The following is a 55,081-nucleotide window of genomic DNA, read 5'->3' as shown; positions in this document are numbered from 1 at the left end:
CAGCCGAGGTACCCGGGTACTGGGAGATCACCTGGCGGAGGATACCTTTGGCCTTGTCGGCGTTGCCCAGGCGCTGCTCGACATCGGCAAGCTTGTAGAGCGAGTCGGGCACCTTGGCGTGTTGCGGGTAAGTCTGGCTGACGCGGGCGAAAGCCTGGCCAGCGCCTTGCAGGTCGCCCTGGGCCAGGTTCACCTCACCGAGCCAATACTGGGCGTTACCGGCGTACTGGCTGTTGGGGTATTTGCGCAGGAACGCTGTAAAGGCCTGGCTGGCCTTGTCGAAGTCCTTGGCCTTGATGAGGTCGAAGGCGGCTTCGTAGTAGAGCTTTTCCTTGGCGGGGTCGGCCGGCTCGTTGCTCGCAGCGGGTTGCTGGGCAGGAGCAGCCGGGGCGCCGGCGGCGTTGATGGCGCCATCGGCGGGAGCATTCTGTTGGGTCGGAGCCGGGGCACCTGCGGCGCCAGTGCTCAACCGACTATCCAGATCCTGGTAGCGTTCCAGGCTCTGCTGCTTCAGTTGCTGGATCTCATGTTGCTGTTCTTCGACCATGCCACGCAGGCGACCGATCTCTTCTTGCATCTGCTGCAGTTGCATGAACAGCTCGCCTTGCGCGGAAACCGGGGCTTGCGCCCCGGTTCCGGCATAGGCGCCGTTCGTACCATAACCAGCGGGCGGATAGGCACCGTAACCGGCGTTGTTTCCGTCCACCACGGGAACCTCGGCAAGCGCTGCGAAGGGCAGGCTACCCAGGGCCAATACAGTCAAAGCACGACGGCACTTGCGCATAGCTATTACTTACGCAGCTCTACGCGACGGTTCTGAGCCCAGGACTGCTCGTCGTTGCCGGTGGCAACCGGACGCTCTTCACCGTAGGAAACCAGCTCCAGCTGAGCCGGGGAAACGCCCTGCAGAACCAGGTAGCGCTGAACGGCCTTGGCACGACGCTCACCCAGAGCCATGTTGTACTCGCGGGTGCCGCGCTCGTCGGTGTGGCCTTCCAGGACAACGCGGTTGCCGTTGGCTTTCAGGTCCTTAGCGTGTACGTCCAGAGCGCGCATGGCTTCCGGCTTCAGGTCGGAGCTGTCGTACTCGAAGTAGAAGGTGGTGATGGCGCGCAGAGCGGCTTCTTCGCTCAGGCTGGAATCCAGAGCACCATTGTTGGCGTTGTAGCCAGCGTTCGGATCTACGGCGCCTTCGCCGGAGTTTTCGCCGCCCTTGGAGGAGCAACCTACTGCTACGGCCATGGCCAGAGCCAGCGCTGCGAACTTACCGAACTTGATCATTTCCATCTTTGTAACTCCTAATGAGCCCCAGTGTGTTTAGCAAAAAGCAAAAAATCAGCACCGCGTCAGTTCAGGTACGGCGACCAGGACGGTTCGCGGATATCGCCTTGAACGGTTGGAATTGGAAGCCGCACGCGTCCGTTGGTGGACACGAGCATCAGGACTCCCTGGCCCTGCTGGCGGGTGGCGTAGATTAGCATGGTGCCGTTGGGGGCAACAGTGGGCGAATCGTCCAGCGAGGTGTTGGAAAGGATGCGCGGAGCGGCCCCGGCACGGGTCAGATCGAGGGCGGCCACCTTGAAGTTGGTGAAGCCATCCTGGCGGTGGATCATCACCAGGGTCTTCTCGTCAGCGGAGAGTTTCGGGTTGGCGTTGTAGTTGCCCGCGAAGGTGACGCGCTGCGGTTCACCACCATTGATGTTGGCCTTGTAGATCTGCGGTTTGCCGGCACGATCGGAGGTGAAGTACAGGGTCTGGCCATCGGCGCCCCAGAAGGGCTCGGTGTCGATGGCCATGTGGTTGGTGACACGACGCAACTGGCGACTGCCCAGGTCCATCACGTAGATCTCCGGGTTGCCGTCCTTGGACAGGACGAACGCCAGGCGATTGCCATCAGGCGACCAGGCCGGCGCCCCGTTGAGACCTTCGAAGTTGGTGATCTGCTCGCGGCGACCGGTATCGATGTGCTGGATGAAGATGCGCGGACGCTTCTGCTCGAACGAGACGTAGGCGATGCGACGGCCATCCGGCGCATAGCGCGGCGAGAGGATTGGCTCGCGGGATTGCAGCAGGGTCACGGCACGGGCGCCGTCATAGTCGGAGCGCTGCAGGGTGTAGCGGGTGTTGTTCACCGAGAAGCGCTCTGCGGTGACATACAACATGCGGGTGGAGAAGGCGCCCTTGACCCCGGTGAGCTTCTCGAAAGCCTGGTCGGAGACGTAGTGGGCCATGTCACGCAGCTGGTCGGTGGAGCCGCTGACGGTGCCGGCGAACACCTGTTGTTCGGTGGCGACGTTGAACAGGGCGAACTGCACCTGCAGGCGACCCGCAGCCGGCACGATGCTACCGACCAGCACGTACTGGGCACCCAGCGCCTTCCAGTCGCGGTAGATCACTTCGGCCGCCTGGGTCGGCAGGCTGATCATGTTCTGGCGCGGAATGGGCTCGAAGTAGCCGGAGTTGCGCAGGTCATTGCCGATGATCTCGGACATGTCTTCCGGCAGCACGGTGCCCCCCTGCCAGCCGAACGGAACGACGGCGATGGGCGTGGCGCTGTTGGCGCCACCGGTAATCAGTAGCGGGTCGGCGGCCTGAACGGTACCGACCAGCATGGTCAGACCGAGCAGGACGATACGAATCAGTGTGTTCACAGACCTAAATCCTCCGGTTTGAAGATGACGCGACGCTGCCTGTAGAGCTTATCGAAGGTAGCGCGATCCAATTGTTGCATTTCGGGGATACGACCCACGTTGCGCACCGCCGCCACGGCGGAGCTGTCGAACGGTGCATCACCACTGGAGCGGGTCACGCTGGCGTTGGTGACGGTGCCATCCGGAAGCATCTGGATCAGCAACTCGACACTCATGCCGGCGCGGGTGGTGGGCGGCTTCTGCCAGTTCTCGCTGATCAGCTTGATGATCAGGTCATCCAGACTGCCGGCCACCTGGTCACCCACCTCATCGGCTAGCGCCTGCTGGTTCTCGGCCTTATCGCCAAGAAGCTCTGCCAACGCAGCCGCCTTCTGGTCACGGGCCGCCTTGCGTTTGGCCTCTTCCGCCGCTTTTTTCTTGGCATCTTCGGCTGCCTTTTTCTTGGCATCCTCGGCTGCTTTCTTCTTGGCTGCCTCGGCTGCCTTTTTCTTGGCGTCCTCAGCCGCTTTCTTCTTCGCCTCTTCGGCGGCCTTCTTCTTGGCCTCCTCTTCGGCTTTTTTCTTGGCTTCTTCCTCGGCCTTCTTCTTGGCGATGTCGGCCTGCTGCTTCTTGGCTGCTTCCTCGGCTGCCTTCTTGGCATCCTCGGCTTTCTTCGCCTCTTCTGCTTTCTTGGCTTCTGCCGCCTTTCGAGCTTCCTCGGCTTTCTTTTGTTCCGCGGCCTTGGCGGCAGCCACTTTCTGCTCTTCCGCCTTCTTCATTTCCAGTTGCTCGGCTTCATACATCGGAGCCGCAGTCTTCTTGGCCTCGCCGGCGATCTTCTGGTTGGTCTGGGTGGTCGCCTGGCTCTGGGACTTCAGTTGGTACAGGGTGGCCTGGACGATGGGACGCGCCGGCGGCAGCTCCGGGGTGAAGGCGAAGCTTACGAAGAGCATGCCGAAAATGAGCGCATGCAGCCCGACAGCCCAAACGGTGGGCCAGAAGTAGCTTTCAGAGGGGGAGCGTTCGCTCTGCTGATGCATCAGGGCGCCTCGGTGATCAGCCCGACATTGCCGACGCCGGCCTGTTGCAGGCCACCCATGACCGCCATGACGGAGCCATAGTCGACCGCCTTGTCACCCCGGACGAAGACCTGGACCTTCTTACCCAGACTGGCGTTCTGGCTCATGATCGCGGTCACGGTGCGCACCAGGTCCGGCAGTGCTGTGGCGGTCTCGCTGCCCTTGCCCTGATCCGGGTCGACTTCCTCGCCCATGTTCCAGTAGTAGGTCTTGTCAGCCTTGATGGAGATGGTGAGCACACGGGAGTTGTTGTCCTGCGGCAGCACCTCGCTGGAGACCTTGGGCAGGTCGACCTTGACGCCCTGGTTGAGCATGGGCGCCGTCACCATGAAGATGACCAGCAGTACCAGCATCACATCGATGTAGGGCACCACGTTCATCTCGGCGACCGGCTTGCGTTTATGGCGGTTTCTGGCCATGGCTTGGAACCTGTCCTTTCGTTGAACCTGCGTCTATCACTCGTCGCTGGTGTGCACCTTGCGGTGCAGGATGGCCTGGAACTCGTCGGCGAAGGTGTAGTAGCGACCGATCAGGGTTTCGCCACGGGCCGAGAAGCGGTTGTAGGCGATGACCGCCGGGATCGCCGCGAACAGGCCGATGGCGGTGGCGATCAGGGCTTCAGCGATACCGGGGGCAACAGTGGCCAGGGTGGCCTGCTGAACCTGGGCCAGGCCGCGGAAAGAGTTCATGATCCCCCAGACGGTGCCGAACAGGCCGATGTAGGGGCTGGTGGAGCCGACGGTGGCGAGGAACGGCAGGCTCTGCTCGAGCTTTTCCTCTTCACGGGAAATGGCGACGCGCATGGCACGTGCCACGCCCTCCATCACCGCGTCCGGGTCAACGCCGGGCTGCTGGCGCAGGCGGGAGAACTCCTTGAAACCGGCACGGAAGATCTGCTCCACGCCGCAGTCCGGGTCCGGGTTGCTGCCGGCCTGGCGGTACAGTTTGGACAGGTCGATGCCCGACCAGAAACGCTCCTCGAAGGCCTCCAGGGACTTCTTGGCCGCACGCAGCAGGTTGCTGCGCTGGAAAATCATGATCCACGAGGTGACCGAGGCGGCCACCAGGGTGAGCATGACCAGTTGCACCACGAGGCTGGCGTTGCTGATCAGGCTCCACATGGAGGTATGGTCGACGACGTTGGCTTCCACGCTTAGTCTCCTGCAGGGGATTGGCCCGGTACGGCGGCGAAGGCTTCACACAGCGCTTCGGGGATCGCCCGGGGTTTCAAACTGTCGGCGCGCACACAGGCCACCAGGAACTGCCCTTCGCAGAGCAGCGCATCATCCGTAACCCGCCTCACCTGTTGACGAAACCTCAGGCTCGCACGGTTCAATTCGATCACTTCGGCACTGATGGCCAGTTCATCGTCCAGGCGGGCCGGCTTGTGGTAGCGCGCTTCGGCCGAGTGCACGACGAACAGCAGGTTCTCCCCGACCAGCTCGGACTGGGCAAAGCCCAGGCTCCGCAGGTACTCGGTTCGAGCCCGCTCCATGAACTTGAGGTAGTTGACGTAATAGACGATGCCTCCGGCATCGGTGTCCTCGTAATAGACACGGCTCCGATGCACGAAGAGTGGGGCCTCATTTTGCGCGCGCATACTCTAGTGCTTACTCCAAGGGTTGCCAATCCGGCCCGACAACTGTTTTTGCGCCATTCCGACGCACGCTTCGACCGCTGGGATGTTCATTCGTCACCCGGGGTGAACAAATCCCCCGTGGGCTCCTCCAGCAGCCGGCCCGGCAACTTCAGGCCGAAGTGCAGGTAGGCATGACGGGTGACCACCCGCCCACGCGGTGTGCGCATGATGTAGCCCTGCTGAATCAGGTAGGGCTCCAGGACGTCCTCGATGGTGTGACGCTCCTCGCTGATGGCAGCGGCGAGGCTGTCCACGCCGACCGGGCCGCCGTCGAACTTGTCGATCATCGCCAGCAGTAGACGCCGGTCCTGGTGGTCGAAGCCACGCTCGTCCACATCCAGCAGGTTGAGCGCCTGGTCGGCGATGACGCGGGTGATCTGCCCCTGGGCCCGGACTTCGGCAAAATCCCGCACGCGGCGCAGCAAGCGGTTGGCGATACGCGGCGTGCCACGGGCGCGGCGGGCGATCTCGAAGGCGCCCTCCGGTTCGATGTGCAGGCCAAGAATGCCGGCGGAGCGCGCCACGATGGTGGAGAGGTCCTGGGTGTTGTAGAACTCCAGACGCTGGACGATACCGAAGCGGTCCCGCAGCGGGTTGGTCAGCATCCCGGCGCGGGTGGTGGCCCCGACCAGAGTGAAGGGCGGCAAGTCGAGCTTGATGGAGCGGGCCGCCGGGCCTTCGCCGATCATGATGTCGAGCTGGAAGTCTTCCATCGCCGGGTAGAGCACTTCCTCGACCACGGGCGAGAGACGGTGGATCTCGTCGACGAACAGCACGTCGCCCGCTTCGAGGTTGGTCAGTAGCGCCGCCAGGTCGCCGGGTCGCTCCAGCACCGGGCCGGAGGTGCTCTTGAGGGAGACGCCCATCTCGTGGGCGATGATGTTGGCCAGGGTGGTCTTGCCCAGGCCGGGCGGGCCAAAGATCAGGGTATGGTCCAGGGCCTCCCCCCGCCCCTTGGCGGCCTTGATGAACAGCTCCATCTGCTCGCGCACAACCGGCTGGCCAATGTAGTCGGCCAGGCTCAGCGGGCGGATGGCACGGTCCAGCTGTTCATCGCGGTCGCGACTGCTGGCAGTGATCAGGCGGTCGGCTTCGATCATCGGGGCTTACACCATTCCTTTCAGGGCGCGGCGGATCATTTCTTCGCTGGACAACCCCTCTTCCTTGATGGCAGCAACGGCGCGGCTGGCTTCCTGCGGCTTGAAGCCGAGGGCGACAAGGGCGCTGAGGGCATCGCTCTCGGCGCTGGAAACACCGGCCCCGGCCACAGGCTCGACGATGAGCGGGGCGATGGTGGGCATGTTCTCCCAGGCCTTGAAACGGTCCTTGAGCTCCACCAGCAGGCGCTCGGCGGTCTTCTTGCCGACTCCAGGGATCTTCACCAGGGTGGACGTGTCCTGGGCCTGCACGCAGCGCACCAGTTCATCCACCTCCAACCCGGACATGAGGGCCAAGGCCAGCTTGGGGCCAACACCGTTGAGGCGGATCAACTCACGGAACAGCTCCCGGTCACGGCGCTCGTAGAAGCCGTAGAGCAGGTGCGCGTCCTCCCGCACCACCAGGTGGGTGTGCAGGGTGACGGGCTCACCGACGCCGGGCAAGCGGTAGAGGGTGGTCATGGGTACTTCCAGTTCGTAGCCGACGCCATTGACGTCGAGGATCAGGTGCGGCGGCTGTTTCTCCGCCAAGGTGCCACGCAAACGTCCGATCACGAAGAGCGTCCTTAAATGAGGTTACAAACGCAGGCGGCCGCTGCGCCGCTTGGCGGTGGCCAGTCCATGGGGAATCAGGCTCTGCCGGTGGTGGGCATGGCAGAGGGCGATGGCCAGGGCGTCGGAGGCGTCGATCTGTGGCTTCTGCACCAGTTTGAGCAGGTGCATGACCATCATCAGCACCTGCTGCTTGTCGGCGCCGCCGGTGCCGGCAATGGCCTGCTTCACCTGGCTGGCGGTGTACTCGGCCACCTCAAGCCCCTCCTCCACCGCCGCCACGATGGCAGCCCCCCGGGCCTGCCCGAGCTTGAGGGCGGAGTCGGCATTACGTGCCATGAACACCTGTTCGATGCCCATGGTGACGGGGCCGTGGGTCTGGATCACTTCACGCACGCCACGGAAGACGATCTGCAGGCGCTCCTGCAGCGGGCCCGCCCCTGTGCGTATGCAGCCGGAAGCGACGTACTCGCACCCTCGCCCGGTGTCACGCACCACACCGTAGCCGGTGATGCGCGAACCCGGGTCGATACCAAGAATCAGGGTCATGCCGCCCGTCTCTCCACGTGCCGGCGAACCAGCACACTGTCTATTTATCCAGCCGCGAGTATACGGACCGGCCCTCCAACAAAAAAGCCGGAAGCGCACAAGGCGACTTCCGGCTTCAGGCGCAGGCTGGAACTCAGTCCAACTGCTCCATGATCTCGTCGGGGATCTCGGCGTTGTGATAGACGTTCTGCACGTCGTCGAGGTCTTCGAGCATGTCGATCAGCTTCAGCACCTTCTGGGCGGTCTCCAGATCGGCAATGGGAGCGCTGATAGACGGGATCATGGCGATCTCGGCTTCCTCACCCTTGAACCCGGCGGTCTGCAAGGCCTCGTTCACAGCATGGAAGTCGGGGAAACTGGTGGACACCAGAGCGGAACCGTCCTCGCCCATTTCCACGTCCTCGGCACCGGCCTCCAGGGCTGCTTCCATCAGCGCATCTTCGTCGACGCCGGGGGCGAAGCTGATCTGGCCCTTGCGGTCGAACATGTAGGCGACGGAGCCGTCGGTCCCCAGGTTGCCCCCGCACTTGGTGAAGGCGTGGCGCACCTCCGCAGCAGTGCGGTTACGGTTGTCGGTCATGGCTTCGATGATGATGGCCACGCCGCTGGGCGCGTAACCCTCGTAGGTCAGCTCGGCCATGTTGTCGGCATCGTTGTTGCCGGCACCACGGGCGATGGCGCGATCGATGGTGTCGCGCGGCATGTTGGCGGTCAGCGCCTTGTCCACGGCCAGGCGCAGACGCGGGTTGTCCGCCGGATTCGGGCCGCCGTGCTTGGCCGACACGGTCAGCTCACGGATCAGTTTGGTGAAGATCTTGCCCCGCTTGGCGTCCTGCCGACCCTTGCGGTGCTTGATGTTGGCCCACTTGGAATGACCAGCCATAACGCACTCCGTACTCTGCTTTGACGGACGGCGCCCTGGGGCGCCGTCGCGGTTGGTTCTAGTTACTCAGCCTTGGGCTGCTCACGCAGCCGGATGTTCAGCTCGCGCAGGGCCTTGGCATCCACGACACCCGGCGCCTGGGTCATGACGCAGGCGGCACTCTGGGTTTTCGGGAAGGCGATCACTTCGCGGATCGACGAGGCGCCGGTCATCAGCATCACCAGGCGGTCCAGGCCGAAGGCCAGGCCACCGTGCGGCGGAGCACCGTACTTGAGAGCGTCCAGCAGGAAGCCGAACTTCTCCTGCTGCTCGTCTTCGCTGATGCCCAGCACGCGGAACACCGCCTGCTGCATCGCCTTGTCGTGGATACGGATCGAACCACCGCCCAGCTCGGTGCCGTTGAGCACCATGTCGTAGGCACGGGACAGCGCGGCGGCCGGGTTGGCCTCCAGCTCTTCCGGGCTGCACTTGGGCGAGGTGAAGGGGTGGTGCATGGCGGTGAGGCTGCCGTCGTCGTTCTCTTCGAACATCGGGAAGTCGACCACCCACAGCGGAGCCCACTCGCAGGTCAGCAGGTTCAGGTCGTGGCCCAGGCGGATGCGCAGGGCACCCAAGGCATCGCAGACGACCTTGGCCTTGTCGGCACCGAAGAACACGATGTCACCATCGACCGCGCCTACGCGATCGAGGATCACGTTCAGGTTCGGCTCGGCGATGTTCTTGACGATGGGCGACTGCAGGCCCTCGACGCCCTTGGCGCGCTCGTTGACCTTGATGTAGGCCAGGCCCTTGGCACCGTAGTTGCCGACGAACTTGGTGTACTCGTCGATCTTGCTACGCGGCATGCTCGCGCCGCCCGGTACGCGCAGGGCGGCGACACGGCCTTTCGGGTCGTTGGCCGGGCCGGAGAAGACCTTGAAGTCCACGTCCTTCAGTTGATCGGCCACGTCCACCAGCTCCAGCGGGATGCGCAGGTCCGGCTTGTCGGAGCCGTAGCGACGCATGGCTTCGGCCAGGGTCATGTGGGGGAATTCGCCGAACTCCAGATCCAGCACTTCCTTGAACAGGTTGCGGATCATGGTCTCGGTGATGCCCATGATGTCGTTCTCATCGAGGAAGCTGGTCTCGATGTCGATCTGGGTGAATTCCGGCTGACGGTCGGCACGCAGGTCCTCGTCGCGGAAGCACTTGGCGATCTGGTAGTAGCGGTCGAAGCCCGCCACCATCAGCAGCTGCTTGAACAGCTGGGGCGACTGCGGCAGGGCGAAGAAGCTGCCGGCATGGGTGCGGCTGGGTACCAGGTAATCGCGAGCACCTTCCGGTGTGGCACGGGTGAGGATCGGTGTCTCGACGTCGAGGAAGCCGTTCTCGTCCAGGTAGCGGCGGATGCTGCTGGTGATGCGCGAACGCAGCTTCAGCTTGGCGGCCATTTCCGGACGACGCAGATCGATGAAGCGGTAGCGCAGACGGGTTTCCTCGCCCACATCGGAGTACTCGTCCAGCGGGAAGGGTGGGGTTTCGGCCTGGTTCAGGACTTCCAGCTCATAGCCCAGCACCTCGATGGCACCGGACGCCATGTTGGCGTTGCGCGCACCCTCGGGGCGCAGGCGAACCTTGCCGGTGATCTTGACCACGTACTCGCTGCGCACGCGGTCGGCCTTGGCGAAGGTGTCGGCACGATCCGGGTCGAAGACCACCTGGGCCAGACCTTCACGGTCGCGGATATCAAGGAAGATGACCCCGCCATGGTCGCGACGGCGGTGAACCCAGCCGCAAAGGGTGATTTCCTGGCCGTCCAGGCTCTCGTTCAGTTGGCCGCAATAATGGCTGCGCATCATGGTCGTGTTTCGCTTCTCTGAGTCGTGAATTCGTCGGGCCGCTGGGCACGAGGGGAAATATCGTCCATCGGCGCCTGACCGGCCGACAAGGCGACCGGAGGCGCATCACCCCGGTGCTTCGGCAGGCCGAGCACAGGCCCGCACCCGTGGCAAAGGGCCGGATTATATATGGTTAATCGATACCGCGCAGCCGCCCGCCCACAGGCTTTCTATACTCAAATCCCCGAGCACGCGGAGCCTCGCCATGGCCACCCAACGCCCAGCCGACTTCAACCAGGACCTCCTCGATGATTTCCGCCAGGAAGCCTACGAGGGCTTCAACCGCTGCGAACAACTGCTGATCGACCTGGAGCGCACGCCAGCCGATCCAGAGCGACTGCGCCAGCTCTTCCGCCAGGTCCACAGCTTCAAGGGCAACCTGGGCTACGTCGGCCTCGAACGCCTCAACGCCCTGCCCCAGGCCCTGGAAGATGTCCTCGACCAACTGCGCGAGGGGCAACTGCTCTTCGACAGTCTGCTTGGCGACATCATGCTGCTGATACTGGATCGTCTGCGTGACCTAGTCAGAGGCGCACTCGCCGGCGAGCCTGGACTGCCGCCCGATACCCTGCCGCTGGCCAAGGCGCTGTCTGCGCTGGCCCAGGCTCCCGAACAACGACAGACGGAGATGCGCCAGGCCTTGCTGTTCCGCCTGGACCCAAACACCCGACTGGCGACTCCGCAAGCCGGGCCCGTAACCGATACCGGCGCCCTGGCCCGCCACGGGCTGTCGGATGACCCCGACCTGGCGTTCTTCCTCGACCTCATGCAAGCCGCCGAGCGGCGTTCGCACTATTGGCTCGGTCGGGGTGAGCGCCAGTTGGAGGTGGCATTGGCGATGAACCGCCGCGCCGGCCACCCCGTCGACCCGCGTCAACTCGCCACGGCCGTATGCCTTCATGACCTGGGCATGGCGCTGATGCCCCTCCCCCTCCTGCACAAGGCCGAACGCCTGACTCGGGAGGAGCGACGCCTGATGCAAGCGCATCCACGGATGGGCGCCGACCTGCTGCGACGCCTGCCCCAGTGGGACGAAGCGGCCGAGATCATTCTTCAGCATCAGGAGCACGCGGACGGAAGCGGCTACCCCAAGGGGCTGCGCGAAGCGGAGATCGTACCCGGCGCGCTGATCCTCGACATCGTCGACACCTTCGACGCCCGCACCCACGAACGCGCCCACCAGACCCTCAGCAAGCGCCCCGTCCTGCGTGCGATCCTGGAGATCAACGGCCTGGCCGGCAGCCAGTTCAGCGCCCACTGGGTCGAAACATTCAATGCCTGCCTCAGCGAAGAGCCCCATCTGACCCGACTGTAGCGCCCACCGCGCAGCCGGTTTCCGGTGCAGACCGATAGGTATAAGGCATCACAACCATTGATTTTTGCCGGCATCGGAGCGCCATTTCCCTGTGCTAGTCTCTGCCGATCACGGGCCCCAAGCGGGCCTGGACCACTGAGGAGAGAAGTATGGAAATCAACATCGGAATCGCCGAACAGGACCGCGCCGCTATTGCCGAAGGCCTCTCCCGCCTGCTGGCGGACACTTATACCCTCTACCTGAAGACCCATAACTTCCACTGGAACGTTACCGGTCCGATGTTCAACACCCTTCACCTGATGTTCGAGGGCCAGTACAACGAACTGGCCCTGGCCGTCGACGCCATTGCCGAGCGCATCCGCGCCCTGGGCTTCCCGGCTCCCGGCACCTACGCCGCCTATGCGCGCCTGTCCTCCATCAAGGAAGAAGAAGGCGTACCGACTGCGGAAGACATGATCAAGCAACTGGTCCAGGGCCAGGAAGCCGTGGTTCGCACTGCACGCGGCATTTTCCCGCTACTGGACAAGGTGAGCGACGAGCCGACCGCCGACCTGCTGACCCAGCGCATGCAGGTTCATGAGAAGACCGCATGGATGCTGCGCAGCCTGCTGGCTGTCTGACCCTCCCCGCCCTCCGAGAGGCCCGGCTTGCCGGGCCTTTTTGCTGGGCGACAGCCCCCTGCCTGAACTATGCTTCGAACAATTCCCCTCCTTGTCAGTGCCTGTTGATGAGCCAGCCCTCCAAATCCCCCCTGCTGCTCGAACTCTATCCGGAGGAGACCCGGGAGGCAGCGGAATTGCTCAAGCAGGCCGTTCCGCTCATGGTTCGCCATGACATTCCGCCAAACCCCATCCATTACGCCCTCTGGTACACCTACAGCCAGGGCAAGCAGCCCGACCTCAATCGCCGCCTGGACAAGATCGTCAAGGATTTCGATGCCTTTCCGCCTGATTCGGCAGTGAAGTTGTTCCGCGACTTCATCATCCGAGGCGAGCTGGAGGAAGCGCGAGCCGGCCAACAGCAGGTGATCGAACTTGTCGATGACATAGAGACCGACGTCACTCGCAGCGTGACAGGCAGCACCGTTTACCAGCAAAGCCTGGAAGCGGGCCTGGCAGCCCTGCACGACCCGATAATCGACGACCTGCCCAGCGTGCTGAACGACCTGCACCAGAGCACCCAGTTGATACACGACCAGCAGGAGCAGTTTCTCTACCGCCTGCGCGCTGCCCAGGCCGAGATCCACACCCTGCGCCTGCAATTGGAAAGAGCCCAGATGGCCGCCACGCTGGACAGCCTGACCCAGGTTTTCAACCGGCACGCGTTCACCCGTCTACTGGAACAGGCCCTCGCCGAAAACACCTCGGGCCTGGCGCTGATCATGCTGGATATCGACCACTTCAAGCAGTTCAACGATCACTTCGGCCACCCCCTGGGTGACCGCGTACTCCAGCACGTCGGCCAACTGCTCAAGGACCTGCTGCCCCCGCGTGCCCTGGCAGCCCGCTACGGCGGCGAGGAGTTCTGTGTCGTATTGCGCGACTGCCACGAGCTGGCCAGTGCTCGCGCCTTCGCGGAAATGCTGCGATTGAAGTTCCAATCCCTGCGCGTCAAGGTCCGCCGCACCGACCAGGTGCTGGACACCATCACTGCCAGTTTCGGCATCGCCCTGGCCGAACCGGGCGACAACCTGGAAAGCCTGCTCACACGAGCCGATGACGCCCTCTACCAGGCCAAGCGCAACGGCCGCAACCAGGTCCACCCCGGTGCGCCGGAAGCCGCGCTAACTGCTTGATTTGAGTAGCCCTAGTCTTTCCTGTTAAATAGCGCCCGGTGCCTGCAACCCGCCATAACGTGGGGTTACAGACATAGGCTGGCGCGACCTCATTTACCGGATTACCGGCGCGCCCGCTCTTTCCGTTGTGCGTTTCCTATCAAGGTGAGTCCATTGAACATGTTGAAGATCGTCCATCTGCTGACGGGCGCCGCTGCGCTCCTGTTGTCCTTCATTCCCAGCCTGCGCGGCGATGCCCTGCCCTACCTGCAACAACCCGATGCGCTGTACCTTGCCCTGATCGGGCTGCTCAACCTGCTGATGGCACCGGTCCTTCCCGTCTGGGCACGTGGCACCCGCAGCCAGCTCCAGGCCTCGGTCTCCGCCCTGCTGGTGCTCGCCGTGATCGTGCAGATCGCCGTGCTACTGGCACCGATCCCGGAAATCGGCGGCAAGCCCGCCATCCTGCTGAGCCTGCTGGCGAGCTTCCTCGCCGTTGCGCTGCACCTGCTGCTGAACCTGCGCAAAGTCACCCAGGCCACCCCGATCCTGCAGGACATGAGCAACCGTGAAACCGGCACGGTGAAGTGGTTCAACACCTCCAAGGGCTTCGGCTTCATCTCCCGGGACTCGGGCGATGACATCTTCGTCCACTTCCGCGCCATCCGTGGCGAAGGGCATCGCGTCCTGGTGGAAGGCCAGCGCGTCGAGTTCACCGTGATGCAACGGGACAAGGGCTTGCAGGCGGAGGACGTGATCGCCGCCCTGCCCGGCCGCCGCTGAGCAATACCAGGCCAATGAAAAAGCCCGCCATCACGGCGGGCTTCTTCTTTATATAGAGGCGAAACAGACACAGCTCAGTAATGGGGCGGCGGCGCCTCATCGCCATCGGATGCACCGAACTGGCTCAACAGCTCTTCCTGCCGACGGGCAAGCGCCGCGACCTGCATCTGCAGCCGCTCGACGATCCGCTGCTGTGCCACGATTTCATCATTGAGGGCCTGGATCGTGTCATCCTGGAAAGCCAGGCGAGTCTCAAGCTCCATCACGCGCATTTCCAGACTCATGCCTTACTCCTCCGCGAATCGGAAATCATCCGTCAGGACCAGGCGCAGACGTGCCAGCAGGTCCGCGACCTCCCCTTCGGTGTAGGGAATGGCAGGAGCACGCCCCCACACAGGAGCCGGCCAGGCAGCGTCGCTCTTGCGCCGTGCGATCACATGCACGTGGAGCTGACTGACGACGTTACCCAGCGTGGCGACGTTCATCTTGTCCGCACCGAAACTGTCCTTCAGCACTTCAGCCAGCGACACAGCCTCCTTCCAGAGCTGCTGCTGATCGGCAGCGTCCAACTGGAACAGCTCGCTGACCTCCTCCCGCTTAGGAACCAGGATGAACCAGGGGTACTGCGAGTCGTTCATCAGCAACAGGCGGGAAAGGGGGTAGTCCCCGATCACCCGGCAATCCTGCTGAAGTCTTGGATCCAGATTGAACATGGCGATCTTCACCTCAGTCATGCAAAAGCCCATCAAACGGGGCAAGAAACGGCGAGAAGAATACCCAACCACCACCGACCGGGACAGCCAAAACCGGCAGAGTTACCACTGCGCACCAGAATCGACCACACGCACCACAGTGAGGCGTTACCTCGTAACACCTCAAGCAGCCGTTTCGGTCGCATCGAGAACGAATGACCAATACCCAGCTATCATTTCTACCCAGCGCCTGCACGTCCGGCGGAAAACTCACAACGACAAGAGCAGGCTGCATGGTTTGTGCACGGATGTTGCTTTATGCAACGCCATGGTCGACTGGGTCATTCCGGTACACCTGTTCCGGACGCGAACGTCGCACCAGGCCTAGTTGCACTAAGTGCCTGTAACGACCGCAGAAAAACAAGAACCAAGGGATTGAAGCAAGAACTACGAATATGCGACACGCGCCCACCCGAATTGCGACATGGCCGTGAAGTTTTCGTAAGGAGCGGAGCCCAGCTATCGCCATCTTGAGACGTCGTGCTATAAGTTAGCGCCGACACAAAAAGAAAGAACCGCCTTCAATAAATAAGAAAGCGGCGAGAATCTTCAAAACCAAAGGAGCAATCACAATGCAAGTGATGAAGTGGAGCGCACTGGCCCTGGCCGTGACCGCCGGTACCACCCAGTTGGCGTTCGCCAGCGCCCAGGACGAGTCCAAGGGCTTTGTCGAAGACAGCAGCCTGAAAGTTCTGGCTCGTAACCTGTACATCAACCGTGATTACCATCGCGGTGGTGATGCGACCGAATACCGCGCAGTTGGCGGCAACCCCGCAGGTTACACCTCTGAGTGGGGCCAAGGTTTCATTGGCACCTTTGAGTCGGGCTTCACCCAGGGCACCGTGGGTGTAGGCGTTGATGCATACGGCTTGCTGGGCATCAAGCTGGATAGCGGCAAAGGTCGCGCCGGCATTCTTGAGATGCCCATGGATAGCGATGGCCGCTCCCAAGACGAATTCTCTGAAGCAGGCGCTGCGGTAAAAGTACGAGTGTCCAACTCCGTACTGAAATACGGTAACCAGTTCGTAGCCCTTCCGGTCTTTGCAACCGATGACAGCCGACTGCTGCCTGAGGCCACTACCGGCACCCTGCTGACCGTCCAAGAAATCAAAGGCCTGACCCTGAACGCCGGTCGCTTCACTGCTCTTAATCAGCAATGGCAGACTGATCGCGACAGCGGTCGCATGAAGTCGATCAATGTTTACGGCGGCACTTATGCCATCACTGAGCAACTGAGCACCTCGCTGTTTGCTTCTGACCTGGAAGATACATTCAAGAAGAAGTACGCCAACGTGAACTTGACTGTTCCGCTGGCCGACGAGCAGTCTCTCGGCTTCGATTTCAACATCTACAAAACCGACTACGACAAGAAAGCCTACGGCTCCAGCCTTGATAACACCATCTGGAGCTTGGCAGCCTCTTACACCATGGGCGCCCACAAGTTCACCGTTGCACACCAGCGTAGTAATGGCGATACCGGTTACGACTATGGCGCAGACGGCGGCGGCACCATCTACTTGGCTAACTCCATCCAGGTGAAAGACTTCAACGCTGAAGACGAAACCTCTTGGCAGGCTCGTTACGATATCGACATGGCATCCTTTGGCGTGCCTGGCCTTACCTTCATGGCCCGCTACGTAACCAGCGACAACGCCACTATTCGCGCCAAGGATCGCAGCATCACCGATAGCGACGCTGGCCGCTGGGAGCGCAACTTCGAAGCCAAATACGTCGTGCAAGATGGCGCAGCGAAGGACCTGTCCTTCCGCGTTCGTCAAGCAACCGTTCGCAGCGACAGCTCCTTCGGTGCGTCAAATGATCTGGAAGATGTTCGCCTGATCGTCGAGTACCCGCTGAGCATCCTGTAATACAGGGTTCTTCGGTACGCGACACGAAAAAGCCCGGTCTAGCCGGGCTTTTTCCTTTCCGCTGTCCCGTCATTCATATCGGCAGCGCATAGGTGCCCGTTACATGGGCCACCATCTCTTCCTCCGCCCCTACCGAATACAGCGCAACCTCGCACACAGCCTGACGCCTGCTCAAACGCAGGATGCGAGCATCGGCCAGCAGGTCAACCGGCTTGGGTTTCGCCAGGAAGTTGATATTGAGGTTGCTGGTGACCGCCATCTCCACCCTCCCCAGGCTGCCCAGCACCACCGCGTACATCGCCGCATCGGCCAGCGCCATGATGGTCGGGCCGGACAGGGTGCCGCCCGGGCGGACCAGGCGAGGCTGGAAGGGCACCCGTGCCAGGGCACGGTGGGTGTCGAGGTGGTCGATCTGCAGGTCGATATCCGCCGCCATCGGCACCCCTTCCCGGATCAGCGCCTGCACCTGCTGAGCACTCAATGAAGACATCACCACCCTCCTCTCGCGGTTGGGCCCGCAACCTGTACGCGCCCCGATGAGCGCCGTACAATGCCCAGCCACTCAAACCCATCGCAACCGACGAAACGGCCAAACATGCGTACCAGTCAGTACCTGCTTTCCACCCTCAAGGAAACTCCCGCCGATGCCGTGGTAATCAGCCACCAGCTGCTGCTGCGTGCCGGCATGATCCGCAAGCTGGCGTCGGGCCTCTACACCTGGTTGCCGATGGGCCTGCGGGTACTCCGCAAGGCGGAGACCATCGTCCGCGAAGAGATGAATGCCGCCGGCGCGCTGGAAGTGCTGATGCCCGCCATCCAGCCCGGCGAGCTGTGGCAGGAGTCCGGTCGCTGGGAGCAGTACGGCCCCGAGCTACTGCGCCTGAAGGACCGCCATGGTCGCGAGTTCTGCGTCGGCCCGACCCACGAAGAAGTCATCACCGACCTCGCCCGCAACGAGCTGAACAGCTACAAGCAGCTGCCCATCAACATGTATCAGATCCAGACCAAGTTCCGTGACGAGATCCGTCCGCGCTTCGGCCTGATGCGTGGCCGCGAATTCATCATGAAGGACGCCTACTCCTTCCACGACTCCCAGGCTTCCCTGCAGGACACCTACGACGTCATGTACGGTGCCTACTGCAAGGTCTTCACCCGCCTGGGCCTCGACTTCCGCCCCGTGCAGGCCGACAACGGCTCCATCGGCGGCAGCGGCTCCCACGAATTCCACGTGCTGGCCGATTCCGGTGAAGACGACATCGTCTTCAGCGACAGCTCCGACTACGCCGCCAACATCGAGAAAGCCGAAGCCGTGCCGCGCGAGAAGGAGCGTCAAGCCCCCCGCGAGGAACTGCGCCTGGTCGACACCCCCGACACCAAGACCATCGCCGCCCTGGTGGAGAAGTTCGGCCTGCCGATCGAGAAGACCATCAAGACCCTGGTGGTCCACGGCGCCGAGGAAGGCACCCTGGTGGCACTGATCGTCCGTGGCGACCACGAGCTGAACGAGATCAAGGCTGCCAACCAGCCCCTGGTCGCCAGCCCGCTGGTCTTCGCCAGCGAAGAAGAACTGCGTGCCGCCATCGGCGCCGGTGCTGGCTCCCTCGGCCCGCTGAACCTGCCCATCCCCTGCATCGTCGACCGCTCCGTGGCCCTGATGAGCGACTTCGCCATCGGCGCCAACATCGATGACAAGCACTACTTCGGCGTCAACTGGGAGCGCGACCTGCCGCTGCCCGAAGTCGCCGATCTGCGCAACGTCGTCGCCGGCGACCCGAGCCCCGACGGCAAGGGCACCCTGGTGATCAAGCGCGGCATCGAAGTCGGCCACATCTTCCAGCTCGGCACCAAGTACAGCGAGGCCATGAACCTCAGCGTACTGGGCGAGAGCGGCAAGCCGGTCACCCTGATCATGGGTTGCTACGGCATCGGCGTTTCCCGCGTGGTGGCCGCCGCCATCGAGCAGAACAACGATGACCGCGGCATCCTCTGGCCGGACGCCCTGGCGCCCTTCCAGGTAGCTCTGGTTCCGCTCAAGTACGAGACCCCCGCCGTCAAGGAAGCCACCGACAAGCTGTACGCGGACCTCACCGCTGCCGGCATCGACGTGCTGCTGGACGACCGCGACAAGAAGACCAGCCCCGGCGTGAAGTTCGCCGACATGGAGCTGATCGGCATCCCTCACCGCGTCGTCGTCAGCGAGCGCGGCCTGGCCGACGGCAACCTGGAATACAAGAACCGTCGCGAGACCGAGAGCCAGCCCGTTGCCGTCGACGACGTGCTGGCCTTCATCAAGGCCCGCCTCAACCGCTGATCGAGAAGACATGTCCAAGCGTCGTACCACCCGCCTCCTGGGAGCTGCCTTGTGCAGCTCCCTGTTCCTCGGCGGCTGCGCCAACCACCTGCCCCAACGCAGCGAACATGAGGAGCGTGTCGAACGCAAGCTGCTCAACCACGCCCTGCAGGTCGACGCTGGCGAACCCCGTGTCCTCGAACTGCCGCAACGCCGCGTGCGGGTCTATGACCAGAAGACCTTCGAAGTCACAGAGTTCGAGGTCACCCGCCGCTATGACCGCTACACGCCCTACCAGCCCTGGCGCGAGATCTACGAGATCCCGCTCGGGGCCGTCGCGGTGGTGGCCGGTGTGGGCGCCAACGTCCTCAACGTCGCCCTGCTGGGCAGCCTGCCCGACACCGCCACCAAGGACTGGATCAGCTACGGTTTCGCCGGGCTCAACCCGTTCATGAACGTCGAGTCCAACGGGCGCTCGGAGCAGAACCTGGCCAGCATCGACGAAGAACAGCGCGACAAGCGCGTCGAGTATTCCAGCCTGCCCTGGTCGGAACGGCCGGTGATGGTCACCGCCGGCAAGCAGACCAGCGAGCTGCTCACCGACCGCCATGGCGTGCTGCGCCTCAACCTGCTGGATGGTCCCTTCGCCGATCAGGACATCAGCCGCGTCGGCAAGCTGCTATTGAGCGTCGAAGACCCGCAGGACGGCGCCCGCGCCGAAACCACCCTGATGGTCAGCCGGGACCTGCGCGGCAAGCTGAAGGAAGCCCACGCGCTGGTCTACGAAGACCTGGAAGACGACGAAGTGTCCCAATGGGTCCACCGCGTCAAGCGCCTCTCCGAACTGGGTCTGGAAGAGGAAGCCAGCGAACTGGAACAGAGCCTGATCGAACTGACGCGCAATGATCCGGAACTCCAGCAGGAATTCCTCAAGGCGCTGATGAAGGATGCCGGTCGCCTGGTGGCTGACCCGGGTGAAGGCGAATAGGCCGTCACAACGCGACGGCCACGCCGATTCAGCGACGGACCACGAAACCCGCGATCCCCTGCAGAGAGTGAACCTCCAGCTCCACGGCGCTGACGCGCGCCTCCTCGGGGCCCTGCTCCAGCCAGGCAGCCAACTCACGAACGGCAGCCTCTTCCCCCTCGAACAGCACCTCTACGCGACCATCCTCGAGGTTGCGCACCCAGCCATCCAGTTCCAGCCGGTCGGCCTCTTCCTGGGTGGACTGGCGGTAATAGACGCCCTGCACCTTGCCGCTGACGTAGCCATGCATGCAGATTCTCGCCATCACGGTTTCTCCTGCCGCAGGCCGGCCAGCCGCTCGCTCAAGCCCTTCGCGGTCTGCTCGCCCAGCAGGCGATCGCGCACCTGGCCACGGGCATCAAGGATGTAGGTCACCGGCAACGCCTCGCTGCGCGGCAGCTTGAAGCGCTCGGAAGGGTCCTGGGCCAGCACGGTGAAGCCGATGCCCATCTGGCGGCTCGCCTTCTCCAGTTCGGCGCCCTGCAAGCCATCGAAGTTCACCCCCATGACCTGTACGCCCTGCCCCTTCATCTGTTCCGCAAGCGCGTTCAGCTCGGGGATTTCCGTCCGGCACGGCGCGCACCACTCCGCCCAGTAATTGATGACCAGCCACTGGTTTTCGAAGCGCTCACTCGTTACCTTCTGCCCATGCTGATCGAGGCCCAGATCCTCAGAACAGCCTCCCAGCAACAGAGCGGCCCCCGAAACGATGAGCGCCCCGAAAACAGCCTGGAGTCGTGATCCCATCTCGTCGATCCTCGTACCTGCGGGGTTGATATGACGTTGGATGCCCTGCGCCTCGAGGTACCGGACATCGTCGACGAGGACGGCAGCTGCCTCATGGGGCTCAACCCCGCGCTGGCCAACGCCCGGCTGCTGCCCCTGGAGACCGGCCTGCAACAGGCCCTGGGACAACTGTTCCGCCTCAATCGAAGTGCGGTGACCTTACTCGAAAGGCAGCGGGCGCTGCAAAGCTTCAGCGAGGAATACCGCCACTACGCCACCGATTTCATCGAGTCGCGCTCTCCGCCGCCGCTGTTCCTGCGCTACTGCGCCGAACTGGCCGCCGGCTTCAAGCGCCTCCTCCTGCAGATCCTCCAGGGCCGCCAGCCCTCGCTTCCGCACCTGGCCTGGTGCCTTTACATGGCCCAACACTTCACCGCGCAGACGCTGATGCGCCACTACCAGCAGTACCAGGAGCCACCCGGCGGCCTCTGGCGTGACAGCCACCTGCTGTACTGGATAGGCGAACACCAGGGCTGCCTGGACGAACCGGTCGCCGCCGCCTTCCGCCCGACTCCGGCCGACACCCTGCGCGGCCTCTACCAACAGGTCCTGCTGTTGGCCCTGAGCAACCCGTTCCACCTCACCGACGGCGAGTGCCCATTGCTGTTCGGCGCACTCGCGCCCCTGGCCGGTCTCGCCAGGCTGCTGCCCTGGGACGGTGAGGACGAGTCCGAGGGCCCGGTCGTCGACCTCGGCCTCCCGCAACCCTACCTGCCACTGGACCAGCCCGCCCGCGCCCCATCCGCCCAATTGCGCCGGCTCGAACTGGGCCCACTGCTGGTGGCCCTGTATGAGCCCGCCCCCCTGCAGAGCCCGGTCGAGCACGATCTGCTGGAGCGCGTCAGTGCCAACTGGCTGGGCCGCCAGCAACGGCGCCACGCGCGTACCGAGAACGAAGCGGCCTGCACCCTGATCGCCGGCCTGCCGGCCATCCACGCCCACCTGCTGGCCCAGCGCCCCGGGGCCATCGAAGCCCGCATGCAGGACGCCAGCGCCGGCGGCGCACGCCTGCTCTGCCTGCCAAACCAGGCACCGCAACTGGCAGTCGGCCAACTGGTACTGCTGCTCAACAGTGGCACCCCCACCCTGGCCCTGGTGCGCTGGCGCCATGGCAACCGCGAGGGCCTGCACATCGGGCTGCGCTACCTCAAGGGACTGCCCCGCCCCGTCTGGCTGAGACGCGCCCCCAACGCCCAGACCCACCCGGGCGTCCTGCAAAGCACCCCGGCCCCCGGTAACGGCTGGCACCACGGCCTGTGGCTGCCCCAGGACCAGTTCGTCGAAGGCGAACAGCTCTGGCTCCAGCTCGCCAACGTCAACAGCCAGGCCATGCTGCCGCTGCCTGCCTCGAACCTGGCGACACCCCTGGTGGCCCGCCACCCGCTGAAACTTGCCTGATCGGCCAAACTGCGAGCCGAGTCACGCCGCGCGCCGCTCAAGCGCACAGTTTCCCCGCTCATCGATTCCTATAATTAGCGGCCTATCGTCCGTCGCCCTGCCCGAAGACAGGAATCTCAACGATGTCTCAGAACCTCGACAAACTGATCGGCCCCGTTCCCTCCCGAATCGTCGAAGGCGCGCATTTCGTAGTGACCCCCTACGAGGGTCGCGTGGCCGAATTCAACGTCGCCGCCTGGCTGCAACTGCCCGGACTGGCCAGCCTGCCGGTATCGCTGCTGGTGAGCTACCGCGATGGCGAAGCCCGCCGGGAAATCATGGTCGACCATGGCAAGGTCAACGCTCACGGCAAGATCCTGCTTTCCGGCATCGCCCGCCTGCCCGCCCGGCAGCGCATTGAGGACATGCAGGTGCGCCTGAAATCGGCCGTACCCTGCCAGAGCCTGCTGGTCGAAGAGCTGTTCGTGCAGGCCGTCGAACAGGTCGTCAGCGACAGTCACCAAGCCCTGGCCTGACAACACCTCGAAAACGAAAAAAACCCGCCAAAGCGGGTTTTTTCATTGGGCCAGCGCCCCAGTCAGGCGCGCGCAGCATCATTCGTGTGCGGCGAAGACTCATCTCGCCGGGCTGGCAACGTGTCGTCCGATGCCCTGGGCGGCACCAGCGACTCCGGCCAGCGGGTGAAACGCAGCCCGGTGATACGGTTCAGGCGTTCGAGGGCCTCTTCCGGATCACGCTCATGTAGGTGGACGACCTTCGATCTGCCCTTGCTCATAGAAGTAATTCAGTCCTTGCGGCCCGCCTGCTGGCAGGGTAATGGCATGTTGAGCAGGTGTTTGCCAGAAACGTGCCAGTCGCCCCGGAATGCAGGAATGCCCCACGGTTACACGCCAGATACCAAGCGCCACGAAACGGACACCCCATAGGTAACTGACCTTTTTTGTCACTCCTCGACCGGCCGCAGCCAACTGGCCAGGCTCTTGTCGAACAATGCCTGCTGATCCTCCTGCAGTCGCTCAAGCGCGACCTTCAACGCCGGATACCAGGGTTCGTCCAGGTGAGCCGGCAACTGCGCCGGTTTCGGCAACGGCCAGGGGCAGTGGTTGAGCAACTGGTGCAGGCTGTAGTTGGAAAGGTCCCTGCACAGTACCCAGGACCCCACCGCCACAGGGCACGCCAGATGCTGGGCCTCAAGGAAGTCCATCAGCTCCAGCCACTCATCCTCCGGCAGCAGCCAACCGGCGCGCTGCGCATCCAGGCGGCGGACCGGCAGGCCGCGCTGCTGGCGGTCATGCATGACCCGCAGGATGCCCAGCACCACCAGCAGGCGCGGCAAGGCCTGGCGACGCCAGTGGCGCGAATGGCCCAGGTTGCACACCAGCTCCGCACCGAACAGCACGATCACCCACGAGACATAGACCCACAACAGGAACAGCGGAACCGTGGCAAACGCACCGTAGATCAATTGATAGCCGGGAAAGAGGCTGACATACAGGCCGAACAAGGCCTTCGCCAACTCGAACAACAAGGCCGTGAACGCTCCCCCCACCACGGCATGGCGCAGGGGCACGCGGACGTTGGGCACCGCCGCATAGAGCAGGGTAAAGGCCGCCACGTTGAACAGCAGCGGGGTGAACCCCAGCAGCGCGCGGGTACCGGCGATCTCGTTGAGGCTGGACAGCAGCGCCAGGGAAGTGATGTAGGTGCTGACCGCGAAGCCTGCGCCCAGCAGCAGCGGCCCCAGGCTCAGCACCGCCCAGTAGAGCAGGAAGCTGGCCATGCCCCGGCGCCGCTGGCGCACGCGCCAGATGGTGTTGAAGGCCTTCTCGATGGTCACCAGCATGGTGAAGGCGGTGATTGCCAGCAGCCCCACACCCACCCAGGTCAGGTGCCGCGCCTGCAGCGTGAAGCCCTGCAGGTACTCCTGCACTGCCTCGCCGGTACTGGGCACGAAGTTGTGGAAGATGAACCGCTGGATCTGCTCGCCCATGCCCTGGAAGGCAGGGATCACCGAGAGCATGGTGAAGGTCACCGTCATGATCGGCACCACGGCGAACAGGCTGGTGTAGGTCAGGGCCGCAGCGCTGTTGAAACCGTTGTCGCTGATGAAGCGCTGCAGCAGGAAACGCCAGAACTCCTCGATGTCTCTGATCCGCTGGCGCATTCCTTCTCCTTCGTTGACTGAGGTGCCGTGTCCGCTGCCCGAAACCATATGCACGGTTCAGGCCCGCACGCGGACGCGGTTAGAATAGCCGCCTCACTCAAGGCCTTGCGACCCCCGCCATGACCGAAATGACCCTGTATCACAATCCACGCTGCTCGAAATCCCGTGGTGCGCTGGAGCTGCTGGAGGCCCGCGGCCTCACCCCGACCGTGGTGCGCTACCTCGAAACCCCGCCCAGTCCGGCCGAGCTGAAGACCCTGCTGGCGCGCCTGGGCATCGGCGCCCGCCAGTTGCTGCGCACCGGCGAGGAGGAATACCAGAGCCTGGGGCTGGCCGACACCGGGCTCAGCGACGACCAGTTGATCGACGCCATGAGCCAGCACCCGCGCCTGATCGAGCGGCCCATCCTGGTGGTGGGTGACAAGGCCGTGGTGGGTCGCCCGCCGGAGAAGGTACTGGAGATCCTGCCTTGAGCACGCCCTACGTCCTCGTCCTCTACTACAGCCGCCACGGTGCCACCGAGCGCATGGCTCGCCAGATCGCCCGTGGCGTCGAACTCGCCGGGCTGGAAGCGCGCCTGCGCACCGTGCCAGCAGTGTCCGCCGACTGCGAGGCCAGCGCGCCGGACATCCCCGCCGAAGGCGCCCCGTACGCCACCCTCGACGACCTCAAGGGCTGCGCCGGGCTGGCCCTGGGTAGCCCGACCCGTTTCGGCAACATGGCGGCACCGCTGAAGTACTTCATCGACGGCACCAGCAGCCTCTGGCTCAGTGGCGAACTGGTGGGCAAGCCGGCCGCCGTCTTCACCTCCACCGCCAGCCTGCACGGGGGCCAGGAGAGCACTCTGCTGTCCATGCTGCTGCCCCTGCTGCACCACGGCATGCTCATCACCGGCATTCCCTACAGCGAACCCGCCCTGCTCAGCACCACCGGCGGCGGCACCCCCTACGGCGCCAGCCACTACGCCGGCGCCGACGGCAAGCGCGGTCTGGATGAGCAGGAGAGCGCCCTCTGCCGCGCCCTGGGCCAACGCCTGGCACAAACGGCTCTGCGACTGGAGAACGGACGTGGCTAGAACACCCAAGAAACTCCCGGAGCTGGACTGGCTCGCCCCGCGCCTGGCCATCAGCCGCGCCCTGAGCCTGGCCAGCTTCCTCGGCCTGATCCTGCTGCTGACCGTATGGACCCTGGTGTACGCGGACCTGAACGGTGCCCGCTACTGGGTGGTGCTCAGCATCGAGCTGCTGCCCCTGGTGCTGCTGGCCCCCGGGATGCTCCTCGGCAACGCCCGCGCCCACGCCTGGGCCTGCTTCGTGATCAACCTCTACTTCATCCAGGGTGTACTGGCCGCAGCCGATCCCAAGCGCATGGTGTTCGGCTGGCTGATGGTGGTGCTCAGCGTGGTGCTGTTCTGCGCGGCATTGCTGTACACGCGCTGGAAGTTCCAGCACAACCGCAAGCTGGCCGGGGAAAGCTGAGGTCGGGAACGGTGAGTCGAGCGAAGCGCCCTACGGGGCGCTTCGTCGTTACCAGCCCAGGGTTTCCTTGAGGAAGGGGATGGTCAGCTTGCGCTGCGCCTGGAGAGAGGCCTGGTCCAGGCGTTCGAGGATGTCGAACAGCACGCTCATGTTGCGCGAGCCGCGGGTCATGATGAAACGGCCGACTTCCTCGGTCAGGTGCAGGCCACGGCGCGAGGCCCGCAACTGCAGGGCACGCAGCTTGTCTTCGTCGGAAAGGGCGTGGAGCTGGAAGATCAGCGCCAGGGTCAGGCGCGACTTCAGGTCCGGCAGGGCGATGCGCAGCTCACGTGGCGCGGTGTTGGCGGCCAGCAGCAGCTTGCGGCCGGCATCGCGCAGGCGGTTGAACAGGTGGAACAGCGCCTCTTCCCAGTCGGCGCGCCCGGCGACGGCATCCAGGTCATCCAGGCAGACCAGCTCGCACTGCTCCAGGTTGTCGAGGATCGCCGTGCCGTACTGCACCAAGTCCGCCAGGGGCAGGTACACCGCCTGCTCGCCACGCTGCTCGAAGCGCAGGCAGGCCGCCTGCTGCAGATGGCTGCGTCCAACACCCTCCGCACCCCACAGGTAGATCAGGCTCTCGGTCCACCCGGCATCGGGCTCGCAAAGGCGCTCGACATAGCCGAGGGCCGCGGCGTTGGCGCCAGGGTAATAGTTGGCGAAGGTCGCGTCGTCACGCAGGCGCACGCCAAGGGGAAGCTGGATGGGTTTCATGCCGTATCGCTGGGTTCGTCGGAACCGCTGCCGGTCTCTCCGTAAAGATCCGAAAGTTTATAGAAATCATGCGCATGGCGCAGCAAAACCATGATCACCGCCGCCACGGGCAGCGCCAGCAGCACGCCGGTGAAACCAAACAGCTGGCCGCCGGCGAGGATCGCGAAGATCACCGCCACCGGGTGCAGGCCGATCCGATCCCCCACCAGCATGGGCGTCAGCACCATACCCTCGAGCAACTGGCCGACACCAAACACCAAGGCAATTCCCAGCAGGGCATAGAGATCGACCCCGCCGAACTGGAACAGCGCCACCACCACGGCCATGCCGATACCAACGATGAAGCCCATGTACGGCACGATGCTGGCCAGCCCGGCCAGCAGGCCGATCAGCAGCCCGAGGTCGAGGCCGACGATCATCAGGCCCACCGCGTAGATGGCCCCCAGGGCCAGCATCACCAGCAGTTGCCCGCGCATGAACGCCCCCAGCACCTCGTGGCATTCACCGGTGAGCTTCACCACCAGCCCTTCGCGGCTGCGCGGCAGCAGGCCACGCAGCTTGGCCACCATCAGGTCCCAGTCACGCAACAGGTAGAACCCCACCACCGGAATCAGCAGCAGGTTGCCCACCCAGCCCACCAGCGCAAGGCCCGAAGCCGTGGCACTGGCCAGGATCACGCCCACCAGGTCGGTGGTCTGCCCCAGGTGGCCACTGACCACCTCCTTGAGCTTGTCGAAGCGCCAGAAGCCCTGAGGCAACCCCAGCTTGGCCTGGACCCAGGGCAACGCACTGTTCTGCAGCCAGTCCAGCATCTGCGGTGCCGTCTCGTAGAGCCGCGCCACCTGCCGCGCCAGCATCGGGATCAGGATCAGCAACAGTGCCAGCAGCACCAGACTGAACAGCGTGAACACCGCCACCACACCCCAGGTACGGGAAAGCCCACGTGCCTCCAGGCGGTCCACCAGCGGGTCCCCCATGTAGGCCAGCAGTATGCCCACCAGGAACGGCGAGAGGATCGGGTGCAACAGGTACAACAGCCAGCCCAGGAGCAGCACGCCCCCGAGCCACAGCCAGCGACGCGAATCAGTCATGACGGTCCCTCATCCCGGACGAATGTGGCAGGTTAAGCATCCTTACCACTGGAAACGCAACGCATTCTGCCGTGGCACGACCTGCGGCGCGGCGCCCGGTGCAGCCGGTTGGGCCGCGTCCACCGGCGCCTGCTCGGCCGGCGACTCGGTCAACCCACTGAGGGCCAGTTGGGCGCGCAATTGGTCGACGCTGGCGCTGACGCGGAAGCGCAGGACATCGCCTTCCACCAGGTACAAGCGGGCCCCGAAGGGCTCCAGTGCCCGCGACAGCTCGGCATAGCGGTCCAGGTCGGCGCCCTTCACTTCCAGCACCTGATCCTGACCGACGCCTGGCGCCACCACGAAACGCGGCGCCAGGCGCTGGCTCACGGCGAGCATCACGGCATCGGCCAGGGCCGCCGGATCGGCCGCCTCCAGGGTGCCCTGCTCGCGGCTGTCGCCGATCCACAGGTGCCAGGTGGCCTTCCACTTGCCATCCGTCTCGCTGGCCAGCACGGCGAGCAGGGCATCGGCACCATAACGCTCGGAGGCCGGGCGCAAGGCTGCCGGGTCGGCGGCAGTCAGGCTCTCCGGCGTCGCGGCCAGTTGCTCACTGAGGTCCGCCAGCGGCAGGCGCAGCGGCAGTCCACGGTGCTGGGCGGCATCACGCAGAGGGGCGGCGGCGGTCTGGGCGTCGCCCACCAGGCTCGCCCCCTCGGCCGCCTGGTTCAGCCACCAGGTCAGGATCGCCGGGCGGTTGGCACTCCACAGGCCGATGCCGGCCTGGCGGAAGATGCGATCGGTGGTTACCGGGTCGAAGTCCACCTGCAGCGACTGGCCCTCGTAGCCGAACTGGCTGATCAGTTGCTGCGGGTTCTTGCGCACCTCGGCCAGTGCCGGGCTGTTCAGCGCCTTGGTGTCCCCGGTCAGACGGATCACCAGGGTTTCCAGCGCGCGGTTAAGCGCCTGGTCGCGCTCCTCGGGCTGCTGGGACAGCACCGGCTCACGCACCTGGTAGAGAGTAGCGACCGTTTCGGCATGGGCCAGCGGGCTGAGCAGCGGCAGGCAGACCAACAACAGGCGGGCGATCAGGCGCATGGGGGACTCTCGACAAACGGATGGAGCGGCCGGAGCCGCATCGGGAAGGGCTATACCTTAAACAGGCCCATCCTGGCCGGCAACGGGCGGTGCCCGGCGGTGCAGGCTTTTCCCCCTGCGCGACCGCTGCCGATGGCTGCTACAGGCCAACCCTGATAAAATCGCGCGCCTTCGCGAACCGGCCCTCGTCGCCGGTCGACCCACGAATTTCCCCTAAAGGCCTGGATCTATGAGCAAGCAACCCTCCCTGAGCTACAAGGACGCCGGTGTGGACATCGACGCGGGCGAAGCCCTGGTCGAACGCATCAAGGGCGTGGCCAAGCGCACCGCTCGCCCTGAAGTGATGGGCGGCCTGGGTGGCTTCGGCGCCCTCTGCGAGATCCCGGCCGGCTACAAGCAGCCGGTGCTGGTCTCCGGCACCGACGGCGTCGGCACCAAGTTGCGCCTGGCGCTGAACCTGAACAGGCACGACAGCATCGGCCAGGACCTGGTCGCCATGTGCGTGAACGACCTGGTGGTCTGCGGCGCCGAGCCGCTGTTCTTCCTCGACTACTACGCCACCGGCAAACTCAACGTCGACGTGGCCGCCACCGTGGTCACCGGCATCGGCGCCGGTTGCGAACTGGCCGGCTGCTCCCTGGTAGGCGGTGAGACCGCCGAGATGCCCGGCATGTACGAAGGCGAGGACTACGACCTGGCCGGCTTCTGCGTCGGCGTGGTGGAAAAGGCCGAGATCATCGACGGCTCCAAGGTCCGCACCGGCGACACCCTGATCGCCCTGCCCTCCTCCGGCCCGCACTCCAACGGCTACTCGCTGATCCGCAAGATCATCGAGGTCAGTGGCGCCGACATCGAGCAGGTCCAGCTGGACGGCAAGCCCCTGGCCGACCTGCTGATGGCCCCGACCCGTATCTACGTCAAGCCGCTGCTCAAGCTGATCAAGGACACCGGCGCGGTGAAGGCCATGGCCCACATCACCGGCGGCGGCCTCACCGAGAACATCCCGCGCGTACTGCCCGAGGGTGCCCAGGCCGTCATCGACGTCGCCAGTTGGACCCGCCCGGCCGTATTCGACTGGCTGCAGGAGAAAGGCAACGTCGACGAGCGCGAAATGCACCGCGTGCTCAACTGCGGCGTCGGCATGATCATCTGCGTGGCCCCCGAGCAGGTCGACGTGGCCCTGGAAACCCTGCGCGCCGCCGGCGAACAGCCCTGGGTCATCGGCCAGATCGGCGCAGGCGCCGAAGGCAGCGAGCGCGTCGTGCTGAACAACCTGAAAGCCCACTGATGACCGACCGCTGTGACGTGGTGGTGCTGATTTCCGGCTCCGGCAGCAACCTGCAGGCCCTGATCGACAGCACCACCAGCGCCGGGCATCCGGCGCGAATCCGCGCGGTGATCTCCAACCGCGCCGATGCCTACGGCCTGGAGCGTGCGCGCCAGGCCGGCATCGAAACCCGTGTACTGGACCATCGCGAATTCGACGGGCGCGAAGCCTTCGACCAGGCCCTCGCGGCACTGATCGACAGCTTCTCTCCGCAGCTGGTGGTTCTGGCCGGCTTCATGCGCATCCTCACCCCGGGTTTCGTGCGCCACTACACCGGCCGCCTGCTGAACATCCACCCCTCCCTGCTGCCCCGCCACAAGGGCCTGCACACCCACCAGCGCGCGCTGGAAGCCGGCGATGCCGAGCACGGGTGCAGCGTCCACTTCGTGACGGAGGAACTCGATGGTGGCCCTCTGGTCGTACAAGCGGTGATCCCGGTAGAGTCTGGCGATTCGCCAGACACCCTGGCCCAGCGGGTGCACGCCGAGGAACACCGTATCTACCCGCTGGCCGTGCGCTGGTTCGCCGAAGGTCGTTTGCGCCTCGGCGAGAACGGCGCACTACTGGACGGCCAAGCGTTGCCCCCTACCGGGCAGCAGTTGCGTAACTAGGAGATTTGCCAATGCGTCGTGCTGTGCTGTTGCTCCTCGCCCTCTTCACCCTGCCGGTCACCGCGGCCGAGCTGAAGCCGTTCAAGGCCAGCTACACCGCCGACTGGAAGACCATGCCCATCAGCGGCAGCGCCGGCCGCGCCCTGAAGCAACTGGACGATGGGCGCTGGCAGCTGGATTTCGAGGCCTCCATGCTGGTGGCCAGCCTGAGCGAAATCAGCGTGTTCCGCCTGGAGAAAAACACCTTCCTGCCCGTCACCTACCGCTTCAACCGCAGCGGCCTGGGCAAGCGCAAGCAGGTCGAGCTGGACTTCGACTGGGGTGAGAAGCAGGTCATCGGGACCGACCGCGACAACCAGGTGCGCTTGCCCCTGAACCGCGGCATGGTCGACAAATCCACCTACCAACTGGTGCTCCAGCGCGACGTCGCCGCCGGCAAGAAGAGCATGAGCTACCAGGTGATCGACGGCGACGAAGTGGAAACCTACGACTTCCGCGTCCTCGGCCAGGAGCGCGTGGACACCATGGCCGGCAGCGTCGATGCCATCAAGGTCGAGCGCGTGCGCGACCCTACCCAGAGCAGCCGCAAGACCACCCTCTGGTTCGCCAAGGACTGGGACTACCTGCTGGTGCGCCTGAACCAGGTGGAAAAGGACGGCAAGGAATACCAGATCATGCTCAAGGAAGGCAGCGTCGACGGCCGCGAGGTCAAGGGCAGCTGACCCACCACACCACCTCCCAGAAGCCGGGCCCTGCGCCCGGCTTTTTATTGGACACCACACCGCACGACAGGCTGGCAGCCACGCCGGACGGGTATAGGATGTCGGGGCACAGCCCTTGAGGACGCCCTCATGACCCCTTACCTGCCCCTTTCCTGCGAGCTGTACGACTACATCGAACTGGCCTGCCTGCATCGCTACCAGTTGCTTATCGAACTGGACGACGGCCGCCAGTTGGAAGCCCGCGCCATGGACACCGAGACCGACCGCAACAAGGACGAATTCCTGCTGGTACACAGCGAGGCCGGGCGCGAGCGCTTGCGGCTGGACCAGATCGCCGCCATCACCCCGCTGACCGAAGGCGCGCACTTCGGCCGGGTGCTGCTGGGCAACCAGGTCTGCTGAGCGCCAGGCGGATTCCCCAGCCATGAAAAAGCCGGGCATTGCCCGGCTTCTTCCCATTCAACCCGCACTCACCACATCAGGTCGTCCGGCACCTTGTAGGCGGCATACGGATCGTCCTCGTCCACCTCTTCGGAGGCGACGTTGAGCAACACGATGCGGCGCGGGTCGCGCTCCTGGATACGCAGGGCGGCATCACGCGGGATCACCTCGTAGCCGCCGCCGTGCTGGACGATGGCCAACGAGCCACGGCTCAGCTTGTCGCGCATCAGGTCGTTGACGGCGATGCGCTTGACCTTCTTGTTGTCGACGAAATTGTAGTAGTCGTCGGTGGTCAGCTTGGGCAGGCGGGTGCGTTCGATCAGTTGTTTGACCTGCGCCGCACGGGCCTTCTGGTCGGCCTTTTCCTGCTGCTGGCGGTTCAACTCCTGGTCCCTGGCCAGTTTCTCGGCCTGGGCCTGGAGGGCGGCCTGGCGCAGGCTGTCGTCCTTCTCCACCTGGTTCTTCTTCTCCAGGCGTTGTTGCTTCTGCTGTTGCTTACCGGCCTGCTTGGCCTGCTTTTCACTGACCAGTCCGGCTTTCAGCAGCTGGTCACGAAGGGAAAGGCTCATGGGTCGTTCAGTCTCTCTGCTTAGCAGCCAAGGGTGGCTTTTTCCTGTTTCTTGGCCTCGCCCCAGAGGGCGTCCAGTTCATCCAGGGTGCAATCTTCAATGGGACGACCCGCTTCGCGCAATGCCTGTTCGATGTAGCGGAAGCGCCGCTCGAACTTGGCGTTGGCCGAACGCAGCGCCGTCTCGGGGTCGACCTTCAGGTGACGGGCGAGGTTGACCGCAACGAACAGCAGGTCGCCCAGTTCCTCGGCTACCGCCTCGGGGTCGTTCTCGCTCATGGCTTCGAGGACCTCGTCCAGCTCCTCGCGGACCTTGTCCACCACCGGCAGCGCCTCGGGCCAGTCGAAACCGACCTGGGCTGCGCGCTTCTGCAACTTGGCTGCCCGGGACAGGGCCGGCAGCGCGCTCGGCACGTCGTCCAGCAGGGAAAGCTGCTCCGGGGCGACAGCCTGCTCGGCGCGCTCCTCGGCCTTGATCTCCTCCCAGCGCTGCTTGATGGCGGCCTCCTCCAGGCGTGCCATGTCCGGGGCGCCGTACAGGTCGCCGTCGGGGAACACATGGGGATGGCGGCGCACCAGCTTGCGGGTGATCGCATCCACTACCGTGGCGAACTCGAAGCGACCCTCCTCCTTCGCCAATTGGCTGTAGTAGACGACCTGGAACAGCAGGTCACCCAGCTCGCCGGGCAGGTGGGCGAAGTCGCCCCGCTCGATGGCATCCGCCACCTCGTAGGCCTCTTCGAGGGTGTGCGGGACGATGCTGGCGTAGTCCTGCTTCAGGTCCCAGGGGCAGCCGTACTGCGGGTCACGCAGCCGGGCCATCAGGTGCAGCAGGTCATTGAGTTGGTACATGGCAGATCCAGTGGTTTGAACCCGGCGCAACCTGAATGTCACGCGCGAATCGCGCAGCGGTTCAGGCTGCGCGATTACGACGGGCCTCGATGATGTTGGGCAGCTGGGCGATCTTCGCCAGCAGACGGCCCAGGGCGTCCAGCCCCGGAATCTCGATGGTCAGCAGCATGGAGGCGGTGTTGTCCTCCTTGTTCGAACGGGTGTTCACCGCCAGCACGTTGATGCGCTCGTTGAGCAGCACCTGGGACACATCACGCAGCAGGCCGGAACGGTCGTAGGCCTTGATGACGATGTCCACCGGGTAGGTCTGCACCGGCACCGGGCCCCAACTGACCTGGATCATCCGCTCGGGTTCGCGGCTGGCCAGTTGCAGCGCCGAGGCGCAGTCCTGGCGGTGGATGCTGACGCCACGGCCGAGGGTGATGTAGCCGACGATCGGGTCGCCCGGCAGCGGTTGGCAGCAGCCGGCCATCTGGGTGAGCAGATTGCCGACACCCTGGATCTGCACGTCGCCGCGCTTGCCCGGCTTGTACTGTCCGGCAGAACGACGGGGGATAAGCTCCAACTGCTCGCTGGTGCCGCGCTCCGGCTCCACCAGTTGCTGGGCGTTGCCCACCACATGGGCCAGGCGCAGGTCGCCGGCGCCCAGGGCCGCGTGCATGTCCTCGGCGGTGCGCAGGTTGCACTTCTCGGCGAGCTTCTCGAAGTCCACCGGCGGCAGCGCCAGGCGCGCCAGCTCGCGCTCGAGCATAGCCTTACCGGCAGCGACGTTCTGGTCGCGGGCCTGCAGCTTGAACCAGTGGACGATCTTCGCCCGCGCCCGGGAAGTGGTGATGTAGCCCAGGTTGGGGTTGAGCCAGTCGCGGCTCGGCGCCCCCTGCTTGCCGGTGATGATCTCCACCTGCTCACCGGTCTGCAGGCTGTAGTTCAACGGCACGATACGCCCGTTGATCTTTGCGCCCCGGCAGTTGTGGCCGATTTCGGTGTGCACGCGGTAGGCGAAGTCCAGGGGCGTGGCGCCCTTGGGCAGGTCGATGGCGTGGCCATCGGGGGTGAAGACGTAGACGCGGTCGGGCTCGATATCGACCCGCAACTGCTCGGCCAGCCCGCCGATGTCGCCCAGCTCCTCATGCCACTCCAGCACCTGGCGCAGCCAGGAGATCTTCTCTTCGTAGTGGTTGGAGCTGGTCTTGACGTCGGTGCCCTTGTAGCGCCAGTGGGCGCAGACGCCAAGCTCGGCCTCCTCATGCATGGCCTGGGTGCGGATCTGCACCTCCAGCACCTTGCCGTCCGGGCCGATCACCGCCGTATGCAGGGAGCGGTAGCCGTTCTCCTTGGGGTTGGCGATGTAGTCGTCGAATTCCTTGGGGATGTGGCGCCACAGGGTGTGCACGATGCCCAGCGCGGTGTAGCAATCGCGCACTTCCGGCACCAGCACACGCACGGCGCGCACGTCGTAGATCTGGCTGAACTGCAGGCCCTTGCGCTGCATCTTCCGCCAGATGGAATAGATGTGCTTGGCACGCCCGCTGATGTCGGACTTGATGCCCGCCGCCGAGAGCTCCTGGCGCAGCTGGTTCATCACATCGGCAATGTACTGCTCGCGGTCCAGGCGGCGCTCGTGCAGCAGCTTGGCAATCTTCTTGTACTGGTCGGGCTCCAGGTAGCGGAAGGACAGATCCTCCAGCTCCCACTTGATGTGGCCGATGCCCAGCCGGTGGGCCAGGGGCGCATAGATGTCGAACACTTCACGGGCAACGCGGTGGCGCTTCTCCTCGTCGGCGCTTTTCACCTCACGGATGGCACAGGTGCGCTCGGCCAGTTTGATCAGGGCGACGCGCACGTCGTCGACCATCGCCACCAGCATCCTGCGCAGGTTCTCTACCTGGGTCTGGGTGCCCAGCACCATGGACTGGCGCGGGTTGAGGCTGGCACTGATGGCGGCCATGCGCAGCACGCCCTCGATCAGCTTGGCGACCACCGGGCCGAAGCGCTGCTGCACGTCGGCCAGGGGGATCTTGCCCTCGCGCACGCCTCGGTAGATCACCGCGGCCACCAGGGACTCCTGGTCGAGCTTGAGGTCCGCGAGGATCTCGGCGATCTCCAGGCCCGTCTGGAAGCTGGAAGTGCCTTCAGCCCAGAGATTCTGCGCGGCATTGGCCTGCTGCTCGGCATCGCGGGCGAACTCGCAGGCCTGCTTCAGCACGGCGCGGTCCAGCACCGGATCGAGACTGAGCACATGGTCCAGCCATGCCTCGAGGTTGATACTGCCGTCGGTGTTGACCGGCTGTTGCGCTCTGACCTGTACCATCTTGCCTTACCTTCCCTACGGCGCATGCCAGCGCGCCGGATGATCGCCAGCCTCTCTGGGCCAGTCGGATTACGCGAGCGTCCTAGCCCGCCTCGAATAACGCCATGGCCTCCACATGCGCCGTCTGCGGGAACATGTCGAGGATGCCGGCCGTCCTCAGCCGGTAGCCCTGCCGGACCAGCTCGGCGCTGTCGCGCGCCAGGGTGGCCGGGTTGCAGGACACATATACCACCCGCTTCGCCTTCAGTTCGCCCAGGTGACGAGCCACCTCGAACGCCCCGTCACGCGGCGGGTCCAGCAGCATGGCGTCGAAGCCCCCGGTCGCCCAGGTGGCTTCGGCCAGCGGCTTCGACAAGTCGGCCGCAAAAAAGTGCACATTGCCCAGGCCATTCGCCCGGGCGTTGTCGCGGGCCCGTTCGACCATCGCCTCGACGCCTTCCACCGCCACCACTTCGCGGCACATCCGCCCCAGCGGCAGGGCGAAATTGCCCAACCCACAGAACAGGTCCAGAACCCGCTCGTGGCCCTGGGGTGCCAACCAGTCTAGCGCCTGGCGGACCATCGCTTCGTTGATCCAGGCATTGACCTGGACGAAATCGCCCGGGCGGTAGCCCAGCGCCAGGTCCCACTGTTCCAGTCGGTAACCCAGCTGCGCGTCGGCGTGGTCCGGCTGCGGCTCGCCCGCACCCTGCAGCCAGAGCAACGCCTGGTGCTCGGCGCAGAACGCGCGCAGGCGTGCCAGGTCGCCGTCGACCAGCGGTTGGGTATGGCGCAGCAGGAGGGAAGAGGCGGTGCCGTGAAAGAGCTCGACGTGTCCGATCGCTTGCGGCCTTTCCAGGCCGGCCAGCAGGGGCGGTAACGCACGCAGGATCGTCTGCAAGGGCTGTACCAGCACGGCACAGTCCTGCACGGCGACGATGGACTGGCTCGCGGCAGCGCGGAAGCCCACCTCCAGGCGCGCGGCCTTGGCGTCCCAGCGCACCGCCACGCGGGCACGACGCCGGTAGCCGAACTCCGGCCCCACCAGCGGCGCGGCCCAGGTTTCCGGCACCAGGCCGGCGAAGCGTTCCAGTTGCTCGGCCAGCGTGCGCTGTTTCAGGGCGAGCTGGGCCTCGTGGGGCAGATGCTGGAGCGAACAGCCGCCGCACTGGCGGGCATGGGGGCACGGCTCGGCACGACGCTCCGGGCTGGCCCGCAGGATGCGCTCGGCACGGGCCTCCACCACCTGGCTGCGGGCACCCAGCACCCGCGCCTCGATGGACTCGCCCGGCAGGGCGCCGTCGACGAACCAGGTGCACCCCTGCTCGAAGGCGATGCCCCGGCCGTCATGGGCCAGGCGCTCCACGTCCAGGGTCTGCTTCTTGCCCACCGGCACCGCCGGCGAGGCCTGGCGCTTGCCGCCTCCGCTCTGGAAGCGCAGCCCGCCGTTACGCCTGGACATCGGGCCTCCGTAGCGGCAGGTGCATACGCAGCGGCACCAGCACGCTCGGTGCGCAGCGCGAAAGCACCGGCAGTGCCGGCACGCGGCTGACCCCGTGCACGGGCGCGGCGGACAGGTGAATGCGATAGGCCCGGAGCGAGTAGCGCCCCGGGCGATGGTCAGGACGGGAAATCGGAGTCATCACGGGCGCGCGTCGTACACACCGGTGGACAGGTAGCGATCGCCACGGTCGCAGATGATCGCCACCATCACGGCGTTCTCCACCTCGCGGGACAGGCGCAGCATGGCCGCCACCGAACCGCCGGAGGAGACGCCGCAGAAGATGCCTTCCTCGCGCGCCAGGCGGCGCATGGTGTCCTCGGCCTCGGACTGGGCCATGTCGACGACGCGGTCCACGCGCTCGGCCTGGTAGATCCTCGGCAGGTATTCCTGGGGCCAGCGGCGGATGCCGGGGATGGCCGAGCCTTCCTGGGGCTGCAGGCCGACGATCTGGATCGCCGGGTTCTGCTCCTTGAGGTAGCGCGAGGTGCCCATGATGGTGCCGGTAGTGCCCATGGAGCTGATGAAGTGGGTCACGGTGCCCTGGGTCTGGCGCCAGATTTCCGGGCCGGTCCCCACGTAGTGGGCCTCGGGGTTGTCACCGTTGGCGAACTGGTCCAGCACCTTGCCACGGCCTTCGGCCTGCATGCGCTCGGCCAGGTCGCGGGCACCTTCCATGCCCTCGTCCTTGCTGACGATGATCAGCTCGGCGCCGTAGGCGGTCATCGCCGCCTTGCGCTCGGCGCTCATGTTGTCCGGCATGATCAGGATCATCCGGTAACCCTTGATCGCCGCCGCCATGGCCAGCGCGATGCCGGTATTGCCGGAGGTGGCCTCGATCAGCGTGTCGCCGGGCTGGATGTCACCGCGCAGCTCGGCACGGGTGATCATCGACAGGGCCGGGCGGTCCTTCACGGAGCCGGCCGGGTTGTTGCCTTCGAGCTTGACCAGGAGGGTGTTGCGGGTGTCGCCCCCCAGGCGCTGCAGGCGCACCAGCGGGGTATTGCCGATGCAGTCGGCGATGGTTGGGTACTGCAGGGTCATGGCAGTTCTGCGATCCAGACTCAGAGGGGCGCCCATGATACCGGCAAACCCCTCTACGCCATATCGCACAAGCGTTTCCGCTTATGGCTTAGCGCTATATCCATGGAACGGAATGGCATTTGGAAAGGCAGCGCACGTGGTTTTACAGCGCAAATGGAAATGAATACTATTCGCCGCCTTTCCCCTGGCCATGCCGCCCATGTCCCTCACCCTGACCCGCACCGACATCCTCGACCGCGAGGCCCTGCAGCAACGCCTGGCCAGCGAACCGCGCCAGGCCGCCAGCGCCGTGCTGGCCGCCGCCCGTGAAGGCGTGGTGCCCGCGCAGACCCTGCTGGGCCAGTTGCTGCTGGACGGGCGCGGCATCGAGCGCGACCCGGCGCTGGCACGGCAGTGGTTCCGCATTGCCGCCGCCAATGGCGACCCCATGGCCCACAACATGCTCGGCCGCTGCCTGGAACAGGGCTGGGGTGGCGAGGTGGACCTGCCCGGCGCCGCCCGGGCCTTCCGCCAGGCCATGGACGCCGGGCTCGACTGGGGTTGCTACAACTACGCCCACCTGCTGGCCGCCGGACGCGGCGTGGCGAAGGACCCGGCCCAGGCCCTGGCCCTCTACGAGCGCGCCGCCGCCCAGGGCCACGCCAAGGCGATGAACTTCGCCGGGCGCTTCCATGAAGAAGGTATCGGCGTGCCCGCCAACCCCGAGCGTGCCCACGCCTGGTACCGGCGCTCCGCCGAGGCCGGCGACTTCCGTGGCCAGTTCAGCCACGCCACCGTGCTGGCCGACCAGGGCGACCTGGCAGGCGCCCTGCACTGGCTGCGCCTGGCCCTGGCCGGCGGCAACCTCAACTTCCTCCGGGAAAGCCGTGCCCGCCTCGCCCAGGCCCGGCACGCCGACATCCGCGCCTTCGCCCTGCCCTACTACCAACGCGCCGCCGAGCTGGGCGACGACAGTGACCATCAGGCCCTGCAGACCTACCAGCAGGGCTGCGCGGGCTGAGGTTCAGGACAGCCCCTGGACCACGCCCAGAACGGCCATCACCGGCAGCCACCCCAGCGGCAACCACGCCGCCAGCCTCGGCCGATAGGGCAACAGCAGTGCCAAGGCCAACCCCGACAGGGACACCAGCCCGAACCAGGCCACAGGCCCCATCGCCCAGCCCCAGAACGCTGCACTCGCCGGCAAGGCCAACACTAACAGGCACCAGCCCGCCGCCCGCAAACCACGCCGCAGTACGGGCGTCGGCTCACGCTGCCACACCTGGCGAAAATGCCGGGGCAGCCCCAGGCACAACGCGGCCATTCCGCCATGGGCCAGGCCCGCGGCCACGCTCAGCATCAGGCTCATCCCTGCACCTCCGCCTTCGGGCTGCGCACCCGCTCCGGGCGCACGGCCGCCGGCTGCTGCACGCGCCAGGCGCACCCGGCCAGCACCAGACCGATGGCAACGGCCGTCACTTCCAGCATGCCGCGGGTGAAATCCCCTGCCCCGCCGCCAGTGGCCCAACCCAGCAGCGGCAGGCCCAGGCAAAGCGCCGCGCCACAACCGAGCTGCTCACTCCAGCCCCGCGCTCCAGGCCGCCACGCGGCGTGGACCAGGCTGACCAGCCAGAGCAGGAAGAACACCCGCACCTCCCAGTGCGCGCGCCCCGCCAGCTCCAGCGGCAGCAGGCGGTTGGCCCACAGCAGCCCCACGCAGGCCACGCCCAGGCCGGCCACCGCCGACAGATTCAGCGCCGCCACCAGGCGCGCGCCCACGCCTCGGCTGGCTTGGCGACGCTGCTTCACCTCATAGAGCAGCAGGCCGGTGGCGATCATCACGCAGCCGCCGAGCCCACAGAGGAAGTACAGCCAGCGCATGGGGTAGCCGCCGAACTGAGCGAAGTGCAGGCCCATGATCACCCGGTGGGTCAGCACGCTGGCGCGCATCGACGGGGGCGCCTGCAGCAGCGCCCCGGTCACCCCGTCGAAAACCATGTTCTGCCCCTTGGTCAGGGCGATGCGGTTGCCCAGCACCCGCCGCACCTCCACCCGGGCATCGCTGCGGCCGGGATGGCGGATCACCACGCCACCCACCGGCCCCATCTGCCGCTCGGCCTCGGCCAGCATCGGCGCCAGTGCGGCCAGAGTGGCAGGCTGTGTCTGGCCGACAGACGGGTGTGCCTCTTCCCCACCGTATTGGGCGTGGTAGAACGCATCAAAATCACCGTCGAACAACGTCTCCAGCGCCGCCGGCATGTAGATCAGCAGGAAGATCGCCAACCCGGTGTAGGCGATCATCAGGTGGAACGGCAGCAACAGCACCGCCGTGGCGTTGTGGGCATCCAGCCAGGAGCGCTGGCCCTTGCCGGGGCGGAAGGTGAAGAACTCCTTGAAGAACTTCTTGTGGATGACGATGCCGGTCAGCAGCGCCACCAGCATGCCCAGCGCCAGCAGGCCCACCACCCAGATGCCGAGCATGCGCGGCAGGTCGAGGGTGAAATGAAAGCGGAAGAAGAACAGCCCGCCGGCACTGTCACGCTGGGGCAGCACCTCCCCCGTCGCCGGGTCCAGGGTCACGCCGCCACCGTGGCGGCGTTCGCCAGCGGAGACGGACAACCCAGGCGAGCGCTCGGTGGGCAGGTTCAGGGTCCAGGTCCGTGCCTCGGGATGGTGCTCCCGCAGGTAGGCCAGCCCGCGCTCGGCGGCCTCGGCGGTGGGCACCGGGGTATCGCGTACCTCCGGGTGCATCCAGTGGTCGATCTCCTGGTCGAACACCGCCAGCGTCCCGGTGAGGAACACCGCGAACAGCAGCCAACCGGCCAGCAGGCCGCCCCAGGTGTGCAGCCAGGCCATGGATTGAGTGAAGGTCTTCTTCATGCCAGCCACTCCAACAGGTGCGGCCAGAAGCCCAGGGCCGCCAATGGCAGCGCCGGGGCCAATCCGAGCCAGGCACGCAGGGCGGTGCGGGCGGCGAAGACCCAGCACACTGCCAGGGTGTAGACCACGAAGCACGGCAGGCTGGCCACCAGCAGCGCATCCACCGGGTGCAGCGGCAGCAGCCGCGCCAATGCGGCGGTGAAGGCATAGGTGAAGGCATAGCCGCCGAGCAAGGCGGCCACCACGCGCGAAAGGACCGGCACCCAGGCCGGCAGGGACAGGGTCATGAACAGGCTCCTCACGGGGTCACGGCACCACGCCCAGTTGCCGCCAGACCGGCAGCACGGCGTGTTCGAACTGGTTCAGTTGCGCGTCGTCCACCTGCACCTGCCAGCCCTCGCGGCGCAGCAGGGCCAGGCCGGTTTCACGCAGCAGACCGCCGCGCAGGCCCGGCATCTCCAGCAGCACCCGCGCCAGGGCCATCTGCTGCGCCGTCGCGGGGATGGACGCTCCCAGGCTGGGCGCCACCAGGTGGCGATAACCGGCCCCCGCCAGCGACCCTTCGGCCAGCAGGCGGTTGAGCCGCTGACCGGCCTCCACCACCACCGGCCCCGGTGACAGCGGGTGGGCATGCCCGGCCCAGGCGAGCATCTGCAACGCCCGGTTGAGCTGGCCGACCTGGGGCGCCAGCGCCGGCCGCCGGGCCAGCTCGGCGAAACTCTGGGGCCCTTCGGCGAGGGCCTGCAGCAGCGGCGAGAACAGAGACGCCTCGCCCTCCACCGGGCCAATGCGGGTGTCGAAGCGCAGGCCGCCCTGGGTCGGCGCCCCCGGCAATGCCGCCCAGCACCCCTCCAGCAAGGCCTGGCGATGGGCGGCCGGCGCAAGCAGATGGCCCGCGCGCTGGTAGAGGTCGCGCCGCTGGGACTGGTTGCGCGCCAGGTCCTTGGCCGTCTCGCGGGCCTCGGTCCTCTGCAGCGCCTCCAACAACGGCAGGCAGGCGCCGGGCACCGACAGCGCGTCGATGTTCTCCAGCGGCACGGCGCTGCCGGCGTAGCCCAGGCCGATCGCCGCGAACTCGCCCATCACCTGGGCCACCGGCAGGGGCTCCCAGTGCTCGCAGAGCAGCTCGTGGGCGAGCTGGGCCAGGTCCTCCGGCTCGCCGGCATCCAGCCGCCGGGCCACGTCGGGGTGCTCGACGAAGTAGCCGGCCCCCGCCGCCTGCCAGCCACGCAGGGCGGAGAAGGCACCACGCAGGCGTTGCGCCGGAGTGCCTGGGGCCTGCTGGGCGTGCTGCCAGATGAAGCGCTGAGCGGCGCGGAACGCCGACAGGCCCGGCTCGGTCATGTAGCCCAGATAGGCCACGCCACCGGGTCGCAGGCGCTGCTGAATAAAGGTGCGGATGGCCGCCCGGTTGGCCGGCGACACCCAGGAGTAGACGCCGTGCAGGACGATGAAGTCGAAGCCCTCGCCCAGGTCCTGCCCGGCCAGCCCGTCGAACGCCGCCTCGACGAAGCGCAGGTTGGCGAGCCCGGCACGGGTCGCCAGGTCCCGCCCGTGGACGATGTGTCGGGGGTTGAAGTCCACCGCGACGAACTCGCCGGCCGGGTTGGCCGCTGCCAGCAGCAGGCTGCCCAGCCCCTGGCCGCAGCCCAGCTCGCAATAGCGAAAACCCCGGGACAGGTCCGGGGCGCTGCGCCCGAGGGCGGTGAGGGTGGCCACCATCCAGCTCGGTGCGAGTTCCGGCTGGACCAGATGGGGATAAGGGGCATCGGCCAGGTAGCCGTCGTGCCAGAGGCTCATGCGCTGCATCCATCATGAAAAGGCCCCGCCGGAGCACCCGGCGGGGCATGGGCCCGCCGTTTCCGGCAGACCAGGAGCCCAGGTCAGAACGAGGCGGTGACGGAGGCGAAGTACGACCGGCCCGGTTCGTTGTAGGTGTTGGCGCCGGCGTCGCTGGCGTTGCCTTCGCGGTAGATGCGCTTGTCGAACAGGTTGTTGATGCCCAGGCGCACGCTGTAGTTCTTGCTGAACTCATAGCCGGCGCTGACGCCCATCAGCCCGTAGGGGTCCACATCCTTCTGCGCGGTGGTGACGTAGGCCTGGTTGGTGCGCTGGTTGAGCGAGGGTGCTTCCTGCTTGCCGTAGTAGGTGCCGCTGACCTGCAGGGAGAGCTGCTCGGTGGCGTACCAGTCCAGGGTGGTGTTGACGGTGTACTCGGGGATGATGCTCAGCGGCTCGCCGCTGTCGCGGTCCTCGGACTGGATCATGTAGGTGAGGTTGGTGTTCCACTCCAGGCTCGGGTCGAGGGCGATGAACAGGTTGCCCTCGATGCCTTCCACCACCGCCTTGCCGGCGTTCTCCCACTGCTGCACGCGGCGGCCGTTGCCCAGGCGGTAGGCGAAGTCATTGCTGCCGACGATCTTGTTCTTGTAGTCGTTGCGGAAGTAGGTGGCGCTGGCGCGCCATTGCCCCATGTCCAGGGCCAGGCCGATTTCCTTGTTGATGCTGGTTTCCGCCTCCAGGTTCGGGTTGCCCACCAGGTAGCAGCCGCCGCTGTTGGTCTGCCCGGCGTTGCAGCCGTTGCCCATGCTGTAGAGCAGGTAGTTGGGGTTGGACTGGTAGAGGTTGGGCGTCTTGTAGGCGCTCGCGATGCCGCCCTTCAGGGTCAGCTCATCGGTGAGCTTGTGGGAGGCGTTGAGGCTCGGGCTCCAGTTGCCGCCGAACTCCTCGTGCTGGTCGTAGCGCAGGCCCGGGGTGACGGTGGTGCGGCTGTCCAGCTCGATATTGTCCTCGGCATACAGCGCATAGCTGCGGGCATCGGTCTTGGTGTTGCCGCGGCTGAAGCCGGGGATGGCAGTGCCCGGGTCGAAGCTCTGGGCGCGCAGGGAGCCCGGGTCGTTGAGGACCTCGTAGAGGTACTCGCCACCCAGGGTGAGCATCTGCTCGAACCCCAGGCTCAGGGGCAGGTTCACCTCGCCGCTGGCGCGGGTGTTGCGCAGGCGCGAGGTGAAGGCCCCGGCGCCGTTGGCAGGCGCGCCTTCGGAGCCGCCGGCCAGACCTTCGTTGAGGCGCCAGTTGCGGGTGTAGTCGTAGGCCAGGCTGGCCTTGGAGGTGCCCCATTCGAAGTCGCCGTTGTGGGTCAGCGAGTAGGCACTGCGCTGCATCACGTTGGTTTCCGAACCCACCAGGCCGCTGACGAAGGCGCCACCGTTGTTGAGCATGGTGTCGCCGGCAAAGATGTTGCCCTGGCGGCTGTAGCTGGCCTCCAGGTCGAGGCTCTGCTCGGGGTTGAGCTGCCAACTGAGCAGGCCGTTGACGTCCTTGTTGCGCACGCCTTCACGGCCCGCCACCAGGGAAGTGGGGTCGCTCTGGTGGCCGGCGTTGAGGTCGGCGTCGTCGGCATCGGTCTTGCTCATGCCGCCGTACACGCGGAAGGCCAGCGCGTCGTTCAACGGGCCGCTGAGGTTGAAGTTGGTGCGGCGGCTGGCGCCATCGGCATCGTCCTCGGGGAGCTGGGTGAACACGGTCATCGAGCCGTGCAGTTCCTGGGTGGGGCGCTTGGTGATGATGTTGACCACGCCGCCCATGGCGCCGGAGCCGTAGCGGGCAGCGGCCGGGCCACGGAGGATCTCGATGCGCTCGACTTCCTCGGCCGGCACCCAGTTGGTCTCGCCACGGGTGTCGCGGTCACCGTTCCAGCCGTAGCGCACGGCGTTGCGCGAGGTGGAGGGCTTGCCGTCGATGAGGATCAGGGTGTTTTCCGGGCCCATGCCGCGCAGGTCGATCTGACGGTTGTTGCCACGGTTGCCGCTGGTGCTGTTGCCGGTGAGGTTGACCCCCGGCTCGCGGCGGATCACGTCGGACAGGTCGTTGGCCGGCGGACGCTTGCGGATGTCTTCGGCGGTGATGATGGAAACGCCCGGCGCCTGCTTCAGCTCTTGCTCGGCAGTGCCGATCACGCGGGTTTCCTGCAGCTCCAGCGCCTGCTCGGCGGCTTCACCGACCTTTGCCTGGGCCTGCTCGGCGACGTCGTCGGCCAGCTCCAGCGTCTCGGCCTGGACCCAGGCCGGCGCGGAGGCGGCCAGCAGGGCCAGGGCGAAGGGGTTGAGGGTGAATCGCGGCTGCGTCATGGGGCACTCCTTGGGCAATCGGGCAGTCACGTGGGACGGGGCATGCCGATGCAGGCGGAGCGATCGCGCTGGTCTTCATTTGGCAGGCCCGAGTCGGACGCGGGTCGGCGCAAATGGTAGTTATTCTTATTTGACAGTAAAGATCATTTACAAACTATACATTTTCCAGCCGCAGGCACAGGCGCAGGCCCCGCGCACCGTTCTCCGCCCACAGGTCACCGCCCTGTGAGCGCAGGGTGCCGCGGGCGATGGCCAGCCCCAGGCCGAAACCCTCGCCCCCCGGCCGGGCACTGCTGAGGCGGGTGAAGGGCCGGAAGATGGCCTCCAGCCGGGCCGGGTCCACGCCGCCACCCTCGTCCTCCAGCCACAACTGCCAGTGCTCGCCCTCACGTTGTGCACCGAGGCGGATGATGCCCTCCGGTGGGGAGTGGCGGATGGCGTTGCGCAAGCCGTTCTCCAGGGCCTGGGCGAGGCCGTTGAGGTTGCCGTGGACGCGGCAGTCCGCCGGCAGTTCGCAGCGCAGGCGCTCTGGCGGCCAGCCGCTTTCGAAGCTGGCGTCCTCGCTGAGCACGGCCCACAGCGAGGCCACGTCGATCACCTCCCGAGGCAGTTGCGGGCGCTCGGTGTCCAGCCACACCAGCTCCAGGGTGTCGTCCACCAGCTTCTGCATGCACTGCACCTCGCGCTCCAGGCGCTGGCGCAGTTGGCCGATCTCCAGCTCGCTCTCCCCCGCCACCCGCAGCCGACTCAGCGGCGTGCGCAGCTCGTGGGAGAGGTCGCAGAGCAGTTGGCGCTGGTGCTCCACCGTGGTTTCCAGGCGCTCGGCCATGTGGTCGAAGGCCCGGGCCAGCTCGCCCAGCTCATCGCGACGGCGGCTGACCTGAGGCGATACACGGGTTGAGAGGTGGTTGCCGCGCAGGGCGTTGGCCTGTTCGCGCAGGTGGCGCAGCGGGGCGAGCAGCAGGCGGTACAGCCCGACACAGAGGAGGAAGGCCAGGGCCCCCGGCACCACGCCGTGGATCAGGACGCGCGCCAGCAGGCTGAACCCGCCGGGCAGGTAGCGTTCGGGCAGGCGCATCACCAGTTGGCCGGCATCCGGCGCCTCGGGAAACGGCAGGCTGAGGATCGGCAACCTGCCACTGCGCTTGCTCATGGGCCAGTCGACGCGCCGCATGAAGGTCAGGCGCCCGCGCTCCTCCACGCTGAGCGAACGGCTGCCGAGACTGTCCAGATCCGGCCCGACCACCACGGCCCATCCCGGCTCGCGGGCCAGGTGGCGTTCCAGCCAGCGGTCGACGCCGACCCGGCCATCGCGCCGCCAGGCCTGCTCGGCCTCTGCGGCATAGTGGGTGAGCCGGGCCTGGGCAGCCTCGGTGAGGTGGTAGCCCTGCAATTCGACGTACTCGCCCCAGGCACGGGCAAGCCAGATCACCAGCACGCTGAAGGCCACCAGCAGCACTGCGAGGGGCCAGAACAGCGAACGCCGCCCGGGCACGTCAGGCGTCCTGCCGGGTGAACAGGTAGCCCTTGCCCCAGGCCGTTTCCACGCGGCCGTTGGTGTAGCCGGCGGCGGCGAGCTTGCGGCGGATGTGGCTGACGTGCATATCCAGGCTGCGATCGTGCTGGGAATAGGCCCGGTGCAGCACCTGCTGATAGAGGAAGGCCTTGCTGAGCACCTCCTCGGCGTGGCGGACCAGGGTCTCCAGCAGGCGGTATTCGGTGCCGGTGAGCCCGGCCCAGTTGCCCTCGCAGGCGACATCGTTCTTCAGCTCGTCGAACTGCAGGCCCGGCTCCTCCAGCGCGGCGGCGGTGACCGCGCCCCGGCGCTCATAGGCCACCCGGCGCAACACCGCGTCGACGCGCACCTGCAGCTCCACCAGGCTGAAGGGCTTGGGCAGGTAGTCGTCGGCGCCCCGGCTGAAGCCGGCGATGCGGTCCTGCTCGGCGCCCAGGGCAGACATCAGGATCACCGGCACGCCCTGCTCCCGGCGCAGTTCGCCGAGCACCTCCAGGCCGTTGCGCCCGGGCAGCAGGATGTCCAGCAGGATCAGGTCGAAAGGCTCGCGACGGGCCAGCCCGAGACCGGCGTCGCCGTCGTGCTGCAGGACCACTTCGAAGCCTCGGCGCCCGAGGTGGGCGGCCAGGTGGGCGGCCAGCACCGGATCGTCCTCGATGGCCAGGATGCGGGCGGCCCCCGGCGAGCAATTGTTCATGACTTGCACCAGCGAATACGAAGCATTCCTCAGAGAGCGCGCATTCTGTCAAAACGCCAGGCAGATTCCCACCGGGCGAGTCGCTACACTTCGGGCACTTTCGTCTAAAGGATTCCGGCGTGTTCAAGGATCTCGGCATCAAGGGTCGCGTGCTGCTGCTGACCCTGCTCCCCACCAGCCTGTTGGCGATGGTGCTGGGCGGCTACTTCATCTGGGCCCAGCTTTCCGACATGCAGGCCCAGCTCCTGCAGCGCGGGCAGATGATCGCCGAGCAACTCGCGCCCCTGGCCGCTCCGGCCCTGGTACGCGGTGACGGCCTGCTGCTGGAACGCATCGCCGACAACGCTCTGGACCAGCCCGACGTGCGCGCGGTGAGCTTCCTCGACCTCGACCGGATGCGCCTGGCCCACGCCGGGCCGAGCATGCTCAATGGCAGCCCGGACAACGACGGCAGCCACACCAGCCAGATCAGCAACACCGATGCCACGCGCTTCATGCTGCCGGTGTTCGAGCGCCACCGGGTGCTCGCCGGCGACGCGCCACCCGCCGAGGGTGACCGCGTGCTGGGCTGGGTGGAACTGGAGATGTCCCACCACGGCACCCTGCTGCGCGGCTACCGCAGCCTGTTCGCCAGCCTGATGCTGATCACCGCCGGGCTGGCCATCACCGCACTGCTGGCGCTGCGCATGAGCCACTCCATCAACGAACCGCTGCGGCGCATCAAGCAGGGCGTCGCGCTGCTCAAGGAAGGCCGTCTGGAAACCCGCCTGCCGCAGTTGGGCAACCACGAGATGGACGAGCTGGCTGCCGGCATCAACCGCATGGCCGAGGCCTTGCAGAGCGCCCAGGAAGAACTGCAGCACAACATCGACCAGGCCACCGAGGACGTGCGGCAGAACCTGGAGACCATCGAGATCCAGAACATCGAACTGGACCTGGCGCGCAAGGAAGCCCTGGAGGCCAGCCGCATCAAGTCCGAGTTCCTCGCCAACATGAGCCACGAAATCCGCACACCGCTCAACGGCATCCTCGGTTTCACCAACCTGCTGCAGAAGAGCGAGCTGTCGCCGCGCCAGCAGGACTACCTGGGCACCATCGAGCAATCCGCCGAGAGCCTGTTGGGGATCATCAACGAGATTCTCGACTTCTCGAAGATCGAGGCCGGCAAGCTGGTGCTGGAGAACATCCCCTTCAATCTGCGCGACCTGATCCAGGACACCCTGACCATCCTTGCCCCGGCCGCCCACGAAAAGCGCCTGGAGCTGGTCAGCCTGGTGTACCGCGACACCCCGGTGCACCTGATGGGCGACCCGCAGCGCCTCAAGCAGGTGCTGACCAACCTGGTGAGCAACGCCATCAAGTTCACCCGCGAGGGCACGATCGCCGTGCGCGCGATGCTCGAGGACGACAGCGAGCCGGACCTGGCGCAACTGCGCATCAGCGTGCAGGACACCGGCATCGGTCTCTCCAACGAGGACCTGCGGGCGCTGTTCCAGGCCTTCACCCAGGCCGACAACTCGCTCTCGCGCCAGGCCGGCGGCACCGGTCTCGGGCTGGTCATCTCCAAGCGTCTGGTGGAACAGATGGGCGGCGAGATCGGCGTGGCCAGTACCCCGGGCGCGGGCTCGGAGTTCTGGATCAGCATCAGCCTGCCGAAGGCCCGCGACGATACCGACGACCTGCCCAAGGCCACCCTGGCCGGGCGTCGCGCCATCGTCTTCGAGCCCCAGGAGCTGACCCGCCAGGCCTTGCGCCACCAGTTGGAGGACTGCGGCCTGGAGGTGCTCGACGCACCCAGCCTGGAGGCCCTGCTGGAGCAGGTCGCCACCCAGCGCCAGGGCCCGCAGGCCATCGGCTTCGCGGTGCTGGCCGCGAGCACCGCGGCGCTGCCGCCGGAGCGCCTCGCCCAGTTCATCTGGGACCTGGAGCAACTGGGCTGCAAGAGCCTGGTGCTCTGCCCCACCACCGACCAGGCGCTGTACCACCCGGTGCTGCCCGACTCCCACAACCAGCTGCAGGCCAAGCCGGCCTGCACCCGCAAACTGCACCGCGCCCTCAGCAGCCTGGTGGGTCCGCGCCCGGTCCGCGTGGAGGCGCCGATGCCGGTGGTGCAGCGGGCGCCGCGCATCCTCTGCGTGGACGACAATCCGGCCAACCTGTTGCTGGTCAAGACCCTGCTCGGCGACATGGGCGCCGAGGTGACGGCGGTGGATAGCGGCTACGACGCCGTGGACGCGGTGTGCCAACAGAGCTTCGACCTGGTGCTCATGGACGTGCAGATGCCCGGCATGGATGGGCGTCAGGCCACGGAGGAAATCCGCCGCCTGGAGGCCAGCCGCGAGACCAGCCCGGTACCCATCGTCGCCCTCACCGCCCACGCCCTGGTCAACGAGAAGCGTGCCCTGCTGCAAGGTGGCATGGACGACTACCTGACCAAGCCCATCGGCGAACGCCAACTGGCCCAGGTGGTGCTGAAGTGGACCGGCCTGGCACTCCAGGGCCCGGTGACGGAGCGCCCCGCCGAGCACGCCGCTCCGGAAGTGGAGCCAGCCGTGCTGGACCCGGAGGAAGGCCTGCGCCTGGCCGCCGGCAAGGCCGACCTGGCGGCGGACATGCTGGGCATGTTGTTGGCCTCCCTGGATGCCGACCGCCAGGCGATCCGCCAGGCACTGGAAGCGGACGACCGCGCCACCCTGCTGGAGCGGGTGCACCGCCTGCATGGCGCGACGCGCTACTGCGGCGTGCCCCAGTTGCGGGCCGCCTGCCAGCGCAGCGAGACCCTGCTGAAGAAGAACGACCCGGCCAGCCGCGAAGCCCTGGACGACCTGGACCGCGCCATCGAGCGCCTGGCCGCCGAGGCCGTCATGTCCTCCTGAGCTGACCTGGGGCAAGGCCCCGGCGGGAAGGGATTCCTAGACTCCGGGCACATTTATAGGAGCGCCCATGCGAACCATCCTGTTCAGCACCCAGACCTACGACCGCGATAGCTTCCTGGCCTGCTCGTCCGACCTTGACCTGCACTTCCAGCCCGCCCGCCTGACCCCGGACACCGCCGCCCTCGCCCAGGGCCATGCAGTGGTCTGCGCCTTCATCAACGATGACCTCTCCGCCCCGGTGCTGGAGCGCCTGGCCGAGGGCGGCACGCGACTGATCGCCCTGCGCTCGGCCGGCTACAACCACGTCGACCTGCACGCCGCCCAGCAGTTGGGGCTCACTGTGGTGCGGGTGCCGGCGTACTCGCCCCACGCCGTCGCCGAGCACGCGGTGGCGCTGGTCCTGGCCTTGAACCGGCGCCTGCACCGCGCCTACAACCGCACCCGCGAGGGCGACTTCAGCCTCCACGGGCTGACCGGCTTCGACCTGGTGGGCAAGCGCGTCGGGGTGGTGGGCAGCGGGCAGATCGGCGAAGTGTTCGCCCGCATCATGGCCGGCTTCGGCTGTGCCCTGCTGGCCTACGACCCTTACCCCAACCCGGCGGTGGAAGCCCTGGGTGGGCGCTACGTGCCCCTGGACGAACTGCTGGCCGAGAGCGACATCGTCAGCCTGCACTGCCCGCTGAACGACAGCACCCGCTACCTGATCAACAGCCACAGCCTGCAGCGCATGAAGCACGGCGCCATGCTGATCAACACCGGGCGTGGCGCGCTGGTGGAGACGCCGGCGCTGATCGAGGCGCTGAAGAGCGGCCAACTGGGCTACCTGGGCCTGGATGTCTATGAAGAGGAGGCCAACCTGTTCTTCGAGGACCGCTCCGACCTGCCGCTGCAGGACGATGTGCTGGCCCGGCTGCTGACCTTCCCCAACGTGATCGTCACCGCCCACCAGGCCTTCCTCACCCGCGAAGCACTGGCCGCCATCGCCCGCACCACCCTGGACAACATCAGTGCCTGGGCCAGCGGCGCGCCGGTTAACCGGGTCGAGGCCTGAACCCCCGGGAGGGCGCGCTGACGCGCCTTCGCAATCCGATGAAGACGCCTAGTCTGTTAGCATGCGCGTCGATTCCGGAGGACTCATGGCCGAACACGATTTCCGCTACACCCTGCTCAACCCCGCCCACACCCTCAACGAATGCCGCGCCCTCGCGCCGGGCCGCTACCAGGTCACCGGGGTCGGTGGCTCGGTGAAGGATGGCGATACCCTGCTGGTCACCCTGCGCGGCAGCCGTGAGCTGTCCATGCGCCTGGAAGTGGAGAAGGTCCGCCACCTGATCAACCCGCCCGGGCAATGGCTGGCCGTGGCCAAGGGCCCGGCATTCAAGGAGCTGTCGATCCTGCAGTGGAAGGTCGACTGCGACGCCTGCGGCAAGCGCCTGGACTTCGAATTCGCCGTGGACGCCAGCCTGGGCAAGCCCGCCGAGACGCCCGCCGCTGAGGCGCGCATCACCGAGCTGGGCTGGGCCAAGTGTGACGGCCGCCACCTCTGCCCCACCTGTCAGGAGACCGTGTGATGAAACGACTCGCCCTGCCGCTGGCTCTGGTCAGCGCCACCCTCGCCGGCTGCGCCACCGAAGGCCCCACCCTGGAAACCGAACGCACCTACCAGGTGGAGTGGATCGGTGAGCGCCCACTGATCGACCGCAGCCACCTGACGCTGACCCTGGGTCACGACGGCCGCGCCTACGGCAACGCCGGCTGCAACCACTGGTTCGCCTCCTACACCCTGGAGGGCGAGCGCCTGAGCTTCGGCCCGGTGGGCAGCACCCGCAAGGCTTGCGCCCCGGCCCTGATGGAGCAGGAGCAGCGCTTCCTGGGCTTCCTCCCCGGCGTGCAGCGCTGGGACTTCTCGGCCACCGAGCAACTGCGCCTGTGGCCGGCTGAAGGCAAGGCCCTGCGCCTCTGGCCGGAGCGCTGAGTCGGCGTCAGAACAGGCTGAGCTGTTCGGCGGCGCCGCGCAGGTCCTGCAGGCGCACGCCGATGCCGATCAGCCGCACCGGGCGCTCGCCCCGCGCAAAGGCGGCGCCCAGCAACAACCGATAGCTGTCCAAGTCCCGCCCGGCCCCGGCCTGTTCCAGAGTGGTCTGGGTGAAATCGAGGAACTTCAGCTTCACGAACGGCTTGTCCGGCCGATAGCTGGCATCCAGCCGGGCCAGGCGCCGCTCCAGCTCTTCATGCAGTGCCGGCAGGCGCTCCAGGCAGGCCGCCAGGTCCGGCAGGTCCTGGTCGTAGGTGTTTTCCACGCTCAATGACTGGCGCCGGCTGTCCACCTGCACCGGGCGCTCGTCGTGCCCACGCGCCAGGTTGTAGAGGCGCTCGCCGAAGCTGCCGAACTCCCGCACCAATGCCGTCAGGCTCCATTCCCGCAGGTCCGAGCAGAGGTGCACACCGAGGCGCCCGAGCTTGTCGGCCGTGACCTTGCCCACCCCATGCAGCTTCGCCACCGGCAGCTCGGCGACGAATGCTTCGACCTGGTCGGGGGTGATGACGAACAAGCCATCGGGCTTGCGCCAGTCACTGGCGATCTTGGCGAGGAACTTGTTCGGCGCCACCCCGGCGGAGACGGTGATCCGCAGCTCCTGCCAGACCCGCCGGCGGATCTCCTGGGCGATGCGCGTGGCGCTGCCGCTGAAATGCGGGCTGTCGGTGACGTCGAGGTAGGCCTCGTCCAGGGACAGCGGCTCGATGCGCTCGGTGTAGTCCCGCAGGATGCCGTGGATGGCCTTGGAGGCCTCGCGGTAGGCCTCGAAGCGCGGCTTGACGATGAGCAGGTCCGGACACAGCTTCAGCGCGTGGCGCGAGGACATCGCCGAGCGCACGCCATAGGCCCGCGCCTCGTAGTTGCAGGTGGCGATCACCCCGCGGCGATCCGCCGAGCCGCCAACGGCCAGCGCACGCCCTACGAGGCTGGGGTCGTCACGCATCTCGATGGAGGCGTAGAAGCAGTCGCAGTCAATGTGGATGATTTTCCGCTGGCTCATAGAGGCGGCACAGATCAGGGCTGCGCGGGCGGGGCGCACATCTATATGAAGGGAGGCGGATTCTAGCGGATTCGCGGCAAGGCGGCCCGGCCGCGTGAGGGCCGGGCCGACGGGGTCAGGCAGGGCAGGCAGCCAGCGCGCGCTGGTAATGGACGGGCCAGTCCCGACGGGCGGCCTCATCCACCGCCCAGTGACGCTGGTAGCAGGCCCAGGCGCCGGCCTCATCCCCGAGCGACGGCAGGCCGGCCGGGTCGCTCCATAACAGCAGGCGCGCCAGAGCGGCGGCGAGCACATCATCATGCTCCAGCGCGCTGTAGACCCGCTCGGCAATCGGCGGCACCTGCCGGGCATCACACACCGCCACGGCCATGTCGCGGGTCTGCGCCGCCCGCAGCACGCCCCCCACCATCACCCCGTCGGGCACGGCCCGCCAGTAACCCCGGCCTGGGCCACGGGCGTCCCGCCGGCTGTGGAAGCCACTGGCGGCCAGGCCGCTGGCCAGCAGCAGCACCTCCTCCTCGCGCCCGGACAGGGGCTCGGGCAGCAGGGCCAATGCAGGGTGCAGGATGGTGCGACGGATCGCATCGAGCATGAGGAGTCCTCCGAAACGATTACGCAGTCGGGCTGGGCAAGAACCGCCCACCCTGACGAAAAAAGCCCCACTCAAGGAGTGGGGCTCGCCGGGAGAGGCGGCGGGCGTACCGGGTACGACCGCCCGGCCAGTATCCCCAGCGCCGGACGCGCATCAACGCCCGGAACTTCAATCAGAAATCTCCTACCCTTTTCTGACAACTTTCCCATTCAGCCTCCCGCTAGCCTGCTCGGGTGCCTGGTAATGGAAGGACCGGCACCCTCGAGGCCGGTCCCTACCCCGTACCGGCCTCGAGGTCTTTCCTACCCCCTCAAGTAAACAATTCTCCCGGCTGCAGGCCATGTACCACGGGGGATGACGCCGTTTCGACACGCTAAGTTTCTGAAGAAAAACCACTTTTTCAGAAATCAGTTGTTGACAGGGGCAGATTAATCGCTAGAATGCCGACCCACAGACGCGGGATGGAGCAGTCTGGTAGCTCGTCGGGCTCATAACCCGAAGGTCGTTGGTTCAAATCCAGCTCCCGCAACCAAACAAAGAAAGGCCACTCAATCGAGTGGCCTTTTCTTTTATGGGGGTTTTTCTTCACCGCCAGGAGCGCCAGGGAAAAGTTGCACGCCGGGGCTTGGAACTTGAGCGTCGAGCCCACATCCTGTGGCGCACATTTCCATGAGGTGCTCGATGCGCGCCAGCCCCGCAACCCCCGATGAGTCCGTCCTGCCCGATGACGAGCAACCAGTCGATGCCAACCAATTGCGCTGGCTCGATCGCCTGAGTGCCTATCGGCAACCCTTGGGACTGGCCTTTACCCTCCTTCTCTTCACCCTTGCCCTGGTGGCCTGCTGGCACCTGCTGCGCGAACTCGACCCTGATGCCCTGCGCGGTGCCCTGCACGACGTGCCAGTGAACAGCCTGCTGGCGGCCGTCGGCGCCACGGCAGTGAGCTTCATGGCGCTGGTGGGCTACGAATGGTCCGGCCTACGCTTCGCAGGCGTGCGCATCCCGCTGCCACGCATGGCACTGGGCAGCTTCTGCGCCTCAGCCATCGGCAATGCCATCGGCCTTTCGGTGGTCACTGGCGGTTCGGTGCGCTAC

At 66.0% G+C, this 55,081-nt stretch carries 57 protein-coding genes, 1 tRNA gene and 1 pseudogene (1 of these 59 cut by a window edge); 23 read left to right on the top strand and 36 right to left on the bottom strand.

The window, feature by feature from the left end; translation table 11 throughout:
- From ybgF to aspS, 12 genes are all read right to left on the bottom strand, one after another.
- A protein-coding gene (gene ybgF / locus A7D27_RS06315; protein WP_069564401.1) for a tol-pal system protein YbgF crosses the window boundary here: on the bottom strand, positions 1 to 784 show its 5' portion. Its footprint begins 38 nt before the window's first position; the window shows 784 of its 822 coding nt (coding positions 1–784); the start codon lies at positions 782 to 784; its stop codon lies beyond the left edge, outside the window.
- A 5-nt stretch (positions 785 to 789) separates the two neighbouring features.
- Positions 790 to 1,287, bottom strand: coding sequence for a peptidoglycan-associated lipoprotein Pal (pal, locus tag A7D27_RS06310; RefSeq protein WP_069562191.1), 498 nt, complete (start codon positions 1,285 to 1,287; stop codon positions 790 to 792).
- Positions 1,288 to 1,346: 59 nt separating this feature from the next.
- Positions 1,347 to 2,651 (bottom strand): Tol-Pal system beta propeller repeat protein TolB, encoded by a 1,305-nt coding sequence (gene tolB / locus A7D27_RS06305; protein WP_069562192.1) that lies wholly within the window; start codon positions 2,649 to 2,651, stop codon positions 1,347 to 1,349.
- Complete coding sequence (tolA, locus tag A7D27_RS06300) at positions 2,648 to 3,670, bottom strand: cell envelope integrity protein TolA (protein WP_069562193.1); 1,023 nt, start codon at positions 3,668 to 3,670, stop codon at positions 2,648 to 2,650. Before tolA ends, tolB begins: the two co-directional genes overlap by 4 nt.
- Entirely contained in the window at positions 3,670 to 4,128 is a 459-nt protein-coding gene (tolR, locus tag A7D27_RS06295; RefSeq protein WP_069564400.1) for a protein TolR, read from the bottom strand. The genes tolA and tolR overlap by 1 nt, the downstream gene beginning before the upstream one ends.
- A gap of 36 nt (positions 4,129 to 4,164) precedes the next feature.
- Entirely contained in the window at positions 4,165 to 4,860 is a 696-nt protein-coding gene (gene tolQ, locus A7D27_RS06290; protein ID WP_044414101.1) for a protein TolQ, read from the bottom strand.
- A gap of 2 nt (positions 4,861 to 4,862) precedes the next feature.
- Positions 4,863 to 5,309, bottom strand: coding sequence for a tol-pal system-associated acyl-CoA thioesterase (gene ybgC, locus A7D27_RS06285; protein WP_069562195.1), 447 nt, complete (start codon positions 5,307 to 5,309; stop codon positions 4,863 to 4,865).
- 86 nt (positions 5,310 to 5,395) lie between these two features.
- Positions 5,396 to 6,448: a Holliday junction branch migration DNA helicase RuvB gene (gene ruvB, locus A7D27_RS06280; RefSeq protein WP_069562196.1), complete on the bottom strand. Its 1,053-nt coding sequence runs from the start codon at positions 6,446 to 6,448 to the stop codon at positions 5,396 to 5,398.
- A gap of 6 nt (positions 6,449 to 6,454) precedes the next feature.
- A complete protein-coding gene (gene ruvA, locus A7D27_RS06275; RefSeq protein ID WP_069562197.1) occupies positions 6,455 to 7,060 on the bottom strand; it encodes a Holliday junction branch migration protein RuvA in 606 nt (201 codons plus the stop codon).
- 21 nt (positions 7,061 to 7,081) lie between these two features.
- Positions 7,082 to 7,606 (bottom strand): crossover junction endodeoxyribonuclease RuvC, encoded by a 525-nt coding sequence (gene ruvC / locus A7D27_RS06270; RefSeq protein WP_069562198.1) that lies wholly within the window; start codon positions 7,604 to 7,606, stop codon positions 7,082 to 7,084.
- Between the two features lie 133 nt (positions 7,607 to 7,739).
- Positions 7,740 to 8,489, bottom strand: a complete 750-nt coding sequence (locus A7D27_RS06265; protein WP_069564399.1) for a YebC/PmpR family DNA-binding transcriptional regulator — start codon at positions 8,487 to 8,489, stop codon at positions 7,740 to 7,742.
- Positions 8,490 to 8,551: 62 nt separating this feature from the next.
- Positions 8,552 to 10,327 carry an aspartate--tRNA ligase gene (aspS, locus tag A7D27_RS06260; protein ID WP_069562200.1) on the bottom strand — a complete coding sequence of 592 codons (1,776 nt, stop codon included), beginning with the start codon at positions 10,325 to 10,327 and terminating at the stop codon, positions 8,552 to 8,554.
- A gap of 244 nt (positions 10,328 to 10,571) precedes the next feature.
- Here aspS and A7D27_RS06255 point away from each other — a divergent pair, with 244 nt between their 5' ends.
- The 4 genes from A7D27_RS06255 (at position 10,572) to A7D27_RS29050 (ending at position 14,238) form a co-directional block, all read left to right on the top strand.
- Positions 10,572 to 11,681, top strand: a complete 1,110-nt coding sequence (locus A7D27_RS06255; protein ID WP_069564398.1) for an HD domain-containing phosphohydrolase — start codon at positions 10,572 to 10,574, stop codon at positions 11,679 to 11,681.
- A gap of 149 nt (positions 11,682 to 11,830) precedes the next feature.
- Positions 11,831 to 12,301 carry a Dps family protein gene (locus A7D27_RS06250; RefSeq protein ID WP_069562202.1) on the top strand — a complete coding sequence of 157 codons (471 nt, stop codon included), beginning with the start codon at positions 11,831 to 11,833 and terminating at the stop codon, positions 12,299 to 12,301.
- Positions 12,302 to 12,408: 107 nt separating this feature from the next.
- A complete protein-coding gene (locus A7D27_RS06245; RefSeq protein WP_069562203.1) occupies positions 12,409 to 13,476 on the top strand; it encodes a GGDEF domain-containing protein in 1,068 nt (355 codons plus the stop codon).
- Positions 13,477 to 13,635: 159 nt separating this feature from the next.
- Positions 13,636 to 14,238, top strand: a complete 603-nt coding sequence (locus tag A7D27_RS29050; protein ID WP_069562240.1) for a cold-shock protein — start codon at positions 13,636 to 13,638, stop codon at positions 14,236 to 14,238.
- A 74-nt stretch (positions 14,239 to 14,312) separates the two neighbouring features.
- Here A7D27_RS29050 and A7D27_RS06235 read toward each other — a convergent pair whose 3' ends face one another.
- Both A7D27_RS06235 and A7D27_RS06230 read right to left on the bottom strand, forming a co-directional pair.
- Positions 14,313 to 14,522, bottom strand: coding sequence for a SlyX family protein (locus A7D27_RS06235; protein WP_044414128.1), 210 nt, complete (start codon positions 14,520 to 14,522; stop codon positions 14,313 to 14,315).
- Between the two features lie 3 nt (positions 14,523 to 14,525).
- Positions 14,526 to 14,951: an HIT domain-containing protein gene (locus A7D27_RS06230; protein ID WP_069564445.1), complete on the bottom strand. Its 426-nt coding sequence runs from the start codon at positions 14,949 to 14,951 to the stop codon at positions 14,526 to 14,528.
- Between the two features lie 611 nt (positions 14,952 to 15,562).
- On the opposite strand from A7D27_RS06230, the gene A7D27_RS06225 reads away from it, so the two are divergent.
- Positions 15,563 to 16,858 (top strand): OprD family porin, encoded by a 1,296-nt coding sequence (locus A7D27_RS06225; RefSeq protein ID WP_069564397.1) that lies wholly within the window; start codon positions 15,563 to 15,565, stop codon positions 16,856 to 16,858.
- 73 nt (positions 16,859 to 16,931) lie between these two features.
- Here A7D27_RS06225 and A7D27_RS06220 read toward each other — a convergent pair whose 3' ends face one another.
- Positions 16,932 to 17,339, bottom strand: coding sequence for a PaaI family thioesterase (locus A7D27_RS06220; RefSeq protein WP_240919443.1), 408 nt, complete (start codon positions 17,337 to 17,339; stop codon positions 16,932 to 16,934).
- A 114-nt stretch (positions 17,340 to 17,453) separates the two neighbouring features.
- Between A7D27_RS06220 and A7D27_RS06215 the strand changes: the two genes are divergently transcribed.
- Both A7D27_RS06215 and A7D27_RS06210 read left to right on the top strand, forming a co-directional pair.
- Positions 17,454 to 19,169 carry a proline--tRNA ligase gene (locus A7D27_RS06215; RefSeq protein WP_069564396.1) on the top strand — a complete coding sequence of 572 codons (1,716 nt, stop codon included), beginning with the start codon at positions 17,454 to 17,456 and terminating at the stop codon, positions 19,167 to 19,169.
- A gap of 10 nt (positions 19,170 to 19,179) precedes the next feature.
- The gene (locus tag A7D27_RS06210) at positions 19,180 to 20,136 is read left to right on the top strand and encodes a hypothetical protein (RefSeq protein WP_069562207.1); all 957 of its coding nucleotides are present in this window, start codon (positions 19,180 to 19,182) and stop codon (positions 20,134 to 20,136) included.
- Between the two features lie 28 nt (positions 20,137 to 20,164).
- On the opposite strand, the gene A7D27_RS06205 is transcribed toward A7D27_RS06210, so the two are convergent.
- Complete coding sequence (locus A7D27_RS06205; protein WP_069564395.1) at positions 20,165 to 20,440, bottom strand: acylphosphatase; 276 nt, start codon at positions 20,438 to 20,440, stop codon at positions 20,165 to 20,167.
- Positions 20,440 to 20,922, bottom strand: coding sequence for a TlpA disulfide reductase family protein (locus A7D27_RS06200; RefSeq protein ID WP_069564394.1), 483 nt, complete (start codon positions 20,920 to 20,922; stop codon positions 20,440 to 20,442). The genes A7D27_RS06205 and A7D27_RS06200 overlap by 1 nt, the downstream gene beginning before the upstream one ends.
- 30 nt (positions 20,923 to 20,952) lie before the next feature.
- Here A7D27_RS06200 and A7D27_RS06195 point away from each other — a divergent pair, with 30 nt between their 5' ends.
- Entirely contained in the window at positions 20,953 to 22,359 is a 1,407-nt protein-coding gene (locus tag A7D27_RS06195; protein ID WP_069564393.1) for a PilZ domain-containing protein, read from the top strand.
- A 122-nt stretch (positions 22,360 to 22,481) separates the two neighbouring features.
- Positions 22,482 to 22,874, top strand: coding sequence for a hypothetical protein (locus tag A7D27_RS06190; RefSeq protein ID WP_069562211.1), 393 nt, complete (start codon positions 22,482 to 22,484; stop codon positions 22,872 to 22,874).
- 62 nt (positions 22,875 to 22,936) lie between these two features.
- Here A7D27_RS06190 and A7D27_RS28640 read toward each other — a convergent pair whose 3' ends face one another.
- Positions 22,937 to 23,134 carry a hypothetical protein gene (locus A7D27_RS28640; RefSeq protein ID WP_083265536.1) on the bottom strand — a complete coding sequence of 66 codons (198 nt, stop codon included), beginning with the start codon at positions 23,132 to 23,134 and terminating at the stop codon, positions 22,937 to 22,939.
- Between the two features lie 168 nt (positions 23,135 to 23,302).
- Positions 23,303 to 24,523, bottom strand: coding sequence for a YihY family inner membrane protein (locus tag A7D27_RS06185; protein WP_069564392.1), 1,221 nt, complete (start codon positions 24,521 to 24,523; stop codon positions 23,303 to 23,305).
- A gap of 119 nt (positions 24,524 to 24,642) precedes the next feature.
- Here A7D27_RS06185 and arsC point away from each other — a divergent pair, with 119 nt between their 5' ends.
- The 3 genes from arsC to A7D27_RS06170 are packed head-to-tail and all read left to right on the top strand — an operon-like array spanning position 24,643 to position 26,001.
- Positions 24,643 to 24,996, top strand: a complete 354-nt coding sequence (gene arsC, locus A7D27_RS06180; RefSeq protein WP_069562213.1) for an arsenate reductase (glutaredoxin) — start codon at positions 24,643 to 24,645, stop codon at positions 24,994 to 24,996.
- Positions 24,993 to 25,598 carry an NAD(P)H:quinone oxidoreductase gene (gene wrbA, locus A7D27_RS06175; RefSeq protein WP_044414163.1) on the top strand — a complete coding sequence of 202 codons (606 nt, stop codon included), beginning with the start codon at positions 24,993 to 24,995 and terminating at the stop codon, positions 25,596 to 25,598. The genes arsC and wrbA overlap by 4 nt, the downstream gene beginning before the upstream one ends.
- The gene (locus A7D27_RS06170) at positions 25,591 to 26,001 is read left to right on the top strand and encodes a DUF2069 domain-containing protein (protein WP_069562214.1); all 411 of its coding nucleotides are present in this window, start codon (positions 25,591 to 25,593) and stop codon (positions 25,999 to 26,001) included. The genes wrbA and A7D27_RS06170 overlap by 8 nt, the downstream gene beginning before the upstream one ends.
- A 48-nt stretch (positions 26,002 to 26,049) precedes the next feature.
- Here A7D27_RS06170 and hda read toward each other — a convergent pair whose 3' ends face one another.
- Genes hda through A7D27_RS06155 form a run of 3 tightly spaced genes read right to left on the bottom strand, consistent with a single transcriptional unit; the run spans position 26,050 to position 28,922 of the window.
- A complete protein-coding gene (gene hda / locus A7D27_RS06165; RefSeq protein WP_069562215.1) occupies positions 26,050 to 26,754 on the bottom strand; it encodes a DnaA regulatory inactivator Hda in 705 nt (234 codons plus the stop codon).
- Positions 26,751 to 27,845 (bottom strand): AI-2E family transporter, encoded by a 1,095-nt coding sequence (locus A7D27_RS06160; protein ID WP_069564391.1) that lies wholly within the window; start codon positions 27,843 to 27,845, stop codon positions 26,751 to 26,753. Before A7D27_RS06160 ends, hda begins: the two co-directional genes overlap by 4 nt.
- A 42-nt stretch (positions 27,846 to 27,887) precedes the next feature.
- Positions 27,888 to 28,922 (bottom strand): DUF2066 domain-containing protein, encoded by a 1,035-nt coding sequence (locus A7D27_RS06155; RefSeq protein WP_069564390.1) that lies wholly within the window; start codon positions 28,920 to 28,922, stop codon positions 27,888 to 27,890.
- 229 nt (positions 28,923 to 29,151) lie between these two features.
- Here A7D27_RS06155 and purM point away from each other — a divergent pair, with 229 nt between their 5' ends.
- From purM to A7D27_RS06135, 4 genes are all read left to right on the top strand, one after another.
- Positions 29,152 to 30,210: a phosphoribosylformylglycinamidine cyclo-ligase gene (purM, locus tag A7D27_RS06150; RefSeq protein ID WP_069564389.1), complete on the top strand. Its 1,059-nt coding sequence runs from the start codon at positions 29,152 to 29,154 to the stop codon at positions 30,208 to 30,210.
- The gene (purN, locus tag A7D27_RS06145) at positions 30,210 to 30,860 is read left to right on the top strand and encodes a phosphoribosylglycinamide formyltransferase (RefSeq protein WP_069564388.1); all 651 of its coding nucleotides are present in this window, start codon (positions 30,210 to 30,212) and stop codon (positions 30,858 to 30,860) included. The genes purM and purN overlap by 1 nt, the downstream gene beginning before the upstream one ends.
- A gap of 11 nt (positions 30,861 to 30,871) precedes the next feature.
- On the top strand, positions 30,872 to 31,582 hold the full coding sequence (locus A7D27_RS06140) for a DUF3108 domain-containing protein (RefSeq protein ID WP_069564387.1): 711 nt from the start codon (positions 30,872 to 30,874) through the stop codon (positions 31,580 to 31,582).
- A 129-nt stretch (positions 31,583 to 31,711) separates the two neighbouring features.
- Complete coding sequence (locus A7D27_RS06135) at positions 31,712 to 31,984, top strand: Rho-binding antiterminator (RefSeq protein ID WP_044414183.1); 273 nt, start codon at positions 31,712 to 31,714, stop codon at positions 31,982 to 31,984.
- Between the two features lie 68 nt (positions 31,985 to 32,052).
- Here A7D27_RS06135 and A7D27_RS06130 read toward each other — a convergent pair whose 3' ends face one another.
- From A7D27_RS06130 to cysM, 5 genes are all read right to left on the bottom strand, one after another.
- Positions 32,053 to 32,592 (bottom strand): DUF2058 domain-containing protein, encoded by a 540-nt coding sequence (locus A7D27_RS06130; RefSeq protein WP_069562221.1) that lies wholly within the window; start codon positions 32,590 to 32,592, stop codon positions 32,053 to 32,055.
- 20 nt (positions 32,593 to 32,612) lie between these two features.
- A complete protein-coding gene (gene mazG, locus A7D27_RS06125) occupies positions 32,613 to 33,443 on the bottom strand; it encodes a nucleoside triphosphate pyrophosphohydrolase (RefSeq protein WP_069562222.1) in 831 nt (276 codons plus the stop codon).
- A 61-nt stretch (positions 33,444 to 33,504) separates the two neighbouring features.
- Complete coding sequence (gene relA, locus A7D27_RS06120; protein WP_069562223.1) at positions 33,505 to 35,754, bottom strand: GTP diphosphokinase; 2,250 nt, start codon at positions 35,752 to 35,754, stop codon at positions 33,505 to 33,507.
- 82 nt (positions 35,755 to 35,836) lie between these two features.
- Positions 35,837 to 37,195: a 23S rRNA (uracil(1939)-C(5))-methyltransferase RlmD gene (gene rlmD, locus A7D27_RS06115; protein WP_069564386.1), complete on the bottom strand. Its 1,359-nt coding sequence runs from the start codon at positions 37,193 to 37,195 to the stop codon at positions 35,837 to 35,839.
- Between the two features lie 180 nt (positions 37,196 to 37,375).
- The gene (gene cysM / locus A7D27_RS06110; RefSeq protein WP_069562225.1) at positions 37,376 to 38,278 is read right to left on the bottom strand and encodes a cysteine synthase CysM; all 903 of its coding nucleotides are present in this window, start codon (positions 38,276 to 38,278) and stop codon (positions 37,376 to 37,378) included.
- 199 nt (positions 38,279 to 38,477) lie between these two features.
- Here cysM and A7D27_RS06105 point away from each other — a divergent pair, with 199 nt between their 5' ends.
- Positions 38,478 to 39,278, top strand: a complete 801-nt coding sequence (locus tag A7D27_RS06105) for a tetratricopeptide repeat protein (protein ID WP_069564444.1) — start codon at positions 38,478 to 38,480, stop codon at positions 39,276 to 39,278.
- Positions 39,279 to 39,281: 3 nt separating this feature from the next.
- Here A7D27_RS06105 and A7D27_RS06100 read toward each other — a convergent pair whose 3' ends face one another.
- The 7 genes from A7D27_RS06100 to A7D27_RS06070 form a co-directional block, all read right to left on the bottom strand.
- Positions 39,282 to 39,626: a DUF3325 domain-containing protein gene (locus tag A7D27_RS06100; RefSeq protein WP_170832275.1), complete on the bottom strand. Its 345-nt coding sequence runs from the start codon at positions 39,624 to 39,626 to the stop codon at positions 39,282 to 39,284.
- Positions 39,623 to 41,137, bottom strand: a complete 1,515-nt coding sequence (locus A7D27_RS06095) for a PepSY domain-containing protein (RefSeq protein ID WP_069562226.1) — start codon at positions 41,135 to 41,137, stop codon at positions 39,623 to 39,625. The genes A7D27_RS06100 and A7D27_RS06095 overlap by 4 nt, the downstream gene beginning before the upstream one ends.
- Entirely contained in the window at positions 41,134 to 41,424 is a 291-nt protein-coding gene (locus A7D27_RS06090) for an iron transporter (protein WP_069564385.1), read from the bottom strand. Before A7D27_RS06090 ends, A7D27_RS06095 begins: the two co-directional genes overlap by 4 nt.
- 19 nt (positions 41,425 to 41,443) lie before the next feature.
- Positions 41,444 to 42,937: a class I SAM-dependent methyltransferase gene (locus tag A7D27_RS06085; protein ID WP_069564384.1), complete on the bottom strand. Its 1,494-nt coding sequence runs from the start codon at positions 42,935 to 42,937 to the stop codon at positions 41,444 to 41,446.
- Positions 42,938 to 43,020: 83 nt separating this feature from the next.
- Complete coding sequence (locus tag A7D27_RS06080; protein WP_069564383.1) at positions 43,021 to 45,267, bottom strand: TonB-dependent siderophore receptor; 2,247 nt, start codon at positions 45,265 to 45,267, stop codon at positions 43,021 to 43,023.
- Positions 45,268 to 45,421: 154 nt separating this feature from the next.
- Entirely contained in the window at positions 45,422 to 46,762 is a 1,341-nt protein-coding gene (locus tag A7D27_RS06075) for a sensor histidine kinase (RefSeq protein ID WP_069562230.1), read from the bottom strand.
- A 1-nt stretch (position 46,763) separates the two neighbouring features.
- Positions 46,764 to 47,480 carry a response regulator transcription factor gene (locus A7D27_RS06070; protein ID WP_069564382.1) on the bottom strand — a complete coding sequence of 239 codons (717 nt, stop codon included), beginning with the start codon at positions 47,478 to 47,480 and terminating at the stop codon, positions 46,764 to 46,766.
- 119 nt (positions 47,481 to 47,599) lie between these two features.
- On the opposite strand from A7D27_RS06070, the gene A7D27_RS06065 reads away from it, so the two are divergent.
- The 4 genes from A7D27_RS06065 (at position 47,600) to A7D27_RS06050 (ending at position 52,331) form a co-directional block, all read left to right on the top strand.
- On the top strand, positions 47,600 to 50,356 hold the full coding sequence (locus A7D27_RS06065) for a response regulator (protein WP_069562232.1): 2,757 nt from the start codon (positions 47,600 to 47,602) through the stop codon (positions 50,354 to 50,356).
- Positions 50,357 to 50,423: 67 nt separating this feature from the next.
- Positions 50,424 to 51,407, top strand: coding sequence for a 2-hydroxyacid dehydrogenase (locus A7D27_RS06060; protein ID WP_069564381.1), 984 nt, complete (start codon positions 50,424 to 50,426; stop codon positions 51,405 to 51,407).
- 85 nt (positions 51,408 to 51,492) lie between these two features.
- Complete coding sequence (locus tag A7D27_RS06055; protein WP_069564380.1) at positions 51,493 to 51,927, top strand: hypothetical protein; 435 nt, start codon at positions 51,493 to 51,495, stop codon at positions 51,925 to 51,927.
- Positions 51,927 to 52,331: an META domain-containing protein gene (locus A7D27_RS06050; protein ID WP_069562235.1), complete on the top strand. Its 405-nt coding sequence runs from the start codon at positions 51,927 to 51,929 to the stop codon at positions 52,329 to 52,331. Before A7D27_RS06055 ends, A7D27_RS06050 begins: the two co-directional genes overlap by 1 nt.
- 7 nt (positions 52,332 to 52,338) lie before the next feature.
- Here A7D27_RS06050 and dinB read toward each other — a convergent pair whose 3' ends face one another.
- On the bottom strand, positions 52,339 to 53,394 hold the full coding sequence (gene dinB / locus A7D27_RS06045; RefSeq protein ID WP_069562244.1) for a DNA polymerase IV: 1,056 nt from the start codon (positions 53,392 to 53,394) through the stop codon (positions 52,339 to 52,341).
- Positions 53,395 to 53,509: 115 nt separating this feature from the next.
- The gene (locus tag A7D27_RS06040) at positions 53,510 to 53,986 is read right to left on the bottom strand and encodes a hypothetical protein (RefSeq protein WP_069564379.1); all 477 of its coding nucleotides are present in this window, start codon (positions 53,984 to 53,986) and stop codon (positions 53,510 to 53,512) included.
- A 455-nt stretch (positions 53,987 to 54,441) separates the two neighbouring features.
- Here A7D27_RS06040 and A7D27_RS06035 point away from each other — a divergent pair.
- Together A7D27_RS06035 and A7D27_RS06030 are read left to right on the top strand one after the other, a co-directional pair.
- Positions 54,442 to 54,518: transfer RNA gene (locus A7D27_RS06035), tRNA-Met, on the top strand.
- Between the two features lie 149 nt (positions 54,519 to 54,667).
- Positions 54,668 to 55,081, top strand: a pseudogene (locus tag A7D27_RS06030) (hypothetical protein); the annotation flags it as partial.

Source organism: Pseudomonas sp. 1D4 (assembly GCF_001728925.1).
GTDB classification, from domain to species: domain Bacteria; phylum Pseudomonadota; class Gammaproteobacteria; order Pseudomonadales; family Pseudomonadaceae; genus Metapseudomonas; species Metapseudomonas otitidis.
Note: the sequence above shows the minus strand (reverse complement) of the source record. Positions and strands in the feature narration are given on the sequence as shown.

Coding starts and splice junctions, on each gene's coding strand:
- A7D27_RS06160 (WP_069564391.1), bottom strand. CDS start 27,845: ATGACTGATTCGCGTCGCTGGCTGTGGCTCGGGGGCGTGCTGCTCCTG.
- A7D27_RS06215 (WP_069564396.1), top strand. CDS start 17,454: ATGCGTACCAGTCAGTACCTGCTTTCCACCCTCAAGGAAACTCCCGCC.
- A7D27_RS06190 (WP_069562211.1), top strand. CDS start 22,482: ATGTCTCAGAACCTCGACAAACTGATCGGCCCCGTTCCCTCCCGAATC.
- relA (WP_069562223.1), bottom strand. CDS start 35,754: ATGGTACAGGTCAGAGCGCAACAGCCGGTCAACACCGACGGCAGTATC.
- A7D27_RS06225 (WP_069564397.1), top strand. CDS start 15,563: ATGCAAGTGATGAAGTGGAGCGCACTGGCCCTGGCCGTGACCGCCGGT.
- aspS (WP_069562200.1), bottom strand. CDS start 10,327: ATGATGCGCAGCCATTATTGCGGCCAACTGAACGAGAGCCTGGACGGC.
- rlmD (WP_069564386.1), bottom strand. CDS start 37,195: ATGTCCAGGCGTAACGGCGGGCTGCGCTTCCAGAGCGGAGGCGGCAAG.
- A7D27_RS06245 (WP_069562203.1), top strand. CDS start 12,409: ATGAGCCAGCCCTCCAAATCCCCCCTGCTGCTCGAACTCTATCCGGAG.
- A7D27_RS06235 (WP_044414128.1), bottom strand. CDS start 14,522: ATGAGTCTGGAAATGCGCGTGATGGAGCTTGAGACTCGCCTGGCTTTC.
- A7D27_RS06265 (WP_069564399.1), bottom strand. CDS start 8,489: ATGGCTGGTCATTCCAAGTGGGCCAACATCAAGCACCGCAAGGGTCGG.
- A7D27_RS06055 (WP_069564380.1), top strand. CDS start 51,493: ATGGCCGAACACGATTTCCGCTACACCCTGCTCAACCCCGCCCACACC.
- A7D27_RS06070 (WP_069564382.1), bottom strand. CDS start 47,480: ATGAACAATTGCTCGCCGGGGGCCGCCCGCATCCTGGCCATCGAGGAC.
- A7D27_RS06135 (WP_044414183.1), top strand. CDS start 31,712: ATGACCCCTTACCTGCCCCTTTCCTGCGAGCTGTACGACTACATCGAA.
- ybgC (WP_069562195.1), bottom strand. CDS start 5,309: ATGCGCGCGCAAAATGAGGCCCCACTCTTCGTGCATCGGAGCCGTGTC.
- A7D27_RS06090 (WP_069564385.1), bottom strand. CDS start 41,424: ATGACCCTGTCCCTGCCGGCCTGGGTGCCGGTCCTTTCGCGCGTGGTG.
- arsC (WP_069562213.1), top strand. CDS start 24,643: ATGACCGAAATGACCCTGTATCACAATCCACGCTGCTCGAAATCCCGT.
- A7D27_RS06085 (WP_069564384.1), bottom strand. CDS start 42,937: ATGAGCCTCTGGCACGACGGCTACCTGGCCGATGCCCCTTATCCCCAT.
- A7D27_RS06185 (WP_069564392.1), bottom strand. CDS start 24,523: ATGCGCCAGCGGATCAGAGACATCGAGGAGTTCTGGCGTTTCCTGCTG.
- A7D27_RS06080 (WP_069564383.1), bottom strand. CDS start 45,267: ATGACGCAGCCGCGATTCACCCTCAACCCCTTCGCCCTGGCCCTGCTG.
- A7D27_RS06040 (WP_069564379.1), bottom strand. CDS start 53,986: ATGCTCGATGCGATCCGTCGCACCATCCTGCACCCTGCATTGGCCCTG.
- A7D27_RS06130 (WP_069562221.1), bottom strand. CDS start 32,592: ATGAGCCTTTCCCTTCGTGACCAGCTGCTGAAAGCCGGACTGGTCAGT.
- hda (WP_069562215.1), bottom strand. CDS start 26,754: ATGAAACCCATCCAGCTTCCCCTTGGCGTGCGCCTGCGTGACGACGCG.
- A7D27_RS06205 (WP_069564395.1), bottom strand. CDS start 20,440: ATGGCGAGAATCTGCATGCATGGCTACGTCAGCGGCAAGGTGCAGGGC.
- A7D27_RS06140 (WP_069564387.1), top strand. CDS start 30,872: ATGCGTCGTGCTGTGCTGTTGCTCCTCGCCCTCTTCACCCTGCCGGTC.
- purM (WP_069564389.1), top strand. CDS start 29,152: ATGAGCAAGCAACCCTCCCTGAGCTACAAGGACGCCGGTGTGGACATC.
- A7D27_RS06060 (WP_069564381.1), top strand. CDS start 50,424: ATGCGAACCATCCTGTTCAGCACCCAGACCTACGACCGCGATAGCTTC.
- A7D27_RS06195 (WP_069564393.1), top strand. CDS start 20,953: ATGACGTTGGATGCCCTGCGCCTCGAGGTACCGGACATCGTCGACGAG.
- A7D27_RS06250 (WP_069562202.1), top strand. CDS start 11,831: ATGGAAATCAACATCGGAATCGCCGAACAGGACCGCGCCGCTATTGCC.
- A7D27_RS29050 (WP_069562240.1), top strand. CDS start 13,636: ATGTTGAAGATCGTCCATCTGCTGACGGGCGCCGCTGCGCTCCTGTTG.
- ruvB (WP_069562196.1), bottom strand. CDS start 6,448: ATGATCGAAGCCGACCGCCTGATCACTGCCAGCAGTCGCGACCGCGAT.
- tolA (WP_069562193.1), bottom strand. CDS start 3,670: ATGCATCAGCAGAGCGAACGCTCCCCCTCTGAAAGCTACTTCTGGCCC.
- tolR (WP_069564400.1), bottom strand. CDS start 4,128: ATGGCCAGAAACCGCCATAAACGCAAGCCGGTCGCCGAGATGAACGTG.
- A7D27_RS28640 (WP_083265536.1), bottom strand. CDS start 23,134: ATGAGCAAGGGCAGATCGAAGGTCGTCCACCTACATGAGCGTGATCCG.
- A7D27_RS06100 (WP_170832275.1), bottom strand. CDS start 39,626: ATGAGCCTGATGCTGAGCGTGGCCGCGGGCCTGGCCCATGGCGGAATG.
- A7D27_RS06095 (WP_069562226.1), bottom strand. CDS start 41,137: ATGAAGAAGACCTTCACTCAATCCATGGCCTGGCTGCACACCTGGGGC.
- cysM (WP_069562225.1), bottom strand. CDS start 38,278: ATGACCCTGCAGTACCCAACCATCGCCGACTGCATCGGCAATACCCCG.
- A7D27_RS06230 (WP_069564445.1), bottom strand. CDS start 14,951: ATGTTCAATCTGGATCCAAGACTTCAGCAGGATTGCCGGGTGATCGGG.
- A7D27_RS06105 (WP_069564444.1), top strand. CDS start 38,478: ATGTCCCTCACCCTGACCCGCACCGACATCCTCGACCGCGAGGCCCTG.
- A7D27_RS06210 (WP_069562207.1), top strand. CDS start 19,180: ATGTCCAAGCGTCGTACCACCCGCCTCCTGGGAGCTGCCTTGTGCAGC.
- A7D27_RS06200 (WP_069564394.1), bottom strand. CDS start 20,922: ATGGGATCACGACTCCAGGCTGTTTTCGGGGCGCTCATCGTTTCGGGG.
- mazG (WP_069562222.1), bottom strand. CDS start 33,443: ATGTACCAACTCAATGACCTGCTGCACCTGATGGCCCGGCTGCGTGAC.
- ruvC (WP_069562198.1), bottom strand. CDS start 7,606: ATGACCCTGATTCTTGGTATCGACCCGGGTTCGCGCATCACCGGCTAC.
- A7D27_RS06255 (WP_069564398.1), top strand. CDS start 10,572: ATGGCCACCCAACGCCCAGCCGACTTCAACCAGGACCTCCTCGATGAT.
- pal (WP_069562191.1), bottom strand. CDS start 1,287: ATGGAAATGATCAAGTTCGGTAAGTTCGCAGCGCTGGCTCTGGCCATG.
- dinB (WP_069562244.1), bottom strand. CDS start 53,394: ATGAGCCAGCGGAAAATCATCCACATTGACTGCGACTGCTTCTACGCC.
- A7D27_RS06050 (WP_069562235.1), top strand. CDS start 51,927: ATGAAACGACTCGCCCTGCCGCTGGCTCTGGTCAGCGCCACCCTCGCC.
- A7D27_RS06155 (WP_069564390.1), bottom strand. CDS start 28,922: ATGCGCCTGATCGCCCGCCTGTTGTTGGTCTGCCTGCCGCTGCTCAGC.
- purN (WP_069564388.1), top strand. CDS start 30,210: ATGACCGACCGCTGTGACGTGGTGGTGCTGATTTCCGGCTCCGGCAGC.